Origin of the sequence: Sphingobium fontiphilum (assembly GCF_014196635.1) — a bacterium.
Classification (GTDB): domain Bacteria; phylum Pseudomonadota; class Alphaproteobacteria; order Sphingomonadales; family Sphingomonadaceae; genus Sphingobium; species Sphingobium fontiphilum.
The window spans coordinates 55,016-110,209 of sequence record NZ_JACIEB010000008.1; the positions used below are offsets into that span (position 1 = coordinate 55,016).

The window sequence follows — 55,194 nt, forward strand, 5'->3', positions numbered from 1 at the left end:
GTTGTCGCCGGCGCGACCTTCGTCGAGCAGCTTGCGGAACATTTCAACGCCGGTCACGGTGGTCTTGCGGGTGGGCTTGATGCCGACGATTTCGACTTCTTCGCCGACCTTGACGATGCCGGTTTCGACACGGCCGGTCACCACGGTGCCGCGACCCGAGATCGAGAACACGTCTTCGATCGGCATCAGGAACGGCTTGTCGACCGGACGTTCGGGCTGCGGGATCCAGCTGTCGACAGCCTGCATCAGCTTCAGAACGGCGTCGTGGCCGATTTCCGGGGTCTTGTCCTGCAGGGCGGCAACGGCCGAGCCGGGGATGATCGGAATATTGTCGCCGTCGAAGTCGTACGAGCTCAGCAGCTCGCGGATTTCCAGCTCGACCAGTTCCAGGATTTCCGGATCGTCGACCAGGTCAACCTTGTTCATGAACACCACCAACTGGGGCACGCCGACCTGCTTGGCGAGCAGGATGTGCTCGCGGGTCTGCGGCATCGGGCCGTCGGTGGCCGAAACGACCAGGATCGCGCCGTCCATCTGGGCGGCGCCGGTGATCATGTTCTTCACATAGTCGGCGTGGCCGGGGCAGTCGACGTGCGCATAGTGGCGCTCGGCGGTTTCATATTCGACGTGGGCGGTCGAAATGGTGATGCCGCGCTCGCGCTCTTCAGGCGCCTTGTCGATGTTGTCGTACGAGGTGAAGGTCGCGCCGCCGGTTTCGGCCAGCACCTTCGTGATCGCCGCGGTCAGCGAGGTCTTGCCATGGTCGACGTGACCGATGGTGCCGATGTTGCAGTGCGGCTTCGTCCGCTCAAACTTAGCTTTCGCCATTTTATCCTACCTTCTAATCAAATCCGTGTGGTTTGACCGCTCGGCCGCGCCTTGCGAAGGCGCGTCCATAGCAGCAAATTTCGATATTACCAGCCCCTAACCGACCCGTTCGCACGGGTCGGCCAGAGAAAGTCGTCAGGCCATCTTCGCCTTGACTTCGTCCGCCACATTCTGCGGCACTTCGTCATAGTGCGAGAAGATCATCGAGTAGTTCGCACGACCCTGGGTGAAGGACCGCAGCGAGTTCACATAGCCGAACATGTTGGCCAGCGGCACCATCGCCTCGACCACCTGCGCGTTGCCGCGGCTGTCGGTGCCCTGGATCTGGCCACGACGGCTGTTCATGTCGCCGATGACGTCGCCCAGATATTCTTCCGGGGTCACGACCTCGACCTTCATGATCGGTTCGAGCAGGGTGATGCCCGACTTCTGCGCCGCTTCGCGCATGGCGGCGCGGCCGGTGATTTCGAAAGCCAGGGCCGAGGAGTCGACGTCGTGATAGGCGCCGTCGTACAGCAGGATTTCGAAGTCGATGATCGGGAAGCCGATCAGCGAGCCGGTGGCCGCCGTTTCGCGCATGCCCTTTTCAATGGCGGGGATATATTCCTTGGGAATATTTCCGCCCTTGATTTCATCCTTGAAGATGATGCCCGCGCCGCGTTCGCCCGGCGTCAGCTTCACCTTGATGCGGCCGAACTGGCCGGTGCCGCCCGACTGCTTCTTGTGGGTATAGTCGATGTCGACCGGCTTCTTGAGATATTCGCGATAGGCCACCTGCGGCGCGCCGACATTCGCCTCGACCTTGAACTCGCGCTTCATGCGGTCGACCAGGATTTCGAGGTGAAGTTCGCCCATGCCCTTGATGATCGTCTGGCCCGATTCGTGATCGGTCGAGACGCGGAAGGACGGATCCTCGGCGGCCAGGCGGTTGAGCGCGACGCCCATCTTTTCCTGGTCGGCCTTGGTCTTGGGTTCGACCGACAGTTCGATGACCGGCTCGGGGAATTCCATGCGTTCCAGGATGATCGGCTGGCGCTCGGCGCACAGCGTATCGCCCGTGGTGGTTTCCTTCATGCCGGCCAGCGCGACGATGTCACCGGCATAGGCGGCTTCGATGTCCTCACGGCTGTTGGCGTGCATGAGGAGCATGCGGCCGATCTTTTCCTTCTTGTCCTTGACCGAGTTCAGGTAGGTGCCCTTGGTCAGCGTGCCGGAATAGACGCGCAGGAAGGTGAGCGAACCGACGAACGGGTCGTTCATGATCTTGAACGCCAGGCCCGAGAAGGGCGCCTCGTCCGAGGTCGGACGGCTGTCGGGCTCTTCGGTGTTCGGGTTGATGCCCTGCACGTCGGGAATGTCGAGCGGCGAAGGCAGATAGTCGACGACCGCGTCGAGCAGCGGCTGCACGCCCTTGTTCTTGAACGCAGAGCCGCACAGCACCGGCACGAACGCCTGGTTCAGCGTGCCCTTGCGGATCAGCTTCTTGAGGGCCGCCACGTCGGGCAAATTGCCCTCCAGATAGGCTTCCATCGCCTCGTCATCCTGTTCGACAGCGAGTTCGATCAGCTTTTCGCGATATTCGGCGGCCTTGTCGGCCAGATCGTCCGGAATTGCCTCATAGGTGAACTCGGCGCCCAGATTTTCGTCCTTCCAGATGATCGCGCGATCATTGACCAGGTCGACCAGACCCTTGAAGTCCGATTCCGCGCCGATCGGCAGATAGAGGACGGCCGGGGTCGCGCCCAGACGGTCGATGATCGTCTGCACGCAATAATAGAAGTCGGCGCCGGTGCGGTCGAGCTTGTTGATGAAGCACATCCGCGGCACCTTGTACTTGTCCGCCTGGCGCCACACGGTTTCCGACTGCGGCTCCACGCCGGCAACGCCGTCGAACGCGGCGACCGCGCCGTCGAGCACGCGCAGCGAGCGTTCGACTTCGATGGTGAAGTCGACGTGGCCGGGGGTGTCGATGATGTTCAGGCGATGCTCGGGGCCCTTGCCCTCGTCCGCCTTCCACACGCAGGTGGTCGCAGCCGACGTGATGGTGATGCCGCGCTCCTGCTCCTGCTCCATCCAGTCCATGGTGGCGGCGCCGTCATGGACTTCGCCGATCTTGTAGGACTTGCCGGTGTAGTAAAGGATACGCTCGGTCGTGGTGGTCTTGCCGGCGTCGATATGCGCCATGATACCGAAATTGCGATAGCGTTCGAGCGGATGGCTGCGGGCCATGATGCTTCTCCGTTGCCGGCGCGCCGGCGGTTGGGATTCGTGTGTGTGCGTGGCCCCTAAACCAATCCGTCCGCCATGGGTAGCCACCCACGGCGAACGGACCGAATTTTGAAACCCATGGTCAGGACGCGGGCGAACCGGGTCGCCCGCGGCCCGTTCTTACCAGCGGTAGTGCGAGAAGGCGCGGTTCGCTTCCGCCATGCGGTGCGTGTCTTCGCGCTTCTTGACCGCGTTGCCGCGGTTGTTGGCGGCGTCCAGCAGTTCGCCCGACAGGCGGGCGGCCATGGTGGTTTCGCTGCGGTTGCGCGCGGCGGTGATCAGCCAGCGAATGGCCAGCGCCTGGGCGCGCTCGGGGCGCACTTCGACCGGAACCTGATAGGTGGCGCCGCCGACGCGGCGGCTGCGGACCTCGATACCCGGCTTCACATTGTTCAGCGCGTCGTGGAACATGCCGATCGGGTCCTTCTTGGACTTCGCTTCGACAGTTTCGAGCGCACCGTAAACGATGGACTCGGCGACGGCTTTCTTGCCGTCTTCCATGACGCTGTTCATGAACTTGGACAGAACCTGATCGCCGAACTTGGGATCGGGCAGGATGACGCGCTTTTCGGGGCGACGACGACGTGACATGTTTTCAGTCTCCCTTACTTAGGACGCTTCGCGCCGTACTTCGAACGGCTCTGCTTACGGTTCTTGACGCCCTGGGTATCCAGCACGCCGCGCAGCACATGGTAACGCACGCCGGGAAGGTCGCGTACGCGGCCGCCACGGATCAGCACGACCGAGTGCTCCTGAAGGTTGTGGCCTTCACCCGGGATATAGGTGATGACTTCGCGCTGGTTGACCAGGCGGACCTTCGCCACCTTGCGGAGAGCCGAGTTCGGCTTTTTCGGGGTCGTCGTGTAGACGCGGGTGCAAACGCCGCGCTTTTGCGGGTTGGCTTCCATCGCAGGGACCTTGGACTTGGCCTTCTGCGGTTCACGGCCCTTGCGGACCAACTGGTTGATCGTTGGCATGAAGCCCTTCACCTTTTTCAGTTACTTTACCGAAAAACATCCCGATGCCTGCCGCCTTGTTGAACGGCAATAAGGCCCGGGCGACCAAAGGCCGCCGGGACTTGCGAGAGCATTCCGGCAATGTTCAGCTCGTAATATGCCCGGCTTTGCGCGTCGGGGACCGAATCCCCCCGGCGTTTTTCCCGGCGAGCGGGCCTATAGCGACGCCCCCCTTCATGGTCAAGGCTGACCGGCGCGTCGAACCCGCGCTGCCGCCTCCCCCGATTTTTGACAAATTTTTAACCCTGCCTCGATAGCCTCCCTCCGATTGGCGTCGACGCGCCGCGCAAATCTGCAGGCGATCGGTGACCCGGCTCAACTCCTTGTCTGGCGAATTTTCTAACCCGGCCACCGAAGCGGCCTTCCAGGCCGACCGCCTGGACGAGAGCCGGCGCAATGCCCGCGCGCTGTTTGTCGCCGCAACGGTGCTCGACATCCTTTTCCTGCTGTCGGACTGGCGCTTTGCCGGAACCGACCGGTTCACGATCGTCATCGCGGCGCGCTCGCTCGTCATATTCACGGCGATCAGCAGCTTTGTCGCGCTATCGGGCGTCCGCACCTTCCCCGCGCTCGTCCGCCTTTGCGCGCTCTGGCAGTTCCTCACGACTATCGGCGCCGCCATCTTGGTCGAATCGCGCAGCGACATTGCGATCTTCGTGCTCGTGCTGCTTCCGCTGGTATTTTATCTCGTCGTGCCGACCAGCTTTCGCGGCAGCGCGGGCGGCGGCCTTTTGTGCGGCATTGCGCTGCTGGCCGGATATATGGCGCCCGCCCTCCACTCCCCCACCCTGCCCGGCATGGTGATAGCCATGCTGATCCTGCACAGCGGCATGTGGATCGTGGTGACGCGGTCCAACCGCATACAGCGCAAGGCGTGGATGTCGGCCAGAGAGGCCGAGGTCAGCCGCGCCGCGCTGGCGCATAGCCGCGACACGCTGGAACGTATGTTCATGGCGGTTCCGCTGCCGCTGCTGGTCACCCGCGCCGACGGATCGGTCGAACGGATGAATCAGGCGGCGGCCGATGCCTTCTCGGGCGAAAATGGCGCGTCGCTGGAGAATATCGACCAGGCCTATCTCGACCTTGGCGACAGGGATGCGCTGGTCGGCCAGATCCAGCAACATCGCGCCGTCGACAATTTCGAATGCCTGCTGCGACGCGGCGACGGCATGGTGCGCGACACGCTGATTTCCTCGCGCCCTATCCAGGTTGACGGTGAAGCCTGCCTCATGTCCTGCGTCGTCGACATCACCGAACGCAAGGAGGCGGAACAGCGCCTCGCGCGGCTGGCGATGACGGACAGCCTGACGGGCCTCGCCAATCGCGCGCATTTCATCGCCACGGTGGCGCAGGCGACCCACGCCACATGCGAAGACGCAGGCAAGCTCGCGGTGCTGTTCATCGACCTCGACGAATTCAAGCGGGTGAACGATACGATCGGCCATGATGCGGGCGACGCGCTGTTGTGCGAAATCGCCGCGCGCCTGCGGCTGGCGGTGCGGCCGGGCGATCTGGTCGCGCGGATGGGCGGCGATGAATTCGCCATCCTCCTCACCCGCCTGCGCGGCGAGGTTGACCTCGCGCCGATCATATCGCGCATCAATGCCCAGTTCCACAAACCCATCACCCATGCCGGACGACAGATCGACAGCAGGGTCAGCATCGGCGTCGCGCTGTTCCCCGACCATGGGCGGGATGCGACCGCACTGGTCAAACATGCCGACATCGCGCTTTATCACGCCAAGAATAACGGCCGTGGCCGCACCAGCATGTTCGGCCCCAGGCTGCTCGAAGCATGGGAAACGGAAAGCCGGATGCTAGACCGCGCGCGCCAGTTGCTGGCGACGCCCCATCCGCGACCATGGTATCAGCCCAAGGCCGACCTCCAGACCGGCCGGATCGTCGGGTTCGAGGCGCTGTTCCGTTGCCCCCTGCCCGATGGCGCGGTGCTGATGCCAGGCGACATCGCCGCCGCCTTCGAACATCCCGAACTCGGCCGCGCCATTACCGACCGAATGCTCACCGGGGTGATCGAAGACTGCCGGAACTGGATCAGGGCGGGGATCGCGGTCGGCCATGTCGCGCTCAACATCACCGGCGCTGACGTGAATGACGAACATTTCGCCGATCGGCTCTGCCAGCGCCTGGCACAGGCAGGCGTGCCGCCATCGATGATCGAACTGGAAGTCACCGAATCGGTGTTCCTGGGGCGTCATGCGGATCGCACGGCCCGCACCCTCCAGCGCCTGTCCGATGCGGGCCTGTCCATCGCGCTCGACGATTTCGGCACCGGTTACGCCTCGCTATCCCACCTCAAGCAATTTCCGATCGACGTCATCAAGATCGATCGGGGCTTCGTGCGCGATCTGGAAACCGACCCCGAAGACGCCGCCATCGTCAGGACGCTGCTCAACCTCGCCTACAGCCTGGGCATCACCACCGTGGCCGAAGGGGTGGAGAATGAGCGCCAGAGCGCCTATCTGCGCGCGGGCGGGTGCCAGATCGGCCAGGGCTATCATTTCGGCAAGGCCATGCCCGCCGATCAGGCCATCGCCCTGCTCGCCCGCGCAGATTCGGGCGAAAAAACAGGCTGAAAATTGCATTCGGTCGGGAACCGCTCAGCTTCGCCTTCGTTTCACCCCGGTCAAGGCTCGACTCGTCACGACTCCGCCCACTAAAATTGGTGCGGAGCCGAAACCTTTGCTACGCGCCCGAATCGTCGAATAAATATAGCGGGTCGGCGGGTGCATCATAACAAAATATCGCGGATAGCCGCGCTCAAGGCGCGAATATCAGCCTTGTTCCCGGATCGGGAAATCTTCCTGCGTTCCGGCGGGCGGGTGCGTTTTGTGCGGATCAGCCGCCGGGCGCAGATCATCGGCGCAGGCTGCGCTTCGGCGCTGGTGCTGGGCTGGGGCGCGCTGACCCTGGGCATGATCGCCGACAGCGCAGGCGTGGCGCGCGACCGCGCCGCCCTCACCCAACAAGGTCAGGCCGTCGCCAGCAAGGCCAAGGCCGTGAACGCCTACCGCCAGTCGGTCGACGAACTGGCCGACGACCTTGAAGCGCGCCAGGACTTCATGGAAGACATCTACCGCAGCCATTTCGGCGCCGACGCCGACAAGGGCAAGGACGCGGTTGTCGGTCAGGACGATCGGAAGAAGGCGGAACCGGCGAAGAAAGCCGCCACATTGTCGGCCCGCATCAGCGAAGCGCCGGGCGCAGCGCCGCTGCTGCGGATCGAGCAGCGCCAGCACCGGTTCGCCGCGCTGCTGACCGACGCCGTCCGCCGCCGCGCCGACAAGGCCGCCGCCGCCATCCGCAGTTTTGGCCTCAACCCCGACGCGCTCGCCCGCAACGCCGCGCGGGCGCAGGGCGGCCCCTTCGTGCCGTGGAAGGGCGACCGTGACGCGCTGACCGAAGATCTCAGGGCGCTGGCCGTCGCGCTCGACCGGATGGAGTTCCTTGAACGCACGCTCGTCGCCATCCCGTCGGGCCAGCCGACCGCCGCGCCGATGCTGACCAGTTCCTACGGCTATCGCCGCGATCCGTTCAACGGCCGCCCCGCCTTCCACGCCGGCCTCGATTTTCCCGGCCGCTATGGCCAGCCCATCCTTTCGGCCGCACGCGGCCGGGTCAGCTATGTCGGCCAGCGTCAGGGCTATGGCAATGTGGTCGAGGTCGACCATGGCAATGGCCTGATGACCCGTTACGCCCACCTGTCCGGCTTTGGCGCCCGCGTCGGCCAGTCGGTGGCGCGCGGAGACGCAATCGGCCGCATGGGCTCCACCGGCCGGTCGACCGGCACCCACCTGCATTTCGAAGTTCGCCTGAACGGTCAGGCGATCAACCCCCGCCGCTTTCTGGAGGCCCGCCAAGATGTTCTCCAAATCCAGCAAACCGCCAAAGCCCGCTTCGCCGATGTCGGCAACCGGGGGTAAGAACACGCCCTTCTCGCTCATCGGCGGGGATGTCGTCATCACCGGCAATATCAGCGCGTCGGTCGACCTGCATATCGATGGAAAGGTCGAAGGCGACATTGAATGCGCCGCGCTGGTGCAGGGGCCAGACAGCACCATTCGCGGCCATGTCACGGCGCGCGCGGCGCGGCTGGCGGGCCTTGTCGACGGGTCGATCACGGCCGAGGAACTGGTGCTGGAAAGCAGCGCGCGCGTGACCGGCGACGTGCGTTACGAACGCATCACCATCGCTGCGGGCGGTCGCATCGACGGCCATTTCGCCCACCGCGATACTGAAACGACCACCGGCGAGCTTAAACTGATCGCCAGCGACAAGAGCGCCTGACAGCATTCCCCTAACGGCATTTGTCACTGGAGCCGCGCCTGCCCCGCCCCTAATCCGGCGGAAAGGAGGGCACCGCCATGGAATATCCCGATTACTGGCAGGATGTGCGCCGTTTTCTGATCGGCCTCGCCATTGGCGGCATCGCTATCGGCCTGATGACCCTGTTCAACATCGACTGGATCCCGAATTGAGCCGGGTCAATTGACCGGCGCGCGCCGCCGGTAACTCAGCGCCTCGGCGACATGGATGCGCGCCACCTGTTCCGCCCCCGCCAGATCCGCGATGGTGCGCGCCACCCGCAATATTCTCGTATAGCCGCGCGCCGACAATTTCATCGCCACCGCCGCCTGCGCCAGCAGGTCGCGCCCCGCCGCATCCGGCCCGGCGACCGACTCCAGCCGCTCGCCATCGACTTCCGCATTGGTGCGCGTGGCCGTGCCCGCATAGCGCGCCGTCTGGACCGCGCGCGCCGACGCCACCCGCGCCGCCACCTCCGCCGATCCTTCCGTCGGGGGCGGCAGCACCAGGTCGGCCGCGCTCACCGCATTGACCTCCACATGCAGGTCGATGCGATCGAGCAGCGGCCCGGACAGGCGGGTCTGATAGTCGACCGCGCAGCGCGGCGCGCGCGAGCAGGCGAGCGCCGGATCGGCCAGATGGCCACAGCGACACGGGTTCATCGCCGCGATCAACTGCACCCGTGCGGGAAAGGTGACATGGGCGTTGGCCCGCGCAACGCTCACCTGCCCCGTTTCCAGCGGCTGGCGCAGCGAATCGAGCACCGCGCGCTGAAACTCCGGCAGTTCGTCGAGGAACAGCACGCCCAGATGGGCAAGGCTCACTTCCCCCGGCCGCGCGCGCAGCCCGCCGCCCACCAGCGCCGCCATCGACGCGCTGTGATGCGGCGCGCGGAACGGGCGGGCGCGGCTGATCCGTCCCCCCTCCAGCAGCCCGGCAACGCTCGCCACCATGGAGCTTTCCAGCGCCTCGGCCGGAGTCATTTCCGGCAATATGCCCGGCAGGCAACTGGCCATCAGCGATTTGCCCGCCCCCGGCGGCCCGACCATCAACAAATTGTGGCCACCCGCCGCGGCGATCTCCAGCGCGCGCTTGGCGACCTCCTGCCCCTTCACCTGCCGCAGATCGGCGGTCCGCACGGGCGGATCGACGGCGCCCGGCTGCGGCGCGCCGAGCACCGCTACGCCCTTGAAATGATTGAGCAGCGTCAGCAGGTCGGGCGCGGCGGCGACATCGACATTGCCCGCCCAGGCCGCCTCCGCCCCCTGCGCCGCCGGACAGATCAGCCCCATCTCCCTGCCCCCGGCATGGAGCGCGGCGAGCAGCACGCCGGGCGTCGGCATGATCCGCCCGTCCAGCCCCAGTTCACCCACGACGACAAACCCCGCCAGCGTCTCCGCGTCGATCACCCCCATCGCCCCCAACAGCGCCAACGCGATCGGCAGGTCGAAATGCGACCCTTCCTTGGGCAGGTCGGCGGGCGACAGGTTGACGGTGATGCGCTTGGGCGGCAACGACAGGCCGATGGCGGCAATGGCGTTGCGCACCCGTTCCCGGCTTTCGGCCACCGCCTTGTCGGGCAGGCCGACGAGGATGAAATTGGGCAGGCCGGAAACAAGCTGGCACTGCACCTCCACCGCGCGCGCCTCCAGCCCCAGATAGGCGACCGTCGCAACCGTCGAAACCAAACCGATCCCCCTTCACCCCGTTGCCCCGGCAGCTTGGGCAGCGATGGCATGGAAGTCGAGCGCTTTGTTGGCGCGACCGCGCAGGATCGGCTAAGGACAGGGCCATGACCCGCTTCACCGTCAACGACCGGCCCGTCCATTATCGCATGGACCCGGACACGCCCCTGCTCTGGGCCCTGCGCGACGCATCGAACCTGACCGGCGCCAAATATGGCTGCGGCACCGGCGATTGCGGGGCCTGCACCGTCGACATAGATGGCGAGGCGACACGATCCTGCCAGATCAGCATCGCCCAGGCCGAGGGACGCTTCGTCACCACCATAGAGGCGCTGTCGCCCGATCGCGGCCATCCGGTGCAACAGGCCTTTGCCGCCGACAATGTGTCGCAATGCGGCTATTGCATCCCCGGCGTCATCATGGCGGCGCAGGCGCTGCTCCGGCGCACCAACGACCCCAGCGACGAACAGATCGACGCCGCGATCACCAACATCTGCCGCTGCGGCGTCTATCCCCGGCTGCGCGGCGCCATCAAGCGCGCGGGCCGGATCATGCGCGGCGAGGAACAGGTCGCCGCCGCCCCCCCGCCCGGCATCGCGCCGGAGGATGCGGCGCGCGCCGTGCCGGCCCTCGGCAAGCGCTGACGCTTCTCCCGAACCGATGGCCCCGGCGCTGCCCACGCTGGCGCTGCACGCCCCGCGCGGGCGCCCGAAGCGGGCATGGCGCGAATCTTTCAGAATGCTGACAGGATAATTCAGCAAGTCGTCATCGACAGGCGCATAGAAGAACGGACATGACGGGATGCAGGATGCCCGGTTTGGGAAAGGCGAAACGCCGATGTTCAGGAAATGGATGCTGGCCGGTCTGATGACCGCCACGATTTTGGGCGGGGTCGCACCCGCCTATGCGCAGCGCGGCGAAGATCGCCGCGGCGACGGCCGCCGGTCGGAAGGACGCGTCGAACAGACCCGGCCGCAGGGCAACCATAATATGCGCGGCAATTGGAACCAGGCGCAACAGCGCCCGGCTCCCCAGCGCCAGACGCCGGTTCAGCCGCAGGTTCGTGCGCAGGCTCAGGTTCGGGCGCAGGACGATCAGCGCCGGTGGCAGGCCCGGCCCGCGCCGCAGCAGCGCGTAACGCCCCCGCAACAGGGCGATAACCGCGTCTGGGATCGGGGCGAACGCGCCCGCGAGCATCGTCAGGACTGGCGACAGGAAAAACGGGATGATCGCCGCGAAGGGCGCGGGGATCGGCGCGAGGATCGGCAGGACTGGCGGCAGGATCGCCGGGACGACCGCCGCGACTGGCGCGAGGATCGCCGCGACGACCGCCGCGACTGGCGGCAGGACCGCCGCGACGAATGGCGCAACGACCAGCGCCGCGACGAATGGCGCCGCGATCAGGCCCGCCGCTACAGCGACCGCGACCGCTGGAACAGCCAGCGCCGCTGGGACAATCGCTGGCGCGCCGAACGCCGCTATGACTGGAACAGCTATCGCACCCAGTATCGGGAACGCTATCGGCTGGGCCGCTATTATGCGCCGCGCGGATGGGATTATGGCTATCGCCGCTTCTCGATCGGCTTTTTCCTGAGCAACATGCTCTACAGCAATAACTACTGGATCAACGACCCCTATTATTATCGCCTGCCGCCCGCTTATGGCACGCTGCGCTGGGTGCGTTATTATGACGACGCGCTGCTGGTCGACATTCGCGACGGTTATGTCGTCGACGTGATCCACAATTTCTTCTGGTAAGCCATCCTGAACTGGCCTTCAGGAATACTGGCCCGGGGCGTCGCAACCCCGGGCCTCTCTTTTTTCGATTCCTCGCATGGCTTTACCGTTGCCTGCGCCGACAGGCCGATGGCAGGAAAGAGGCATATGGACAGTAAAACCCCCGACGATGGCGGCGCGGCATCGCCCGCCCGCGCCGCGATGAGCGCAAAGGTGCGCGAGCGGCTGAACCGCAACCCGATGGTCAGCCGGATCGAAACGCCGCTGATCGACATGTACGTCCGCCATGATTTCGCTTCGGCGCAGGAATGCGCGCGGCTGCGCGAACTGATCGACGCAGACGCCCAGCCGTCATCGCTGTTCGCGGGCAGCGCCAGCCCGGATTGGCGCACCAGCTCCAGCTGTCATCTTGATCCGTGGGAAGCGACGGTGGAGGCGGTCAGCGACCGGATCTGCGCCCTCATGGGCTTGGCCCCCGCCCTGGGCGAAACATTGCAGGGCCAACGCTATCATGTCGGCCAGCAATATAAGGCCCATTATGATTTTTTCCCGGTCAATACCGATTACTGGCCACGGATGCGCGACAGCGGCGGCCAGCGGTGCTGGACCGCGATGGTCTATCTGTCCGGCGTCGCAGCGGGCGGCGAAACCCATTTCCCCCATGCCGGGTTCATGGTGCCCCCGCGCGAGGGCATGTTGCTGGTCTGGAGCAACCTGACGGCCGACGGCGCGCCCAATGAAAAGACCGCCCACGCCGCCTTGCCGGTGGCTGTGGGGACGAAATATGTCGTCACCAAATGGTTCCGCGAACGGCCCTGGACGCCGTGACGCCGCGCATCCGCGCCGATTACACTTTGCGACATAAATGACTGAAAGCTGACGCCGCCATTCCCCACCCGTTCAGCGACGCAGCGCCATAAGGGGCCTGTTGACGCGGCCCGGACGGAACCGCCCGCCGCCGTCATCCCGAATGAACAGCCCATGGCTGAAAAGGAGACAGGCAATGCGTAAGATCATTCTTCTGGGCCTGATGGCCGCCGCGATCATGCCCGCCAGCGCGATGGCGCAATCGGCCGGGGAGCTTCGCCGCGACCGCCAGGACATCCGCCAGGAACAGCGCGACCTGCGCGACGCCCGGCGTTACGGCGACCGCCGCGACGTGCGCGAGGAATGGCGCGATTATCGCCGCGCGAAGCAGGAATATCGCGAGGATTGGCGCGATTATCGCCGCACCCACCGCAGCGTCTATCGCGCCGGGCGCTGGACCGCCCCCTTCCGTTATCATAGCTGGCGGGCGGGCGCAGTGATCCGCCCCTCTCATTACAGCTCGCGCTATTATATCGCCGATCCCTATCGCTATCGCCTGCCCCGTCCGGCGGCCAATCTGCGCTGGGTCCGTCACTATAACGACGTGCTGCTGGTCAACATCCGCACCGGCCGCGTGGTCGATGTGCATCGCGGCTTCTTCTGGTAAGACGGCCCCCCTTCCATCCAAAGGAAAGGCGGCTTCGGTTCTGTCCGAAGCCGCCTTTTTTGAAGGGACGGGGGTTCAAGAAGACTACCCCCCTTGGCCGCGCCGCTCGTTTCCGCGCCGCGCGGCCGATGGCGCGCTTTGCAGCGGCGCCATCAGTCCGAAAGGGGGTGGACTGAAGTGGCAAACGCGATCGCCTGCCGAAAGTTCCCGTTACAACCGCTGAAATCGGACGCCTGAATCAGGCCAGCGCGTCGGCGATCAGCTTGCGGCTGTTCTCCACCCCGTAAAGCGCGATGAAGCTGCCCATGCGCGGCCCCTGGTCGGCACCCAGCAATGTCTGGTACAGCGCCTTGAACCAGTCGCGCAGTTGTTCGAACCCGTAATGCGGGTCCTTGCCGATTTCATAGACGATATTCTGGATCTCGTCGGCGGTGGCGTCGTCCGGCAGGGCGGCAAGCTGCGCGTCCAGCTCGCGCAGCGCCGCCGCCTCATTCTCCTCCGGCTTGCGGCGCTGGAGCGTCGGGGCGATGAAATCGCGATTATAGGCCAGCGCGCAACCCACCAGCGTATCGAGCGCGGGATGGCTCTCGCGCGTGACGCCGGGGGCATAATTGGCCAGATAGGCCCAAACCTGGTCGCGCGTGGCGTCGCCGCCCATCACGCCGACCAGGTTCAGCAACAGGCCATAGCTGACCGGCATTCCTTCGGCCGGAACCGCGCCATTATGGATATGGTAGACCGGGTTGCCCAGTTGCTTGTCGACCGGCTGGGCCGCGTAATTGCCGCGAAACTGCTCATATTCGTCGACCGCGCGCGGGATGACGCCGATATGCAGTTGCTTGGCGCTTTTCGGCTCGCGATAGGCATAGAAGGCCAGGCTTTCCTGCGACCCGTAGGTCAGCCATTCCTCCAGGCTCAGGCCATTGCCCTTGGACTTGGAAATCTTCTCGCCCTTTTCGTCGAGGAACATTTCATAGATGAGGCCCTCGGGCTTCCGCCCGCCCAGCACCTGCGCGATCTTGCCCGACTGCACGCCGCTGTCGGTCAGGTCCTTGCCATACATTTCATAATCGACGCCCAGCGCGACCCAGCGCATCGCCCAGTCGACCTTCCACTGCAATTTGGCGCCGCCGCCCAGGATGCAATGTTCGACGGTCTCGCCTTCATCCTGAAAGCGGATGAGGCCTGCGTCCGCGTCGACCACCTCGACCGGCACCTGCAAAACGACACCGCTATTCGCGCTGATCGGCAGCACGGGGGAATAGGTAGCCGCGCGCTCCGCCCGCAGCGTCGGCAGCATGATGTCCATGATCGCCTGATAATGGCGCAGCACGCCGCGCAGCGCATCGTCGAACGCGCCGGACCGATATTGCTGCGTCGAACTGCGGAAATCATAATCGAAGCCGAACCGGTCCAGAAAATCGCGCAGCATCGCATTGTTGTGATGCGCGAAGCTCTCAAATTTGCCGAAAGGATCGGGGATGGCGGTCAACGGCTTGCCCAGATGTTCGCGCAGCATATCCTGATGGGGGACATTGTCGGGCACCTTGCGCAGCCCGTCCATATCGTCGGAAAAGGCGATCAGGCGCGTGGGAATATCCGACATCGTCTCGAACGCGCGGCGCACCATCGTCGTGCGCAGCACTTCGTTGAATGTGCCGATATGCGGCAGGCCCGACGGGCCATAGCCGGTTTCGAACAGCACATGCCCCTTGGCGGGCGGCGCCTTGTCATAGCGTTTGAGCAGCTTGCGCGCTTCTTCAAAGGGCCAGGCCTTGGACGAAAGCGCCGATGCGCGCAAAGTGTCGGAAACAGTCATGTCCAGCCCCCTAGCTGCCCACGCGCGCTGAGAAAAGGCCCTTTGCGGCTGGCGACTTACCAGAATCCCCGGAAAATCGCGCGCGACTTTCAAACTTCGTTAACCCTGCTGGTTGATAATTTCCTCTCATCTGGAGGCGTGATGAAGATCAACCGAAGCCACGACAGAGTCGTCGTCGACATTCCCATTGTCATAACGACGGTGCTCGAAAGCCTGGAAGGGACGATCATCGACCTGTCCGAAGGCGGCGCGCAGGTGGTGGGTTGCAGCCTGCCGCCGCTGAGCCAGTGTCAGGTCGATCTGGACGGCGATGTCGTCTTCGGCGCGGTGCGCTGGTCGGAAATCGACCGCATGGGCATCCGTTTCCTCTTCCCCATCCATGAAGGCCCGCTCTTCGATCATCTGCGGACCGCGCGGATCATGCAGCGCGCCCCCGTCGCCTATCAGACGCGCACCGCCGCTCAACCGCGCCTGATGGTCGCTGGCGCAGGCTTTGGCCGCCGCCGCGCCTGACGCAATCGCCAACAATATCCTGCCTGCCCGGACGTGAACGCAGCCTCGGGATGAAAATCCCGCAGGCGATGACGCTATTGGGGATTGGTGGAGCCTAGGGGGATCGAACCCCTGACCTCGTCATTGCGAACGACGCGCTCTCCCAGCTGAGCTAAGGCCCCTCACCAAGGACAGCGCCTATAGAAGAGCGATCGGGCGGTTGCAACGGTCTTTTGCCGGAATAGTACAGGCCGCCATTTCATCGACGCGCCTCCCGCGCCGCCCCTCTGGCTCCGTCGGCGGGAGACGCTTGAGTTGTCCCTATTTGGGTATAGGGTGCGCCTCCCGTCAGAGGAAAAGAGGACGCCGCATGACCCGCCACCTGCCCTGGATCGTAATCGCCATGGTCGGCGCGGCGGCCCTGTCCTTCGTCGCCCTGGCGCGCGGGGAGGCGATCAACGCGCTGTGGATCGTGGTCGCGGCGGTCAGTTGTTTCCTCGTCGCCTATCGCTATTATGCGCTCTACATCGCGCGCCATGTCATGCGGCTCGATCCGTCGCGCCCGACCCCGGCCATCCGCCGCGCCGACGGCCTGGACTATGTCGCCACCGACCGCACGGTGCTGTTCGGCCATCATTTCGCGGCGATCGCGGGCGCGGGGCCGCTGGTGGGTCCGGTGCTGGCGGCGCAGATGGGCTATCTGCCCGGCACTTTGTGGATCATCTTCGGGGTGGTGCTGGCGGGGGCGGTGCAGGACTTCATGGTCCTCTTCATCTCCATGCGCCGCGACGGCAAGTCGCTGGGCGAACTCATCCGCATGGAAATGGGGCAGACGGCGGGGACGATAGCGTTGTTCGGCGCCTTCATGATCATGGTCATCATCCTCGCCGTGCTGGCGCTGATCGTGGTCAAGGCGTTGGCCGAAAGCCCGTGGGGCATGTTCACCGTGGCGGCGACGGTGCCGCTGGCGCTGTTCATGGGCGCCTATACGCGCTGGATCAGGCCGGGGCGGATTGGCGAAGTCAGCCTGATCGGCCTTGTCGGCCTGCTCGCCGCCATCGTCTATGGCCAGGCCATCGCCGCCTCGCCGGTGTGGGGACCGCTGTTCACCTTCACCCCCGTGCAACTCTGCTGGATATTGATCGGCTATGGCGCGGTCGCCTCCGTCCTGCCCGTCTGGCTGTTGTTGGCGCCGCGCGATTATCTGTCGACCTTCCTCAAGATCGGGGCGATCGCCGCGCTCGCCATCGGCATCGTCATCATGGCCCCGCCGCTGAAAATGCCCGCCGTCACCGTCTTTGCCGCGGGCAATGGCCCGGTCTGGGCCGGCGGCCTCTTCCCCTTCCTGTTCATCACCATCGCCTGCGGCGCGGTGTCGGGCTTCCACGCGCTGATTTCCAGCGGCACCACGCCCAAGCTGATCGCCAGCGAAGCCCATGCGCCGATCATCGGCTATGGCGCGATGCTGATGGAGGCCTTTGTCGCGATCATGGCGCTGGTCGGCGCGTCCATCCTCGACCCCGGCGTCTATTTCACCATGAACAGCCCGGCCGCCGTGATCGGCAAGGATGCGGCGAGCGCGGCGGCGGCCGTCACCGCCATGGGCTTTCCCATCACCCCCGACCTCATCGTCCAGACGGCAAAGGACGTTGGCGAACACACGATCATCAGCCGCGCGGGCGGCGCGCCGACGCTGGCCGTTGCCATGGCGGAAATCTTCAGCCATGTCGTCGGCGGGCCCGCCATGAAGGCCTTCTGGTATCATTTCGCGATCCTGTTCGAGGCGCTGTTCATCCTGACCGCCGTCGACGCGGGCACCCGCGCGGGCCGCTTCATGTTGCAGGATCTGATCGCGCTGGCCGCGCCCGGCTTCAAGGACTCGAAAAGCCACGCGCCCGGCATCATCGCCACCGCGCTGTGCGTCGCGGCCTGGGGCTTTTTCCTCTATCAGGGGGTTACCGATCCGCTGGGCGGGGTGAACACGCTGTGGCCAGTCTTCGGCATTTCCAACCAGATGCTGGCCGCCATCGCGCTGATGCTGTCGACCGCCGTGCTGTTCCGCATGAAGCGCCAGCGTTTCGCCTGGGTGACGATGATTCCCACCGCATGGCTGCTGATCTGCACCTTGTCGGCGGGCTTCCTGAAACTGTTTTCCAGCGACGTGAAGGTCGGCTTCCTCGCCCATGCGGCGAAGTTCAGGGCGGCGGCGGCCAGTGGCGAAGTGCTGGCCCCGGCCAAGGACATGGCCGAGATGAACCGCATCATCTTCAACGACCGGATCGACGCCGGGCTGGTCGCCATCTTCCTCGCCGTGGTGCTGGCGATCCTGTTCTTCACCATCCGCACCTGCGTCGCGGCCCTACAGGCCCCCGCCCCCACCGCGCGGGAAATCCCGCCCGTCATGGTCCCGGCGGAATGAGCCTGTTTCTCGAAAAGCTGCGCCACGCCGCGCGCATGATGGTCGGCATGCCCGATTATGACGCCTATCTGCGCCACATGCGCGACCATCATCCCGAACAGGAACCGATGGACCGGGTCCAGTTTTTCCGCGATCGGCAGGAATCCCGCTATGGCGGCAAGAATGGCGGGAAATGCTGTTAAGGCCGAATGTCGATCGGCCCTAGCTTAGCCGCCGCCCCGTCCACATCACGCGGCCGACAATATCGACCAGCGCCGGGTCGATATCCATCCAGTCGGGATAACGGGGATTGTCGCTGAGCACCGAAAAGCGGCCCCGGCGCGGCCCCATGGCGATGCGCTTCACCATCAGCACGCCGTCCAGCCGCAGCACATAAACGCCGTCGCGCAGCCGGTCCGCGCCATCGCCATGGTCGACCATGATGTCGTCGCCATCGGCCAGCGTCGGCGCCATGGATTCGCCATCGACCCGGATGATCGAGGCATGGTCGCGCCGCACGCCCAGGTCGCGCAGCCATAGCGCGTCAAACGCCATGGCGCCCGCCGTCCGCTCATCCTGGTCCAGCGCGCCCGCCCCCGCCGACGCGCCCAGTTCCAGCCGACGGATCGCCACCACCGCAGGAACATGGCGCGCCGCCCCGACAGGAATTTTCCTTTCATCCGCCACCGTTTCGCCCCGCAGCAGCGATTCGTCCACGCCCAGAAAGCGCGCCAGCGTCCGCCGGTCATCCTCATCCAGCTTGCGCGGCGATCCCCGTTTGATGAACTGCTGAATATAGGCGGGATTGCGGCCGATCGCGCGTGACGCGTCGACATAATTGCGCCCCCGTTCGGCAATCAGCCGGTCGAGCGTCGTGCGCACCCTGTCCCATTTTTCATCCATGACCGCACCATAGCGGCAGGATTTTTCCTAGACAAGTAGGAAATCATTTCAAAGATAGGAAAAACCCTATCGGCGCGCACATCGGCGAGTCGAAGGCCTGTGAGGAGACCAGAGCCCATGCACCTGCTGCGCCATATCGAACGATTTTTGAAGGAAAGCGGGGTTGCGCCGACCCGCTTCGGCCGCGAATGCGTGCGCGACCCGCGCCTTGTCCACGATCTGCGCCGGGGACGCGAACCGGGCGCGCGCATGCGCCGCCGGGTCGAACATTATATCGCCGCCCAGCGCGCGGGGGACGGCGCATGATCCATCACGCCGCACCCATCGGCCGGCCCGGGCCGGGCCTCCCCGCGCGCCGGAGCGCCGATCCGCTGCCGCAATTGCTGCGCCAACTGGCGGCGCGGGCGGGCGACGCCTGCCTGTTCGACCATGTCGCCAGCCGCCCATGGTGCAGCGCCATGTTCCAGGGCCGCCGCCACGCCATCACCCTGCGACTCGAAGGGGCCGACACCGGTGCGCGGGCGGACGCGCTCACCACTGGCCTTCCCGACATGGAATGGAGCCTGAGCGGCCATTTCGTCGCCGACATGGTCGTGGACGAACGACTGGACCGGGCTGACGGCGTCACCCTGATCCTGTCGGCCCTGACGATAGAGGATTGGTGAGGACGGGCCTTCGACGGCGTGGGCGAACTTGTGAGGTTCAGATCAACTTTTGACGGCTCTTCAGCCACCAACCGATGGCCAACCCCAATAGCCAGAAGGGCATGATGGCCAAGACACCCATGATGGTCAGACCGGCACCGTGGCACATTCCGTTAGGCAGGCGATTGTCGCATTCTTCGAGCAAAAGGACGAGCGCAGCCAACAAGATGGGTAATAGCGCAAATACACCAGTAATGCACAATCTAATCCAAGCGTTTGAGATGCTTCTGGCGAGAAATCCTGCCGTCACGGCTATAGCTGCACCGATAATAATGGCCTGCATGAGGAGGATTGATGCCATATCCAGCAACCAAATTCCAGCGAGTTGCTTATTGGAATTGACGCGAATTGTATGGATCGCCCCAAGCTGCCTTTTGGGAATCGGGTTCGAGCCGGGGCGATCTCACCGAAGCGGAAAGGCGCGTTTTCAAAGGGCCTCCCGCCCAGAATCTGAGAACCGAGGCGGGGGCAGGCGATCAGAGCAAAACGGCTTTGTCCAGGCCACTTCAGCCCGCCCGCGCGGCCAGCCCCCGCAATGCGCCCAGCGCGGCGGCCAGCGCCGCATCGACTTCGGGTTCGACATCCTCGCGCACCGGCACCGGCGCAGCCGGCGGCAGGTCCGCCAGAACCGGGGCGCGACCCGCGACGCTGGCATGGCGATGGGCAAGGCCGCGTTCCAGCCGTTCGGTGAGCTGGGCGACGCTCAACCCCTCCAGCGGCTGAGCGGGGGGGGCTGACGCCTCGCCTTCCGGCATGGCGAATGGGGGAGGCCCGGCGGGCTCAGGCTCAGCCGAAGCGGCCGGGAGCGCAGCGTCGAACGCAGCAGGTTCCGGCGCAACCGCATCCGAATCCCGGACATCCACAGGCGTTCCAAAGCCGGGCGTCGGCGCTACCGGCTCCTGCGCCACAACCGGCGCTGGCGAGCGGAAAGCGGGCTGCGGCGCAAAATCGGCGATCTGCGCGGGCGCGCCCAGTTCCTCCCGGGAACATGGCAAGGGCGCGTGCGGCATCTCCATCGGGTGCGGCTGGGCCTGTCCTTCCGCACGGGCGCGGCGGAAAATGTCCAGACCTTCAAAATCGCGGCTGGCGAAAATAGGTTCGCGCGCGGGCGCGTCAGGATGCGCGTCGGCCCGGCGCAATACGGGGCCAGCGGTCCGGCGGCCACGCGCCAGGGCGGTCAGTCTGGAAAAGGCGAAACCCATTTTTCTGTCTCCCTTGGCGGCTCCCCGTCCGCTCTTCTCATCATGGTTGCGGCCAATCGCCGCGATTGCGGCGACCGCCATCAGTCCGGCGAACGCCGCAACGATCAACCGCGCCTTCCACCCCAGCGGCGGCGCGGCGGCCGGAAAAGCTTCCGACAGGCCGGTCGACGCCACGACCATTTCCAACAGGCCGACCGGAATGGTCAGCACCGCCAGTGCCGCCGCTGCCCCCGCCAGACCCAGGATCATGTTCCTGCGCGCCATCGGCCCCGCCCCCGTTTCAGGCCGCCGCCCGCGCCGCCGGGCTTTCCCCCAGCAGGCGGCGATAGACGGGGTCGTAACGCAATATGTTGCTGGCCCAGTCGCGTTCACGCTCGACAAAGGCGCGGGCGACGGCCCGCCGTTCGTCCCAGCCCGCCCGGTCGGCGAACAACCCCGCCAGAGCGGCGGCGATCGCGGCCGGATCATCGGGCGCGAACAGCGTTCCGGTAACGCCATCCTCGATCAGTTCGCGGTGCCCGCCAACGCTCGACGCGGCCACCAGCCGCCCCTGCGCCATCGCCTCCAGCGGCTTCAACGGCGTCACCAGATCGGTCAGGCGCATCGCCTTGCGCGGATAGGCGAGGATGTCGACCTGCGCATAATAATGTTCGACCTGATCGTGCGGCACCCGGCCGACAAAGACGATATGGTCGGCAAAGGGCGACGCCATCGCCTGCGCCCGCAACGCTTCCTCGCGCGGGCCGCCGCCGACCAGCAGCAGCTTCGCGCGCGGGCGTTCCCGCACCAGCCGCGGCATGGCGGCGATCAGGTCGTCCAGCCCCTCATAATCGTAGAAGCTGCCGATGAAGCCGACGACATCGGCCGTCTCCAGTCCCAGCTTCGCGGCCAGCGCCGGGTCGCGCGGCACGGGATCGCCAAACTGGTCCATGTCGACGCCATTGGGCGACACGATGATCTTGTCCGCCCGAACGCCCCGCGCGATCAGGTCGCCGCGCAACCCTTCGCAAATCACGGCGACCGCATCGGCCGCGCGCACCGCGTGAGTCTCAAGCTGACGGGTCAGCCAGTAACGCGGGCTTCCCTCCGTCCCGGTGCCGTTGCCGACCGCCGCATCCTCCCAGAATGCGCGGATTTCATAGATCATCGGAATGCCGTGGCGGCGCGCGACACGCTGCGCGGCGATGGCGTTCAGCACCGGCGAATGGGCGTGGATGATGTCGGGCCGCCGTTGCGACACCAGATGGTCGATCGCATCGGCATGGGCGGCAATGTCGCGCCATTCGCGCAGCAGGGCGTTGCCGGTGGCGGGCTTGCCGGGCGTGCGGTGAAAGATGAGGCCGTCGACCTCCTCCGTCAGCGGACCGCCCGCCGCATGACGATGGCCGGTGATGCCGCGCACGTCCCACCCCTGCGCCACCTGCGCGCGCAGGATCGCGCGGGTGCGGAATGTATAACCACTGTGCAGCGGCAGGCTGTGGTCGAGGACGTGCAATATCCGGGTCATGGCCCCATCCTATTGCCGGAAAAGGATTAACGGCCCGTCAACTCTGCTGCGCTAGGACATCGTCACCACGGCGCGCGAAGATGGACCGGCACAACCGACGATGATCGACACATTATCCCTGCTGGTCAGCCATGGCGTGATCCTGCTCGCCGCATGGCGATTGCTCTCGCGCCCGGACCTCGACCGCGATCCGCCGCCAGCGCCGCAGGAGCCTGTCGGCGATGCGTGACCTGTTCTTCATCGCCTTTCTGGGGCTGTTCGGGCTGATGGGGCTGAAACGGCCGTTCCTGCTGATCGCCGTCTATGCCTATATCGACATCGTTTCGCCCCAGCGCCTGTCCTATTTCCTCCTCAATTCCATCCCCATATCGCTGCTCGCCTTCGTGGCGGCGGCGGGATCGTGGCTGTTGCTCGACCAGAAGAAGGATTGCCGATTCTCGGTCCGCCAGGGGCTGATGCTGATCCTGCTCGCCTATTGCGGCTATACGACGATGACCGCCGATTTCCCGGTCGAGGCGATGACCAAGTGGAACTGGGTGTGGAAGGCGCTGGTCTTCGCCATCTTCCTACCGCTCACGCTGCGCACGAAATTGCGGATAGAGGCGCTGGCCCTGTTCATGGTGCTGTGCGCCAGCACCATCATCATCAACGGCGGCATGAAGACGGCGCTGTCGGGCGGCGGCTATGGCGTGCTGAACCTGATGGTGACGGACAACAGCGGGCTTTATGAAGGGTCGATCATTTCCTGCGTCGCCATCTCGCTGATCCCGCTGATCCTGTGGCTGGCGAAGCATGGCACGATTTTTCCGCCCGACTGGCGGGTTAAGACCTTTGCCTATGCGCTGTGCCTCGCCTGCATGTTGATGCCGATCGGCACGGAGGCGCGCACCGGCCTTGTGTGTCTCGTCTTCCTCGCTGGCATGATGCTGATGCATTCCAAGCGCCGCTTCATCTATGGCCCGCTGATGGCGGTCGCCGCGCTCGCCGCCCTGCCCTTCCTGCCCGCCAGTTTCACCCAGCGGATGCAGACCATCGAGAATCACGAGGGCGACGAGAGCGCCTCCACCCGCATCGCCGTGTGGAACTGGACGCTGGACTATGTGAAGGATCATCCCGGCGGCGGCGGCTTCGACAATTATCTCCAGAACAGCTTCACCTATGTCGCGCGCAGCACGATCAGCGACGGCGCGGGCACGCGGGTCGAAACCCGGATCGTCACCGACCGGGGCCGCGCCTATCACAGCGCCTATTTCGAAATGCTCGGCGAACAGGGCTATTTCGGCTTCTTCATCTGGGCTTTGCTCCACATACTGACCTTCGTGCGCACCGAATGGATACGCCGCCATTATCGCCGCCGGACAGAGCCAGAATGGGCGTGGGTGTCGCCGCTCGCGCTGGCCCTGCAACAGGGGCACCTTGTCTACATGCTCGGGTCGCTGTTCGTCGGCATCGCCTATCAACCCTTCATCTTCATGGTATTGGCGCTGCATATCGGCCTCGACACCTATCTGGCGCGCCTGCGCCGCGCTGAAAATATCCGCCCGATGATGGCGCCCGCGCGGGCGGCGACGGCATGACCCCGTCCGAACTTCGCCCGGTCAGCGGCGCTTTCGGCCTGTTGCTGGGGCTGGTCCTCGCCTCGCCCTGGGCGATGCCCGCCATGCTGCCGCCCGGAACCGAGGCGCTGTTCCTCCTCTCGGCCTTCATGGTGCGCCTCAACGACCGCCGCTGGCAAAGGCGGCCGGGCGCAAAGGCGTGGATCAGCCATATCCGCATGATGCGCTGGCGCATGATGCCATGGGGCGCGCTGGCGCTGGTCGCCCTGATGGCGCAGGGCATTGGGCAAGCCGGTGCGGTGCTGGCGGCGGCGATGCTGGCCGAACTGCTGCTCTATCCGATGGTTTCGACCATCGTCGGGCGGATGGGGCGCGGCATGGCGATGGCCGCCATGATCGCCCTGCTCGCGGCGATGGCATGGGTCGACGGCTCGTCGCTGGCCGGCGCGGCGATGCGTTACACGGCCCATTTCGCGCTGGGCATCTTCACCTGCGTCTACTGGCTGCGCGGTCCCGATGGCGAACCCCGCGCGCTGGCCCAGGCGGTGGGCGCGGCATTCGTGTTCGCGATCATCGCCTGGTGCTCGCCCGACAGCCGGGGGTGGAGTCTGTCCGGCGCCATGGCCGCCGCCGCCCTGACGCTGGCCCATATGTCGACCGTCCGCGCCAGCATCCAGGCATGGCGCCCCCGCATGACCGGGAACCAAAAGCGCCGCAGCGGGTTGGCGCGGTAAGAACCCCTGCGTCGGTCCGATAGCAGGGCTTTATCAACGGGTCTTTCAGCGTCTATCAGACGCCGGGTCATTTCGACCGCCAAGCCCCGCAAGACCCCGCATGACAAGGACCATCATGGCCGCCAGCCCCACCGCCCAAGCCGCCACCGCCAACAGCCAGCCTTTCGCGCTCCGCACCTTCTGGGATCAGACCCTGGCTTGGTGGAGCGACCATGCGACCCAGATCGTGATCGCGGTCGCGGCGGGCACGGTCATTTACCTGATATTGGCGGCGATCCGGCAATTCGGCCAGCGTCTGCGCGATCGCCCCGGCGACACGCTCACGCTCACCCATGTCGCGGGGCGGGTGTTCGCCAAAACGACTCATCTCTTCATGGCGCTGGCGGCGGCGAAACTGGTCGCGGGCTTCGCCAATCCGCCTGCTGTCGTCGCAACGACCATTGGCTTCCTCTTCACCCTGTCGGCGGTATTCCAGGGCGCTTTCTGGGTGCGCGCGGCGATATTGGGGATGGTCGAGATCAAGGCCGGCGCCGACGACAATAGCGACACGCTGGCCAACGCCATGGGCATCATCAAGATATTGGTGAGCGTCGCGCTGTTCGCGGTCGCCGCCATCGTCGTACTCGACAATCTGGGCGTCAACGTCACCGGCCTTGTCGCGGGCCTCGGCATTGGCGGCATCGCCATCGGCCTCGCCGCGCAGGGCATATTTTCCGACCTGTTCGCCGCACTTTCCATCATTTTCGACAAGCCGTTCCGCCGGGGCGAGACGATCCATTACGATGCCACCACCGCGACGGTGGAAAGGATCGGGCTCAAATCCACCCGTCTGCGCGCGGTGACGGGCGAGAAAAAGGTGATGTCCAACACCAATCTGCTGCAAAAGGAAATCACCAGCTATCAGGCGCTCGACCATCGCCGCATCAAATTCGCGATCGGCGTGATCTACCAGACCGATCCCGATCGAGCCGAGCGCATCCCCAACATATTGCGCGACATCATCGAGGGGCTGGGCGGCACGTTCGTGCGCAGCGGCTTTGTCGGCTTCGGCGCGAGCAGCCTCGATTTCGAGGTCGAATTCGACGTCTATCTGCCCGATTGGGACGCCGTCTACCAGGTCCGGCACAGGATCGGCATCGGCATCCTCAAACGCTTCAATGCCGAAGGGCTGGAATTCGCCTATCCGACGCAGACCACCTTCACCGCCGCGCCCGATGGCCGGATGATCATGCCCTATGCCGAAGTGCAGCCGGTGATGCGGATGGATCGCGCGCCCGGCGAGCGCTAGACCGGCTCAGCCCGCCGCCAGCGCGGCGGCATCGGCCCAGAAATAGCGCAATTCGGGCGCGGGGAGACCATCGGGACCGGTTTTTTCCAGCGCCTCGACCACCTGCCCGCCCATGCGATCATAAAAGCCGCGGGCGGGATGATTGGCGGTGTAGCAGAACAGGTGCAGCCCGCCCCCGTCCGCCGCCATGTGCGCCGCCGCCGCCCGCAGCAACAGGCTGCCGACGCCCCCGCCCTTGAGGTCGGGCAAGACATGGAGATTGTCGACCAGCCCGCCCCAGCGCGGATCGGCCCCTGCGATCAGGCAGACAAAGCCGATGGCCGCGCCATCGCGCTGCGCGATCAGCACCGACTGCCCCGGTTCAGGGGCCGCCATGCGCCGATCCCATGTCGCCAGCCGGTCAGCATCGAGTTCCTCGGCCAGCCAGCGCGGGTCCAGTATGTCGCGATAGGCGACGCGCCAGCTCGCCGCGTGCATGGCGGCGATCAGCGGCGCATCGTCCGTCCGCCCGATACGCAGAACAATATCGGGCGCTGCGGTCCTTATCTCAGGCGTCCTTGCGGTCGATCCGGTGTTCGCCCTTCACCCAGCGCACGGTGCCGGTGCTGGCGCGCATCACCACGCTTTCGGTGGTCAGCTTGCCGCCAGGCAGGCGCTTCACGCCGTCGAGCAGCGATCCTTCGGTCACGCCGGTCGCGGCAAAGATGCAGTCGCCCTTGGCCAGTTCCTTGAGGTCATAGACCTTGTCGAGATCGGTGATGCCCCATTTGCGGGCGCGGGCGCGCTCGTCATCGTTGCGGAACAGCAGGCGCCCCTTGAACTGGCCGCCCACGCAGCGCAGCGCGGCGCAGGCCAGCACGCCTTCGGGCGCGCCGCCCGAACCCATATACATGTCGATGGTGGTATCCGGGTTTGTCACCGCGATCACGCCGGCGACGTCGCCGTCGCCGATCAGGTGGACGCCGCAGCCGATGCCGCGCAGTTCGGCGATGATCTTCTCATGGCGCGGGCGGTCGAGCACGCACACGATGATGTCGCTGGGCGCAACGCCTTTCGCCTTGGCGACGGCCTCGACATTCTCGGTCACCGACTTGTTGAGGTCGATGACGCCTTCGGGATAGCCCGGCCCCACGGCCAGCTTTTCCATATAGACGTCGGGCGCGTTCAGCAGGCCGCCTTCCTCCGCCGCCGCCAGCACCGCCAGTGCGTTGGGGCCGGCCTTGGCCGTGATGGTCGTGCCTTCCAGCGGGTCGAGCGCGATGTCGATCTTCGGCCCCTTGCCGGGCGCGCCGCCGACCTTTTCACCGATGTAGAGCATGGGCGCCTCGTCCCGCTCGCCCTCGCCGATGACGACGGTGCCGTCCATATACAGGTCGTTGAAGGCCAGGCGCATCGCTTCCACGGCGGCGGCGTCGGCGGCCTTTTCATCGCCACGGCCGACCAGCTTGGATGCGGCGATGGCGGCGGCTTCGGTCACGCGGACCATTTCGAGCACCAGAACGCGGTCGAGAATCGAGCTAGCCTGCACCATGGGGTTCCTTCTTGTTATTCTTCGTCAGCGGGCGATACGAAGTCATTCAGCGATTGTCGAGAAGCACGCTGCGTTTTTACTGTCGAAACCGTGCCGTTACGGCGCGACCTTCTTTAATCCAGAATATGCATCACCATCGGCGCATCCAGCAGGCTGTCTGAGCCCGACAGGCGATCCAGCGTATCCTGAATGCAGCGTTCCTCGCTGGCATGGGTGACGATGGCGACCAGAACGCCGTCGGCCTGCGCCGCGCCGCGCTGGATCATGCTTTCAATCGACACGCCCGCGTCGCGCATGGCGGCGGCGATCTCCGCCAGCACGCCCGGCCGGTCCTGAACCTTGAAGCGCAGATAGGCGCGGCCACGGCGCAGGCCCGCATCGGCGGGCGGCTGCGGCGCCAGGGCCGCGACCGGCATGGCGAAGGCGTCGCCATATTCATCGCGCGCGACGTCGATCAGGTCGGCGACCACGGCCGAAGCGGTCGGCCCTTCGCCGGCGCCACGCCCTTCGAAGAACAGGCGGCCGACGAAATTGCCTTCCGCCACCACGGCGTTCAGCGATCCGTCGACATGGGCGAGCGGGTGGTTGAGCGGCACCAGCATCGGATGCACCCGCTGGAACAGCCCCCCCTCGCCATTTTCGGCCATGCCGACCAGGCGGATGCGGAAACCGAGCGCGGCGGCCTCGGCAATGTCGGCGGCGATGACGTGGCGGATGCCGGTGATCGCGACATGGTCGAAATCCAGTTCCGTGCCAAAGGCCAGGCTCGCGAGGATGGTCAGCTTGTGCGCGGCGTCGACGCCGTCAATGTCAAAGCTGGGGTCGGCCTCGGCATAGCCCAGTTCCTGCGCTTCCTTCAGCACCTCGTCAAAGCCCCTGCCTTCCTTCTCCATGGTGGTCAGGATGTAATTGCAGGTGCCGTTCAATATGCCATAGACGCGGCTGATCTCGTTCGCGGCCGCGCCTTCGCGCATCCCCTTGATGACCGGAATGCCGCCCGCCACCGCCGCTTCATATTTCAGCGCCACGCCGCCCTTTTCCGCCAGCCGCGCCAGGTCGAGCCCATGATGGGCCAGCATCGCCTTGTTGGCGGTGACGAACGGCTTGCCCGCGATCAGGCACTGGCGCGCCAGCGTCAGCGCCGGGCCGTCCGCGCCGCCGATCAGTTCGACCACCGCGTCGATGTCGTCGCGCGCGGCCAGCGTCGTCATGTCGTCCACCCATTCATAGGGCGACAGGTCGACGCCGCGATCCTTGCTGCGGTCGCGCGCGGAAATGGCGGTGACCTGAATCGGGCATCCGGCGCGGCGCGCGATCAGCGCGCCGTTGGTGTTCAGCAAGCGGATGACGCCCCCGCCGACCGTGCCGAGACCGACCAGCGCGACGCGCAAGGGGGCATGGCGGTGGAGGTTGCTCATCGGTCATCTTCCTTGAACGGGGCTGTGTGCGTGCGCGCTGATAGCGGCCAATCGCCCTTAGTCCAAAGAAAAAGGGCGCGCCTCGGCGCCGCCGGAGCGCAATCACCCCGCCGCGCGGGTGCGGGTGCACGGCCCCAGCGACTGGAGCACGAACCGGTAATCGGCCCGCGCCGCCTCCGCGTCCTGAACGGCCAGCGTGCGCACCGATGCGGGCGGCAGGGCGGGCGGCAGGCCACAGGCCAGGCGATACCAGAGCAAAGTGTCGCGCTCGGGCGGGCGGGCGGCCTCATCCACAATCTCGCCCAGCGCCACGGCCCATGTCGGCGCCTGCCCCGGACGGCGGATGATCGACAGCGACACCGGATCGCCCGATGGCGTCTTGAGGAAAATCTGCGTCTCTCCCTCGCCCGCTATCGTGCCCGCGACGTGGAAAGCGTCGCCAAGGCCGATGATCGTCGGCGGCGCCTTGCCGCTCAGAAGCTCGCCCACGACCGATCGGGTGCGCGCCGCCAATACCGGCGTCAAGCGCTGCTGCGCGTCGCGGGCGATCAACTGGATCTGTCCCGGGCGGCCGCCCGGCCGCGCGAACAGCAGCACCGGCAGTTTCTTCAATTTCGCGATCTTGCCCCGCGAATCGACCGGCATATCGAGCAAATATGTTACAATCGGGCTAATGCCGCCCTCGCCGCGAATCAGATTCGCAACCGCCGCCTCGACATAAACCCTGCGAAAACCGTCAGGCACGCTCCCCGCCCGCTCGGGTGGCAACTGGGTCACACCTGTCACCTTGGCCTCGGCGATGATGGGCGCGCGCTCGGTCAGATCGACCAGATCGGCATAGGATAATTCGGGTTGGACAGCCGCCCTGGTCAGGGACGCGGAGCCCTGCGCATGGCCCGGAATCGCCGGACATGCGGCAAGAATGAGGCACATCGCGCCAAAACATCTGATTTGCGTAGCGGGTTTCATGCGATCTTTCGTCCTAACCGTACAGTCAGTGGCATAGTTGTCACAGGCAAGCTTTTCCGATGGGCCGCAGCTAATCACAACCTGCCCTGTCGATAAAGCGTTTGCGTCCCACGATATGCCGCGATAGGAGTTGCCAAGGTAGAAAACGAACGGACATAGGCCAAAGTTGCCGGGGGGGAGTGCTTCCGACGCTTGTGGCCGATTTCGGCTGATTTGTGAAACCCTACTGGTTAAGCTGAGTTAAGGAGTGTCGTTGCTGAATGGCCTATGCTGACCACTCGCAAGGATCGAGTCGCACCGTCTCGATCATCATCGTTGCCTTGATTCATGCTGTTCTCGGTTATGCCTTCGTCACCGGACTTGGCATGAAATATGTCAAAAAGGCGGCAGAACAGCTGAATGTCATCGATGTAAAGGAAGAGCCGCCGCCGCCCGATGAGGAGCCGCCGCCGCCGCCGCCAGACCAGCCGGTGGAACCGCCGCCGGTTGTAGCGCCGCCGCCGATCGTGCAGACGCCGTCCCCGGCTCCGCCGATCCAGACAGCGCCCAAGGCGCCCCCGATCGTCATACAGACGCCGGTGGCCGCCCCGCCGCCGCCGCCGCCGCCGGCCCCCACGGTCAGCAAGGCTGCTGGCGCCAAGGGCAATCCGGCAAATTGGGTGTCGGCTGACGACTATCCGCCGTCGGCATTGCGTCAGGAGGCCCAGGGCACGACCGCCATCTCCTGGGACATCAATGAGCAGGGTCGCGTGGAAAATTGCCGCGTGACATCCTCAAGCGGCAACGCCGCTCTTGATGACGCCGCCTGCAAGGCGATCACGCGTCGCGGTCGTTATACGCCCGCGGTCGACCAGAACGGCAATCCGATCCGGTCTTCCTCGTCGCGTCGCATCGTTTGGCGCCTGCCTGAGTAATTGCTGTGGGGAGGCGCCCGGGCCAGGCGCCCGGCCTCCCCTGTTGATCGAACCATTTTGAGAGGGAATTCTTAAACATGTTGTTGATGTCTATCGCAGCCGCGGCTGCTCCCAAGGCCGAAAACCCTTACGGCCTGATGGAAGCTCTGGAACAAGGCGGCACCATTGCCTGGGCCGTGTTCCTCATTCTGGTCGGCATGTCGATCGGCACCTTCTACATCCTGTTCACCAAGCTCATCGAACAGCAGAAGGTGATCAACCAGGGCAAGAAGGTCCGCGCGACCTTCTGGCGCGCCGCCAACCTCAAGGAAGGCGCCGCCAAGCTGGAAAAGAACTCGGCCTACAAGCAGATCGTCGACGACGGCATCAAGGCTCAGGAAGAACACACCAAGCTGACCGATCCGGTTGAAGCCCATGACTGGCTGCACGGCTCGCTGGCCCGTTCGGAAGCCGCAATCAACTCCTCGCTGGGCGGCGGCCTCGCCTTCCTCGCGACTGTGGGTTCGACCTCGCCGTTCATCGGTCTGTTCGGTACGGTTATCGGCATCTACCGCGCCCTCATCAAGATCGGCGCCGCCGGTCAGGCCTCGATCGACGCCGTTGCCGGCCCGGTCGGTGAAGCGCTGATCATGACCGCTCTGGGTCTGGCCGTGGCCGTTCCCGCGGTGCTCGCCTACAACTTCCTGCAGCGCCGCAACAAGGCGATTGCCGAACAGCTGTCGGGTTTCACCGTCGATCTGCTCGCCTATCTGGTTTCGAACGGCGCTGTGAAGCCGACCGTTGCCCCGGCTCCGGCTGCTCCGGCTGCCAAGCCCGCCGCCGCCAAGGCGTAAGGCTCGATCGAAGCCGGTGGAGAAGCCCCCAGGGCGCTCCTCCACCGGCACGAGCACCCGCAAGGGGCTCCATCGACACGCATGTTTAGGATAACCGATCAATGGCAATGAGTGTTGGATCAGAGGGCGGCGATGAAAAGCCGATGTCCGACATCAATACGACGCCCCTCGTGGACGTCATGCTGGTGTTGCTCATCATCTTCCTCATCGCGGTCCCGGTCGTCGTCCAGACGGTCGAGCTGGAACTTCCGAAGGTCGCTTTCGAACCGACCACGACGAAGCCCGAAAATGTCTCGCTCTCCGTCACAACCGCGCCCGACGGCAGCTGTGCGGTCTACTGGAATATGACGCGCGTCAATTCCACCGACCTGCTCACCCGCGCGGTCGCCAAGCTGGAAGCCGACATCAAGAAGGCGGGCGGCGTGGAAAATCTGACGCCAGAGGATCTGCCCGAAGTGCATATCCGCGGCGACATCAATACGCCCTATCGCTGCATCGGCGGCACCATCTTCACGATGCAGCGCGCCGGCTTCCCCAAGGTGGGCTTCATTTCCGAGCCCGAGCCCGGCACGTCCGTGCAGCGGCTGTAATTCCAGGAGTATCGCCAAATGGCTATGAGCGCCGGAACCGATGACGGCGAACCGATGATGGAAATGAACACGACGCCGTTGATCGACGTCATGCTCGTGCTCCTCATCATGTTCATCATCACCATTCCGATCCAGACCCACGCGGTCAAGATCGACCTGCCCCAGAACGCGCCGCCGACCGACAGCATCGTCGATCCGGTCAAGAACAAGGTCACGATCGATCCTGCCGGCGTCATCGCCTGGAACGGATCGCCGATCGACCTCTTGACCCTGCGCCAGTATCTGGAACAGTCGGTCAGGATGCCGGTCGAACCGGAATTGCAATTTCAGCCCGCGCCCCAGACCCGCTATGTCGTGGTCGATCAGGCGCTGGCTGAAATCAAGCGCGCCGGTGTGACGAAGCTGGGCTTCGTCGGCAACGAGCAATATGGCAATTTCTGATCCGGCGGCGTCCCCGCCATCGGGCGGGCGATGACTAAGGACAGGATTGAAAATGTCAGGGCGTCCTTCGGGGCGCCCTTTTTTTGTCATGACGACGGGTCTGGTCGGCCGCCCGCTTAACCAATTGGATACCTTGGCGCGGCAAAATGGCGTGGCTCAGACAGACGGCAAGGATATGAGTGCGGAACAGAGCCAGCAGATCGAGCGGAAAGGACGCATGGCGGAACGCCGCCATGTGATGATTTCCGTCAAGGTTCGCCGGCCGGGCGAATCATGGTTTGTCAGCCGCATCGCCGATCTGTCGATCACCGGCTTTCGCCTGCAAAGCTTCATGCGGCTTCAGGTCGGCGCGGAACTGTGGATCATGCTGCCCGGGTTCGAAGGACGTCGCGCCCGCGTGCAATGGACCCGCGCCCACGAGGCCGGCTGCACGTTCGAACGACCGCTCCACCCGGCCATCTGGGATCATATTCTGCGCAAGGCGCTGACTGCCGAGGCGCAAGGGTCCGCTGGTCGCTGAACAGGCAACGCCACATCGACGACGCGGCCTATCGTCCACGACCATCCCGGCGCGGCCATCCCGAAAACCAGCGTCAGGCCGCAACGCCTTCCTGAAATTGCAGCGCGGCCAGCCGGGCATAGAGCCCTCCCTGCGCGATCAGCGCCGCATGGTTGCCCTGTTCGACGATCCGCCCGCCATCCATCACGACGATCCGGTCGGCCGCGCGCACCGTCGCCAGCCGGTGCGCAATGACGATGGTGGTGCGTCCCTGCATCAGCCGGGCGAGCGCATCCTGCACCAGACGCTCCGATTCGGCGTCGAGCGCGGAGGTCGCTTCATCCAGCAGCAGCAGCGGCACGTCGCGGAGCAATGCGCGCGCAATCGCCACGCGCTGGCGCTGCCCCCCCGACAGGCGCGCGCCCCCTTCGCCCAGTTCGCTGTCCAGCCCGTCCGGCAGGGCGCGCAGAAATTCCTCGGCATGGGCGGCGCGCGCCGCGTCCCATATCTGGTCGTCGGTCGCGTCCCACCGGCCATAGCGCAGATTGTCGCGCGCCGACGCCGCAAAGATCACGCTGTCCTGCGGCACCAGCGCCATCATCGCGCGGACCGCCGCCGGATCGGCTTCGTTCAGCGGCACGCCGTTCAGCAAAACTGCGCCCGAATCGGGATCGTAGAAACGCTGGGCCAACTGGATGAGCGTGGACTTGCCCGCGCCCGAAGGGCCGACGACCGCAACCGTCTCGCCCGGCTCGACGATCAGGTCGATCCCTTGCAATGCGGCCAGATCGGGCCGGGTGGGATAGTGGAAGCGCACATTGCGGAAAGCCAGTTGCGCGCGCCCCGCATCGCCGATGGCGCGCGGCTGGGCCGGCGGGCTGATGTCGGGCTGCGCCGTCATCAATTCATGCAGGCGGCTCGCCGCCCCCGCCCCGCGCAGCAGATCGCCCCAGACCTCCGACAGGGAACCGAAGGCGCCCGCCACCAGTCCGCCGGTGATGACGAAGGCGGCGATGCTGCCGCCCGACAGCCGCCCGGCGGCGACATCGACCGCCCCCTGCCACATGACCGCGACGATTGACCCGAAAATGAGGGCGATGACGATCGCCGTCATCACCGCGCGCAGGCGGATACGCGATTTCGCAGTGGCGAAACCAGCCTCTACCGTGGCGTCGAATCGGGCGGCCTCCCGCGCCTCCTGGCCAAAGGACTGGACGATCTTCATCGCGCCCAGCACTTCGGTGGTCACGCTGCCGACGGCGGCCAGCCTGTCCTGGCTGGCGCGCGACAGCCGGCGCACCCGCCGCCCCATGACGATGATGGGGACAAGGATCAGGGGAATGCCCAGCAGCAGCAGCCCGGCCAGCTTGGGCGCGAGCGCGAACAGATAGATCAGGCCGCCGACGCCGGTCACCGCGTTGCGCAGCGCGATCGACACGGTGGAACCGACGACCTGATCGATGATCGCGGTGTCGGCGGTCATCCGCGACGCAATTTCGGACGGGCGGTTTTCCTCGAAAAAGCGCGGCGCCTGCCGCAGCAGATTGGCCTGCGTCGCGGATCGTATGTCCGCCACCACCCGCTCGCCCAGCCAGGACACGAAATAGAATCGCGCCGCCGTCGACAGCGCCAGGATGATGACGATCAGGAACAGATATTCAAACCAGCGGCCAATGTCCGCGCCGCCGCCCGCAAAGCCCCGGTCGATGACCAGCCGAAAGCCGCTGGGTATGGCCAGCGTCGCGGCCGACGAGATGAGCAGCGCCGTCGCCGCCCCGGCCAGACGGCCCGGATAGCGCCGGGCCGCGCCCCATATCATTGCAAGGCTGCCAATGGGCGCGCGCGCCGCTTTATCCTGTTCCGCCATGGCGCGCCGCTTAGCAGCCGGACAGGCGGGCCTCAATGCTCCTGTCGGTCGCGCCGCGCGCCGGGCTTCCCCACCCTGCCCCGCCCGGCTATGCCATCACCCCGAACTCTCGCCCCGGAGCCTTACCACCCATGCCGCCCAAAGTCTCCGCCACGGTCGAACGCTGGCCCGTCGCAGGCGCCTTCACGATCAGCCGGGGGGCCAAGACCCATGTCGACGTCGTGGTCTGCACGATCCGCGATGGCGACATCGTCGCGCGTGGCGAAGGCACGGCCATCTATTATGAGGGCGAAAGCGCGCAGGGCTGCGCCGATGCGATCAACGCCTGGCGCGGACCGCTGGACCGGCAGGCGCTGCTGACGCAGATGCCGCGCGGCGCGGCGCGCAATGCGCTCGACTGCGCCATCTGGGACTGGGAATCGCAACGCGCCGCAACGCCGGTCTGGCGGCTGGCGGGCCTGATCGAACCCGCCCCTCTGCCCACCGCCTACACCATCAGCCTGGGCGATCCCGATGGGATGGCGGCGGCGGCGCGGGCGGCGGCGGCGCGCGGCTTTACCTTGCTCAAATGCAAGCTGACCGGCGCGGGCGACCGCGACCGCATCGCCGCCGTGCGCGCCGGGGCGCCGGACGCGCGGCTGATCGTCGACGCCAACGAAGCCTGGCACGACATGGACATTGCGGCGCAGGCCGCCGCGCTCGCCGCGCTCGGCGTCGAAATGGTCGAACAACCGATCATCCACGGGCAGGAGGAACGGCTGGCCGGAGTCGCCTCTCCCCTGCCGCTCTGCGCCGACGAAAGCTGCCACACGCGCGCCGATCTTGACCGGCTGGGCGACTTCGCAGCGATCAATATCAAGCTGGACAAGGCGGGGGGGCTGACGGAGGCGCTGGCGCTGGCGGCGCAAGCGCGCGCGCGCGGCTTTCGCATCATGGTCGGCTGCATGCTCTCCACCTCGCTCGGCATCGCGCCGGCCGCGCTGGCGGCGCAGGGGGCGGACTGGATCGACCTCGACGGCGCATTGCTGCTGGCGCAGGACCGGCCCGGCGGCCTGCCGATGCGCGACGGCCTGCTGCACCCCGGCTCGCTTTGGGGCCAGGGCTGATGCCTTACCCTCGCTCCGCCATCATCTGACCAACCAGCGGCTGCATGGCGGCGTCATAGCGGGCCAGCACGGGCGCGTCCTGCACCGTCTGGAAATGGCTGGCAAGGTCGCCGCCATTCCACCAGTGCAGCGCATAGCCGGGGCCTTCCGCGACGATCATCGCCCGCCCGTCGGGCGCGCCGGGCGCAATGGGCGACAGGTCGAGCGCCACCTGCGGCGCGGTGGAGGGGCAGACGCACACCGACATGCCCCGCCAGGGCGACGCGATCGCGCGATGGACATGGCCGCACAGCAGCGCGCGGACCTGCGGCGCTTCGGCCAGCACATCGCCCAGCCGCGCGACCCACGGCTCCTGCCCGCCACTGTCCATCCAGCCGATGCCGGTGGCCATGGGCGGATGATGCAGGGCGATGACGGTCGGCATATCCGCCCGCTCCGCCAGCCTTTCCCGCAGCCACGCCGCCCGCGCCGCGCAAAAGCCGCCGCCGTGCCGTCCCTCCTCCAGCGTATCGAGCAGGACGATGTGCAATCCCGCGCGCACCATCGCGTGCTGGACGAACCCGTCCGCCACGGGCGCGCCCGGAAACGCCGCCAGAAAGGGCGCTCGCCGGTCATGGTTGCCGATCATTGGCCACACCGGGAAGGGGCAGCGGGCGAACGCCCCGGCAAGCTGGCGATAGCTTTGCGCGTCGCCATGTTCGGTGAGGTCGCCGGTCGCCAGCAACAGGTCCGGCCGGTTCGGCCCGTCGATCAGCGCGTCCAGCACCGCGTCCAGCCTGCGCCGGTTCTTCTCATCGGCATTGCCGGGCTCGAAACCCAGATGAATATCGGTGATCTGCGCGATCAGCATCGGCCGGTCATGTCCCTTCCACCCCCACATGCCAGACGATTCGACCGGCCTGTCCAAAGACGGTGCGCCGCCCCTGGCGCTGTTGCTGTGATACAGAGCACAGCAGGCAGGGCCATCCCCTTTCGGGACTCGATGGCGTTCATTGCCCATTTTCCCGCGACATCATTGCGGCTACCCATCACGCATGCGCCGCTTCATCCTGCCCCTGTTGCTGTTATCGCCCGTCGCCTGCACCCCCGCCGCCAAGGCCCCGGCGGAAGCCCGCAATGAACAGGCCGGGTCGGTCGTGGGCGCGACGATCCCGCTCGTCGTTCGGACGGCGCAGGGCGAACATCGTTTCGACATGGAGGTCGCCGCCACCCCGCAGGACCAGCAAAAGGGGCTGATGTTCCGCAAGGAATTGCCGCCGAATCGCGGCATGGTCTTCCCCATGGTTCCCCCGCGCACCGCCAGCTTCTGGATGAAGGACACGCTGATCCCGCTCGACATGCTGTTTGTCCGCACCGACGGCAGCATCGCTTTGGTCGCCACGGCCCAGCCCTATGACCTCACCCCCGTGTCGGCGGGCATTCCCGTGGCCGCCGTGGTCGAGATTGCCGGGGGCAGGGCGGCGGAACTCGGCATCCGCGAAGGCGACAAGCTGCGCTGGGGCGGCTGCGCCGCGCCCGGATCGCCCGCAACCGCGATCAATTTCTGCCCCGAAAGCTGATCGCCGGGCCGATTAGCGCCTTGCCAATCCCCCGCCACAACGGCTAAGCGCAGGGGCCATGGGAATCCTGGCAAAAGTCTTCACCTGGTGGAATGGCGCCACCTTCGGAACCTGGCTCAATACGGTCCGCAAGGGCGCGAAAGTGGGCGAGGACCATCAGGGCAATATCTATTATGAAGGCGGCGTCGACGTGCACGGCAATCCGCGCCGCTGGGTGATCTATAACGGCGCCAACGATTCGAGCCGCGTTCCCGCCGAATGGCATGGCTGGCTGCATCACAGCATCGAGGGGATGCCGGAAAGCTGCCTGCCCCCGCCGCGCGTGTGGGAAAAGGATTCCGCGCCCAACGCCACCGGCACCGCCAACGCCTATCGCCCGTCCGGCGCTCTCGAAAAGGGCGGGCAGCGCCAGAAGGCGACCGGCGATTATGAAGCGTGGAGCCCCGAGGCGTCATGATTCGCCCCACGGCGGGGCGCGCCCTGCCGATCCTGGCGGGCGTCGCCGCCCTGTCCGCCTGTAGCGGCGGCGACGATCTTCCCGCCGCCAACCAGAGCGGCCCCGTCCGCGTTGAAGGCAGCCGGATCGTCAGCGCGGAGCCCGGCGCCCTGCCCGGCACGCCGATGAAGGATCGGGTGGCGGTGATCGGCCTACTCAACAAACGCAACGGCCTGACCCGCGACCTCAGCATGAAACCGGGCGAGGCGCTGCGCATCGGCGACGCCATCGTGCGCCTGCAAGCCTGCGAAGCGACCGCGCCGTGGGAAAATGTGCCCGAAGTCGGCGCCTTCGTGCAGCTCGACGTGCGCTCCAGCGCCGACAACAAATGGCGGCGCAATTTTTCCGGCTGGCTGTTCCGCAACCGGCCCGACCGCAATGTCGTACAGCACCCGATCTATGACGTCTGGGTCAAAAGCTGCGCGATGGCCTGGCCCGAAAGCGGCCCCGACACGGTCAAACAGGGCGGCGAGGGCGGATCGGCGCGCGCCAGCGGGTCGAACGCCAGCGAGGCGGGCGCGCCCGAAGCCCCGGCCAGCAACGCGCCGGCATCGCCCAGCCGCACATCGGCCAGCGCGTCGCCCAATAACGACTGATAGGCTGTCTGGCTGATCTCCACCGCGCCCAGCGACCGGAGATGATCGGTCATGAACTGGCAATCGAGCAGCGAAAATCCGCCCCAGCGCATCCGCGCCACCAGCCAGGCCAGCGCCACCTTCGACGCATCGGCGCGGCGCGACACCATGCTCTCGCCAAAAAAGGCGCGGCCCAGCGCGACGCCATAAAGGCCGCCGACCAGTTGATCCCCCTCCCAGCATTCGATCGAATGGGCAAAACCCAGTTGGTGCAGCAACAGATAGGCGTCCTCGATCGCGCCGTTGATCCATGTCGACGGCCGGTCGGGCGCGGCCTCCGCGCACAGCGCCAATATGCGGTCGAACGCCCGGTTGGCGGTCACCTTGAACCGCTCCCGCCGGATCGTCCTGGCCAGCGAGCGCGACAGGTCGAAATCCCGCAACGGCATGATCGCGCGGCGGCGCGGCTCCACCCAATATGTCTCGGCGGCGTGGCGGTCGTCCGACATGGGGAACACACCCAGGGCATAGGCCTGGAGCAGCATCACGGGTTCGATCGTCATCAGGCTCAGGTTTAGCAGAGACTGGCCCGGCCGCCACCGGCTTTCGCATGGACAGGCGGCCCGCGCGCGCGCATCCTGAACATCGAAAGGAAGGCGATGATGAAGAGCGCATGGCTGGCCCTGCCGATGGTCGTCTGGACCGCCCCCGCCATGGCGCAACCGGCGCAAACGGCCGAAGAAAATCTGATCGGCCATTATTATCTGCAAGGGGTGATGGAGACGGGGTCCGAACTGCTGCTGCGACCCGACGGCCGCTTCCAATGGTATCTGTCCTATGGCGCGCTCGATCTGTTCGCGGAAGGGACATGGCGGGTGGCGGGCGACGCGGTCGAACTGGTCGCCGCGCCATCGGTCGACGTTCCCAAGCCCGGCTTCGAACGGCTATCGCTCGCCATCGCCGGGGCGGGCCTGATCCCGCCCGACGGGCGCGGCGCCTATGTCCGCGCGCGGGAGGACGGCGAAACCGCGCCCGATTGACAGGCGGCGTCCTCGCCCTAGGCTTCCACGCGATGAAACGCCCCCTCCTCGCCGCCCTGCTGCTGGCCGCCGCCCTTCCATTCCCCGCCCTCCACGCCGCCACCGACCCCTATGCCGCGCGCGTGGCGAAGGTGCTGAAGGCGACGCCGCTGATCGACGGGCATAATGACTGGGCGGAGGCGCTGGCCGACCATGCCAAGGACGCGCGCTGGACCATGGCGCTCGACCGGCTGGACCCCAAAGTCTACCAGACCGACATCGAACGGCTGGGCGCGGGCATGGTCGGCGGGCAATTCTGGTCCGTCTGGGTATCGGCGGACCTGCCGACGCTGCAACAGGTGCAGGACACGCTGGAACAGATCGCGCTCGTCCGCAGTTGGGCGGAGCGTTACCCCGCCCGCTTTCAGCTCGCCACCACCGCGCAGCAGGTCCGCGCCGCGCACCGGGCCGGGCGCATCGCCTCAATGATCGGAGTGGAGGGCGGCGGCCAGATCGACGGCAGCCTCGCCGTGCTGCGCGCCTATCGCGCGCTCGGCGCCGGCTATCTGACGCTGACCCACAGCCGCACCATTGCATGGGCCGACAGCGCGACCGACAATCCCCAGCATGACGGGCTGACCCCTTTTGGCGAAGCGGTGGTGCGCGAACTCAACCGGCTGGGGATGCTGGTCGACCTCAGCCATGTGAGCGAGGCGACGATGCTCGACGCGATCCGCGTCAGCCGCGCGCCGGTGATCTTCTCCCACTCCAACGCGCGGGCGCTGTGCGACACGCCGCGCAACGTGTCGGACAGGGTGCTGCGCGCAGTGGCGGCCAATGGCGGCGTCGTCATGGTCAACTATGCCCCGCAATATGTGCTGGAGGCCCGGCGCGTCTGGGGCGCGGCGCGCAGCGCGGAAATCGCGCGCAACAACGCCCCGCCCTTTGGCGGGCTGCACATCGGCGACCCCGAAGGGGCCAAGGCGGCGCTGGCCGCATGGGAGAAAGCGAACCCCGAACCGGTGGCGACGCTGGCCATGGTCGCCGACCATATCGACCATATCGCCAGGGTCGCGGGCGTCGACCATGTCGGCATCGGCAGCGATTATGACGGCGTCGGCCGCATGCCCGAAGGCCTGACCGGCGTAGAAACCTACCCCGCCCTCCTCACCGAACTGATGCGCCGAGGCTGGACCGACGCCGACATCGCCAAACTGGCGGGGGAGAATGTGCTGCGGGTTATGGGGAAAGCGGAAGAGGTTGCGGAGGGTTTGAAGGGCGAGCCCATCGGCACGGGCGTTGAGCGGGCGGACATCGGCCTGAAGCCTTGACATCCAGGCCGCCAGGTTGCTTCCTTCTCGCGGGGGAGGGGAGATGACGCCGGACTCGACGACGCAGATCAGGTGGGGCTTGGGCACAGCGCTGCTCGCCCTTGGCGTGGTCGCGATTCTGGCGCTCGTGCCCGATCCTTTTTTCCGCCAGCGGCTGGTGGCGACCACGCTGGACGATGTCGAAGGCGTGTCGCCCGGGGTTCAGGTCTATTTCAGAGGAGCGCTCATCGGGGCGGTGCGGTCGATCGATCTCAACCGGCAGAGCCGGACCTTCGCGGTGGCCATGGGAATTGATCGCAAATGGCAGCCATCGGCCTGTTCCTTCGCCACTGTCGCTTCCGCCAATCCGCTCACCGCGCCGCGCATCGAACTGGTGGCGCTTGAGACCGGCAGCGCCCAATGCGCCGCCGCGCGCCGCGCCTATGGTTGCGAGCCGGTGGCGGCGCGGGATGCGGTCGGCGCGTTGACGGGCTGCCGTCGCCCCGCCGACCTGTTCGAAACCGCCGCGCGCGCGATCGGCGAAGCCGCCAATGTCGCCCGCACGGCAAACGCCATGGCGCAGAAACTGTCCGGCATGTTGCAGGGTGATGGATCGGGCGCCGCCGTCGACATGGCGCTGGTGGCGCGCAATGCGACCCAGACGCTGGCTGCGCTGAATTCCCTGAGCACCCAGCTCGACCGCAGCTTTACGCCGGGTCGCGGCGACATTGCGCTGACCTTGTCCCACATACGCCGGGCCACCGGGCGCGCGTCGGAAATCGACGTCGCGGCGCTCAACGGCATCCTGCGTGAAACACAGGCGCTCGTGGCGCAAAATCAGGCCAACATCGCAGGCCTGCTGGCCGAAAGCAGAAGCAGCGCCGGGGAAGTGCGCGGCATATTGGAGGGCGCATCGGCCTCACTGGTGGCGACCAGTGCGAATCTGGAGCGGACCAGCAACAGCATCGGTGCGCTGAGCGAAAGGCTGGCCAGCGATCCGACCTATGCGATCCGCGGCCAACGCTATGTCGATCCACCCGCGCCTGGAGGACGCAAATGAGACTGATCGTCCTGCCGCTTGTGTGCGCGCTCACCGCCTGCGCTGCGCTCAAGCCGGGCGATGCGCCGGTCACCATGCGTCTTTCGCCGCGATTTGAACCGGGCCAGCCGGGCGTGCCGCCGATGGCCGCCCCCAGTTTCACGGTAGCGGCGGTGCAGGCGCGGGGCCTGTCGGGGGACAGGCGCTACGCCTATGTCGATGCCTCCGCGCCCGGCGAAATCCGGCAGGCCGCCACCTATTTCTGGGAGGAGCCGCCCACCGACAGCCTCGCCCGCGCGATGGTCGCCGGGCTGCGCACCCGCTTTGCCGCCGTCACCGGCCCGTCTTTGCCGTTGGCCGCCGACCGCCGAGTGGTGACGACCCTGGACCGGTTCGAGGAGGTAAGCGCCGGCGGCAATGCGCAGGCTGTCGTCGCCTTCGACGTTACCCAGGTCGCGCAGGGTAAGGCGGTATGGGCTGGCCGCTACTGCGCAACCCGTCCGATCGGATCAGCAACCGGCACCGCTCGCGCCGCCGCGTTTCAACAGGCGATCGAACAGGCGGTCGCCACCTTCGTTCATGATGTCGCGTCGGGCACCGTGACAGCCGCGCCCTGCTGAACAGGGGCGGGCGTCAGGCGACCGCGCTCCAGCCGGTAGACCCGTTCGCACAGCCTGCCTGCAAGCGCGCGATCCTGCGTCAGCAGCAGCAGCGCCCGTCCCTGCGGCACGATGCGCCGCCGGACCTGCGCTTCCAGCATGTCGCCGCGCGCAAAGGCGCCTTCAAACGGTTCGTCCAGCACCAGCAATTCCGGATCGCGAACGAAGGCGCGGGCCAGTTCGACGCGTCGCCGCTCGCCGGCCGACAGCGCATCGGCGCAGGTGGCGGCCATCTGCTCCAGCCCATATTCCAGCAGAAGCCGGTCTATCCGCCGCCCTGCGCGGCGATCGTCGGTGCCGATCGCCAGCCGCATATTTTCCTCGACGCTCAGGTCGCTCAGAAGCGATCCGCCCTGCATCGCCACGCCGCACCGCGCGCGCAGCAGGCGGCGGGTGTCGGCGTCCGCCTCTTCCAGCGCCACGCCCATCAGACGCACCGTGCCGCTGCTCGGACGCGCCAGGCCGATTGACAGCCGCAACAGCCAGCTCTTGCCCGCGCCGCTGTCTGCAACGATCGCAACCCGTTCGCCCGCCTCGATGTTCAGGTCCACCCGGTCGAGCAGTCGTGTGCCGCCCAGCACCAGGCTCACGCCATCGAACGTCAGCAGCGCGCTCATGACAACGCCGTCCAAAGCGCCGCCGCGCTGAAGATGCCCAGCAGTCCGGCCGTGAAGGCGGTGGTGGCGCGACGACCGATATCGGCGGGCGACCGCAACGGTTTTGCCCCCACCGCGCTGCCCACGCCAAAGGCGATCAGCGCATAGAGCAGCAGCTTGGCCATGCCGACGAGCATGGCGCGCGCCGCATCATGGGAGAAGGCAAAGCCTGACCAGAGCGGCCAGCCGACATTGGCGATCAGCGTCAGGGGTGCCCCGCAACCGATCACGGCGGCGATTCCCGCCAGCAGCATATGGATGGGCGCGGACAGCAACACCGCCGCCAGCGTCGGTCCCAGCGCATAGGCGACCGGATCGCGCCCCAGCGTTTCGAGCGCCTCAATCTCCCGATTGAGCGCCATCGCGCCAAGCCGCGAGGATAATGCCACCGAAACGCTGCCGCAGGCGAACAGGCCGACCAGCAACGGCACGATGTCGCGCAGCAATGTCTCCGCCAGCGCGCCGAGCACCGGAAGCTGCGCATTGTAGATCGTCAGCAGCCGGCCCGCGCCGATCCCCGCGATGGCTCCGGCCAGCGCGGCCAGCGGCAACAGGGTGTGCAACGGCCGCCAGATATGCAGCGACAAGCCGGCCGCCAGCTGGCGTCGCGCCAGCGCGTCGCCTGCGACGATGCGGCGGCCCATGCCGACACCCGCGCGAACCGTAAGCCATGCCGCAGCGCCGATCGCGGCCAGCAACTTGGCCGCGCCCCTCAGCGTGTCCATGGCGCGTGACTGATCGCGCCGTCAGGCCCGATGCGGATGGCGCGCGAATCGGAACCAGCATCGGTCGCCAGCAGCAGCTCTGCGCCCGCCGTCAGACCGGCCATGCCGCCCGCAAAGATGGTGTCCGCAGCGCCGACCAGCGCCGCAGCAGCAGCCGCCTCCTGCCCGGGCAGCGTATCGATAATCGCCTGCACATGGCCGGTCAGCGCCAGTTGCACCAATTGCCCCCGGGCGATCAGAGCACCCAGCAACTGGCGCGACCATCGGTCGGCGAAGTCGCCGACAAAGACAGGCGCCCGGTCCGGATAATGGGCCGTCAAAGCGGCTGTCAGGGCGGCCGGATCGGGCGCCGCATCCTCGCCACCGGGCAACAGGGCGACCGTCAGCACGCGCAACGCGCGCCGTCCTGACGCCCCCAGCAACCGCGCCATGATCCGCACCTGTTCCCGGTCCAGGTCCTTGATCGCTTCGCTGAGGTCCTCATACGGCACGATGTCCGGATGCAAACGCCGTGCGTCGTCGCGCACCGCACCATATACCCAGCCCTGCGCCAGCTTTGCCGCCATCCATCGATCATGTTCGGCATGCGACAGTTCTTCCAGTTCGGCCGGTGACAGAGCAAGCGAAGGACCGTCGCCTTCCACCAGCCGCGCGTCGATGTCGCGCAGCTTCAACTGATAACAGTCGGCGACCAGCCGGTTGTCGTCGCGGAAGCTTTCGGGAAGATCCTCCCATTCCTGCATCGATGCGCGCGCGCCGATCCGCTCGCCCTCGGCAAAGCGCCCCTCCAGATAGAAGTCATGGATGGACCGGGCGAGCGCATCGTGGCGATCCTGCAACAGCATGTCGGGATCGGCCAGGTCGGACAAGCCGCCGAACGGGAATATCCCCGCGCCGATGCGATGGTCGTGCGATCCCGCCATCCGCACATGGATCGGCGGCGCGGTCATGGCGGCGGCCCGATAGCGGCCGTCGAATGCCAGCGCGACGGCCAAAGACCGGTCGTCGTCATCCAGGTCGATCAGGATGGCGACCGGTTCGCCTGCCCCTTCGACATGGGCCTCGATCAGGGGAATGATCCACGCCGGGTCGGTCCGCGCTTCGACGAAGCGCAATGGCGACAGCCCGTCCGCGCCCGGATTGCGCGCGCGAAAGGCCGCTTCGCACTGCGCCACGTCGGACCGGTAGACGGTGAATATGGGCTTGCCGCCGTCGCGATAATGGCCGCCCGCCAATATGCGCATGACATAGCGTTCGATCAGCGGCGTAAAGCCGATCGTCAGCACGCCGCGCTGCGACTGCCCTGCGCGCATGAAGCCGTCGATCGGCCTTGCCAGCGCCAGATGCCGCGCGGCGATGTCGGGCAACGCGGCCAGCCGCACCCGCGCCGTCCGCCGGTCGACATGTTCGAACCGCTGTTCGATGCTGCGCCGCAGGTCGAGGTCGTCGACCCGCACGATGATGTCGGCCGGATCGCCTGCCGGTCGCACGTCGCTCATCCGCGTCAAGATGGCGGATGCAAGCGTGATATTGCCGCGCGCTTCCTGCGACAGCAGCAGCACGGCGCGCGTCTTGTCCAGCGCCAGACTGGTCACGCTTTCCGGCACTGCGCCCTGTTCCACCTCCGCTGCGCCGGCCTCCACTGCATCGACGATCCAGTGTGCTCGCCGGTCCCGTGGCCACAGAAGCACCCGCCGCCCATCAGCGAGCGCGCCACGCGCGGCCTGTGCGGCGAGGCCGCCATCGTCGTCGCCCGCAATCACCAGATGTTCGCCCCGCGCCCGGATCAAGGCCAGCCGTAGCGGATTGCGCAATTGCTCCCATGCCAGCGCCGCCGTCGACCAGAAGGTCAGCAGCGGGAGCGCCCAGCGGGCGATGTCGAGCGCCAAGGGCAGATCGCGCCCTTCCAGCACCATGGGAAAACTGCCGACGATCAGCCGCAACGCGCGCATCGCGTCCTGCATGACGGTCGAATCGATGCCGGCTTGCGCATAGGCCTGCGCAAAACCCCAACTGCCCAGCAGGAATGCAACGGCCATCGCCCCGAAACGCACCACCGGCGCCACCGGCGGCAGTCGCAGGCCCCTGATCCCCTTGTTCGGCGGGCGCCCCATAGTCGGGGTCAGTTGCTGGTTTGCAGCCGGACGAAGGCGGCAGAGACGCCCTGACCATCGCCCTGGCCCGCAGCCAGCCTGGCGCGCAGCCTGGTGAGGAACTGCCGCTCGGTGCCGTTCACCGCTTCGTCATCGCCAAACAGCGGTTTTGCGGATGCTAGCGCGATGATCATTTCCGGGCCGAATGGCGGAGCCACCTGATAGCGCTGCGCCGCCTGGGAAAGGCCGATCGTCACGCGGCGCGCGCCCTTGCTGTCCGGTTCGGGATGGCCGCGATGCAACTCCACGGCACTGCCGTCGGCCTGAAGATAGATGATGGAAAGATAGGGCCGCGCGGCGCTCGTCGTCGCGCTCACGCCAAAAACATCATCTTCACGCATCGCCACCGGATCGCCGCCGCGTTCCTTGCCATCCGCGGTCAGCGCCACGATGCTGGTCCCGTCGCGCGTCAACGCAGCGGCAAGGGTCAGCGCCGCCTCACATTGCGGCCACGGCAGGTGGCGTACGGCAAACGACATGGCGGGATCGACCTTGGCCGCAGCTTCGCGCAGCGCGGCGATGGCGTTCAGATCGCCTGAAAAGCCGGTCAGGCTTTTCCCCTGCACCGACACAGCGCCGCAGGGCATGGCCGCTTGCCGGTCGGCGAAGATCTGCGCGTCGCTGCGTGGAGGCGGGGGTGGTGCGCCAGGGGTAGCCGGGGCGAGCGGCGCTTCGAGCGAATAGGCTTCCGCGGTCAGCAGCTTGAACGTGTCGTAGGCGATCCAGGCATAGCCCTTGTCGCCCCAGATCGATCCCCAACTGTTGATGATGCGCAGCGCCTGACGGTCTTCGTCATAGCCGACGATCGCCATGGCGTGATAATTGGCCTTTTCCGGTCTATCGGCGCGGCGATAGATGCCGTCGCCACGAAATGCCTTGAAATCCGCCGCGACGGGCATGGCGAAGATCACCGGCGCGCCGCGCGCCAGGGCGCCTTTGACGTCGTCCAGCACGATCGGCGTGCGCCAGTCGTCCTTCACTTCGCGATCGACCGCGCGCCAGTCGAGCAGGCGGTATTCGCCAGCCTTGGCCCTGAGCGCATCGGGCGCGGGGATCGCACATTTGGTCATGTCGTCGGGAAAGTCGGCCAGGCTGACCGTTCCTTCATTCTTCAGCAAGGTCAGCGCCTGGACGATGCTGATCGTGCCGGTGCAGGGCGAACCTGCCGGCCGCAGCCGGTTATAGACATAGGCCGGGCTCATCTGGTCGGACGGCGCCTCCGGCCGAACATCCTTGTCGCGGAAATTAAGGAAGGTGCGCGCGGCGTAGGTGGTCGCCCAGGCAACGCAATTGGGTTGCGGCCCCTGCGATCCGGGTGGCGGATAGGCGTTGGAAAGGTCTACCTGCTTGGGCAAATAGGCGCGGAACCGCCCTTGCTTGGGCAGCTTGGCGTATTCTTCGGGAGAAACGGGGGCCGCCCCGGTCATGAACAGCGTGTCGTCACTCTGCTGGGCGAAAAGAGCACCGCCCGAAAGCGCCAGCAGCGCGGGAATGCCCCATGTCACCAGACGGCGTGTCATCACCCGTTCCTCCCGAATATATTTTCTAGAAGCGATAGCCGATGGTCAGCGTCACTGCGTCGAAATCGAAGTCGTGCGAGAATCTGTTGGTGCCATGGGTGTAGATCAGGCCGATACGCAACTGCTCGGACCCACTCCTCTGCTCCGCTTCACGGGTGCGTATGCCCACGCTCACCGCCGCTTCATGCACATCCTCATAGGATTGCGGATCGCCGGTCAGCTTGGTCCAGGTGTAGCTGGCGCGGATCGACCCCTGCCGCCCGCCGAACAGCCGCCCCTTGAACGGCAACTGGTAGGCGACCCCGTTGCGGAAGGCCCAGACATCCTCCTTGAAATAGACGCCCGGATCCTTGCCGATGCCGATATTGGTGGTGGTGGACCATCCGACCATGTTGCCGATGGTCAGGTCGCCGCGACCGACCTGCGCAATCTTGTAACGGCTGGTGGCCGACAGGGTCAGGACTTCGCTGCTGGCGCCGAAAGAGCCGTCATTGTCGCTCGCGCCGAAAGCGACGCGCGGGGTGATGGTCCAATTGGGCTGGACCGGGATCTCGACGCCGGTCGACAGCGTGCCAAGCACCGCGGTCTTGCCGTCATTGACGTGCAGCACGTTGAGGACGGGATCGATCAGCACGCGGGCGCGATTGCCCTCGAAAGGACGAAGCGCCTTCTGGTAACGCAGTTCGTAACGCTGGCCCTCGACACCATCGCTGCCCCAATAGGTCAAGGCGCCGCCGATCGTGTCGGCGTCCCCCTCCATGTCGAACCCTGGCGTATGGAGGTTTTCGTCATAATCCAGGTCGTTGAGATTGAGCGCGGTGGTGACGGCCACATGCTGCAAACTGTTCGGACTGCCGATGCTCGCATAAAAAGGCGTGGCGAAGGCGGTCCCCGGAACGAGCGACGCGACCGCAGCGGCGATCACTATTTTCTTCATTGATATTACCCCTCTTTACGCGCCGAAGTCCCACCGCGACGCAAATACTTCCAAAAACGCCGTCAGGACGATCCCACGATCTCGTCCGGTTCCAGGTCGCGCACGACCCGCAAGCCTGTATCCTGGCGACGCTTGCCGGGCGAGACCGTGAAACGATTGGCCGATCGCAGCGCGCCGGGCGCGCTTTCGAACGATCCGCCGCGAATGATGCGCGCCCGGCACGACGCATCCGTGCAGCCGGACGTCCACTCCCACATATTGCCCTGCATCTGGTTGAGGCCGAAGGCGTTGGCGGGATAGCTGTTCACCGCTTCGGGATAACCGCGATAAGGCGCTGTCTCCGATCCATGATAGCGGGCGGTATGATCGTAATTCGCCATCGACGGGCTGATGTCGTCGCCCCAGGGAAAGGCGCTTGGCGATCCTGCCCGGCTGGCATATTCCCATTCCTGTTCGCTCGGCAGGCGATAGGCCCGCCCCGACTTGACCGAAAGCCATGCGAGAAAAGCCTGCGCGTCCTCATAGCTGATGTCGCTTGCCGGGATCAGCGGGTTGGGATTTTCCTTCGACCAATTGCCCAATTTGGCGCAGGCATTGTCGCGCACGCAGGCGTTCCACTCGGCGATCGTCACTTCGTAAACGCCGATCGCAAAGGGGCGGTCGATCCGGACCTGCGCCTGCACCGGTTCATCCCCGCCACGCCCCGGTTCGGACGGCGGCGATCCGAACGGCGTCAGCCCGGCCGGTATGGCCCGCATCCAGGGACAGTTGGCGCAGTCGTAAAAGCGGTCGCTCGCCGCCCGGTCACAGGAAATGAAACAGGGTGGCGCGCCCTGAAGCCCATAGTCGAAGGTCGGCTTCTGAAAATTCCTGCCGGGCGCCAGCGCCACCCGGTCCGACACCCGCTTCAGCGCGTCGGCGATATTCTGTTGCGGGCGGCGAATTTCCTCGGCGAACACTTTGGAAAAAATGCCGTCATCAAATGCGACCTGATCGGCGCTGGTGGAGTAGGCGACCAGATAGCCCTGATCGGGCCGGATCGCTGCGGCGGAAGCGCGCACCATGCGGCGTAGCCCCTTGCTGCCCGCCAGTTCACTGACCGCACCGGCGTCCGTCCCGGTTTCCGCCGCGATCGTCTCCGTCAGCGATGGGGGCGGCGCGGGCAGCACATTGCGGCACATGTCGAGCACGATCAGCACCGTTCTGGCGCCTGATCCCATCAGATTATGGGTCAGCGCCGCGCGCGTCAGCATCGCGTTTTCGGGGCCCAGATCGCGACCGGCGTCCACCGGCAGCAGCATGACGTCGCCATAGCTGCCCAGCGCAGCGCCATGGCCGGAAAAATAGAGCGTGCCGAAGGCCGTGGGACCGGCGGCCGCCAATCTGGATCGGAAATCGGCTATCGCCTGCTGCATCGCCGCCCGGCTCAGGTCGCGCCTTACCTGCACAGGCCCGCTGCCGCTTGCATCGGCAAAACCCGTCGCGCTCAGCGCCGTCGCGATCCTTTCGCCATCGCTGTAGGTTGAACCGAGCTTGTCGAAAGACTCGTAGGCGCCATTGACGATCACCAGCGCCAGCCGCGGTTCCGTCGCCGCCAGCGCCGACGGGGCGGCGATCAATCCCGTCAACAGCAACGCCGTCAGACATGCCGCCGCCAGCGCGGTGATCGGCCATCGGCGGAGGCCGGTAATCCGTTTCACTGGCCGACCTTGCGCGGCGTGAATTCCACCTGCGTCACGACCTGGTCGACCGCATCGACGTGCAGCACCGCGTCGTAACGGCGCGCCGCCTTATAGGGTCTGGCCGGGCCGCCCCCGAACAGCTTGGCGAAAAAGCCGCCCAGGCCCCGCCCTTTCTGGCAATAGGGCGCTACGCTGACGGAGCCGCCGCTCTGCTTGATCTCGTTCAGCCACGCGCCCAGCGGCAGCGGCGCTTCCCTGTCCGCGGGATAGGGCGTGTCCATGTCGACGGTCACCGCCCTGCCGGTTCGCAACTTTTTCCTGAGCAAACGGTCGAACTGCGCCTGCTCGCTGAAGCGCAGGGCGGGCGTGGCGACGGGGCGGTCGCAGGCCGTCAGGACGGGCAGCGTGGCGGGGGGCGCGACCGGCGACAATCCGCCGGGTTGAGCAGCGGGCGACCCCGCCGTCGCGCGGGATGGCTCCGGCTGCACTTGTTGCTTATCTGCAACGGTCGGCGCGTTGACCGGCTCCGGCGGCAAAATCCGGACGCCCCTGCCCGTAGCGCCGGCTGCAGGCGCGGGATCGGACGACGCGCCGACGCCTGACTGCGCCAGGGCGTTGCCTGACGCAAGGGGCAAAAAAAGAAACGAAGCAAAAGCTATAGTGCAACGCAGCATCGCCATTTGCCCACTCCGAGTCATGATATAGTTATTGCCCCAATTACCAGTCCAAGATTATGAGTGGGAGAGTTGCAAGGCAACAAAAAAGCGCGGGAGGCGACCAATGCACAGGGGCTGGCGTGGATTTATGGCAACAGTATTATCTACTTTTGTCACACTCGCCGTCAATCCGGATGGCGCGTTGGCGGAAACCCGCGCCCTTCTTATCGGGTCGTGGCGGTTCGAATCCAAACTGATCATGGATCTGGCCGGGCCGGAGAACGACCTGGCGGCGATGGAGACGGTGGTCCGTGGCCAGGGTGCGGTGGACGTTACGGTCTTGCGCAACGACGGGGTCAGTCGCACGACGGTTGAAACCGCGCTGCATGCGTTGGGCCTGCGATCGAAACCGGGCGACTGGATTTTCCTCTATTATACCGGCCATGGCGCCCTTGCCGAAGCGGCGATAAAGGGCACGCGAGACGGCGATACCGACCAGTTTCTGCCATTGCCCGGCTTCGACCCCGACATCAGCGATCCGGAGCGCTTCATCGTCGACAAGGATTTTTATACCTGGCTCGCCCTGTATGTGCCCAAAGGCGTGCAGGTGCTGATGATGGCCGACACCTGCCATTCCGGGACGCTCCATCGTTCGATCGACCCGCGCGTCCGCGGCATGGCTCCCCGCCTGACGCTGGGTGCGCGCAAAGTGGAACTGGGCGCGCGGCCCGCCCCGCGCTTCGCCAGCGTTCTTTCATCCGGCGAAACGCCCGCCAGCGCCAACCGCGACGACCTGCCCAACCTCTTTTACATCAGCGCGGCGCGGGACGATCAGATCGCCTGGGAAAATGCGTTGCCGGTGGAAGGCGCGCCTACCCGCGGCTTTCTGACCTGGTCTTTCGAACAGGGGCTGACGACGCCGCGCGCCGATGGCCGGGGAATGGCCGCCGATCAGAATGGCGACGGCGCCCTGTCCATCGGCGAACTGGGCGCCTATCTCAATGTCCAGGTGCGGATGCTGAGCGGTCAGCGGCAGGAAAGCAACACCATCATCCCGCCGGGGCGGCAGGACCAGGGGGTGTTCGCAGCCGTGCCGCCGCCAGCCGTGCCGCCCACGCCGCCGCCGCTGCCCGGCCTTTATACCGCTGATTTGAATGCACGCGCCACCATCAGCGGCGACTATCCTTGGCGGGTCCTGACCGACGGACAGGGCGCCGATTTCGTCTGGGACGCAAGGACGCGTGTGATGCTGCGTCGGACGGGCGATGTCGTCGCTCAGAATGTGAAGGGCTTGGCGCAGGTGCGCGGGGTGATCGACAAATGGGCGGCGCTGGAGGCTTTGCGCCCGTTCCTGTCGGAATCCGGTGCGCGGCTGATGGTCGGCCCGCTCGACAATGGCGCACGCTATCCGTCCGGCGCGCCGGTCACCCTGGCGCTGGCCACCGTTTCGCCAGCGCAGGGAGCGCCGACCGGAGGCGACCAGACGCCCGCAGCCACGCGGCGTTATGCGACCGTGTTCAACATTGCGTCCGACGGCACGGTGCAGCGGCTGTACCCGGTCGCAACGTCCGACGGCGATGGCGAACTGGCCATGGGTCAGTCGCTTCCCCTTCTGGAAAGTCAGGTCATCCCGCCTTTCGGCGCAGACCATGTCGTCGCGCTTGTCACGCCGCAGCCGCCGGATGATTTCCGGCTGCTGCTGCGGACGGTCGAAAATCAGCGCGCCGCCGCCCGGCTGGTCGCTCCGATCCGCGATCTGCTGGCGAGGTCGGCAGGGCGGGCGAGCCTGTCCATCGGCGAACTTTACACCGGCGATTGAACGCCATGCCGCCGCCTGCTTCAGTTGCTCAGCACGACGGTCCGGCTTCTGGCGGCGCTTTTATTGCCGATATCGACGCGATATTGCCCGGACTTGCGCGGCGTGACCGCGCAGACCGGCGCATAATCGGCGTTATCGTCCAGGCAGACCTGCTTTCCCGACGCGTCGATCATCCGGATATACATGTTCGTGCCAATGTCGCCGATGGCGCCGATGCGCAGCGGTTCGCCGCCCCTGGCGGTGACGTTGATGCGATAGGCATTGCGCGGACTGACGTCGAGGACGCGGCGCAACAGCCCCTTTCCGAACGCGGAAGCAACGACGCCCCGGCCCGATGCGGTTTGCGCCAGCCGGATTTGCAACAACAACGCCTCGTCGTCGCGCGCCAGCGCCTTGGCCTCTGCGAACAGGGCGTCAGGGGAGAAGGCGGCCTCGCCCTCGCCCATGCTCGCCCCTTCCGACACCGGCACCTGCTGCAACATGCGCGCGGCGGTCAGCATGGCATGGGGATCGCGCTCGCGCCGGGCGAAGTCGGCGACCTGTCGCGCGGCGATCGCCTGCGCGAACGGATCGGCCGGCGCCGCGGCGGGCGAAGGCGCTGCGGGAGGCTCAGCCCTTTCCTGCGCCGCGACAGGATGAGAAGAGGCCAAGACCGCCAAACCTGCGATCAGGAATTTCCGCATCATGTCCAATCCCCTCGGTAAGATCTTCAAGTCCCCGCTGGATACTGCCGCGGCGGTCGGAAAGCCAGTGCTTGCGGGCAGCGCGGAACTGGCGGGCTATGCGCATAAGCAATTGTCCGATCTCATTGCGGGCGGCGGCAATGGACGCTACGCCGCCTTCATCAGCTACAGCCATGCCGACATGAAGGTCGCGCGCTGGCTGCACCGCGCCATCGAAAATTACCGCGTGCCCCGCGCGCTGGCGGGGACGATGGGCGATCGCGGGCCCATCCCCGCCCGACTGCGCCCGATCTTTCGCGACGAGGACGAACTGGCCGGCGCCGCCGAACTCGGCCCCAAATTGCAGGGCGCGCTGGCCCGGTCAGACGCGCTGATCGTCATCTGTTCGCCGGCGGCGGCGCGGTCTGTCTGGGTGGACAAGGAAATCCGTTCGTTCAGGCAATGCAACCCGGCGGCCCCGATATTCGCCCTGATCGCTGCGGGCGCGCCTGGCGATCCCGACGCCGAATGTTTCCCCCCCGCGCTGCTGTTCGCGGTGGACGCGGCAGGCGAACTGGATCGCAGCCAACCGCTGGAGCCGCTGGCGCCGGACCTGCAAAAGAACGAACGGCATATCGCCAAGCTCAAACTGATCGCGGGCCTGCTGGGCGCGCCCTACGCCGCGCTCTACCGCCGCGACCAGCGCCGCACCCGGCGGATCGCCGCCGCCCTGTCCGCCGCCGCCCTGTTGCTCATCCTGGTGCTGAGCAGCCTGTCGATCGCCGCCTTCACCTATGCCCGGATGGCGGTGCAGCAACGGAACGAGGCGAACGCCGCGCGCAAATTGGCCGAGCAGAACGCCGACAAGGCCGAAAGGCGGGCCTGGCTGGCGCAAGTGGCCGCGCAGGAGGTCCGCCGCATGGCCGTCGAAGGCAATAATTGCCCGCCCCCCGCCGACACGAAGGAATGATCGGTTTGTGCCGCCGTCGACCGGATGCCGCGGCCGGACCGACGCCGCCTTCCCCAGACCGGCGGGGAAGAATGTGCTGGGGGTGATGGGGAAGGCGAAACAGGTGGCGGAAGGCTTGAGGGGGGAGCCTATCGGTGCAGGTGTTGGGGCGGGGGAAAGTTTCGCGGGATAGAGGGGCTGTAAGCGACCAGAGCCGGTCGTTCACGTCAGGCGCCCCAAGCCAAGCCTCCGCTTCCGGCTGGAGCTGCCGGTGGGGCGCTTGGAACCGGACATTCAGCTATGGCGTGGATTGAGACTATTCTGCCATCGACCACGTGCTGGATAAGTGGCGGCTGAATCTAGAAGCAGTCGGATGGACTCCGCACGACGCTCTCCCAACCACCACACCGACCCTTCTAGTGACACGGGAAAATTGCCTTCTATTTCCTTCCATCTTGCGGTAAGTTTCGGAATTGATGAGTGGTTTTGACTGTCAATCTCGGAAATATCGATTCAGATGACGATCTCTTTCGCCTGATCATTGCACGGTGATTGCAGACAACCCTTCGGAAATGGGACTTAATGGATTTTGGAGGCCTAAATTGGATCTAGCAGCAACGAGCTTCTTCCGCCGGGCCCTCCTTTTTTTGGGCGCGCCAAATCAAATGAGTCTCGT

The 55,194-nt window shown here is 66.1% G+C and carries 56 protein-coding genes, 1 tRNA gene and 1 pseudogene (2 of these 58 only partly in view); 32 read left to right on the plus strand and 26 right to left on the minus strand.

The window, feature by feature from the left end; translation table 11 throughout:
* The 4 genes from tuf to rpsL form a co-directional block, all read right to left on the minus strand.
* Window positions 1-828: the 5' portion of an elongation factor Tu gene (tuf, locus tag GGR44_RS14945; RefSeq protein ID WP_183956287.1), read on the minus strand. It extends 363 nt beyond the left edge of the window; only the first 828 of its 1,191 coding nucleotides appear in the window; it begins with the start codon at window positions 826-828; its stop codon lies off the left edge, out of view.
* Window positions 829-963: 135 nt separating this feature from the next.
* Window positions 964-3,057 carry an elongation factor G gene (gene fusA, locus GGR44_RS14950; protein ID WP_183956288.1) on the minus strand — a complete coding sequence of 698 codons (2,094 nt, stop codon included), beginning with the start codon at window positions 3,055-3,057 and terminating at the stop codon, window positions 964-966.
* A 159-nt stretch (window positions 3,058-3,216) separates the two neighbouring features.
* A complete protein-coding gene (gene rpsG / locus GGR44_RS14955) occupies window positions 3,217-3,687 on the minus strand; it encodes a 30S ribosomal protein S7 (protein ID WP_183956289.1) in 471 nt (156 codons plus the stop codon).
* 14 nt (window positions 3,688-3,701) lie between these two features.
* Window positions 3,702-4,073: a 30S ribosomal protein S12 gene (gene rpsL, locus GGR44_RS14960; protein ID WP_183956290.1), complete on the minus strand. Its 372-nt coding sequence runs from the start codon at window positions 4,071-4,073 to the stop codon at window positions 3,702-3,704.
* A 344-nt stretch (window positions 4,074-4,417) separates the two neighbouring features.
* On the opposite strand from rpsL, the gene GGR44_RS17115 reads away from it, so the two are divergent.
* The 3 genes from GGR44_RS17115 (at window position 4,418) to GGR44_RS14975 (ending at window position 8,417) form a co-directional block, all read left to right on the plus strand.
* The gene (locus GGR44_RS17115; protein ID WP_183956291.1) at window positions 4,418-6,706 is read left to right on the plus strand and encodes an EAL domain-containing protein; all 2,289 of its coding nucleotides are present in this window, start codon (window positions 4,418-4,420) and stop codon (window positions 6,704-6,706) included.
* Between the two features lie 150 nt (window positions 6,707-6,856).
* On the plus strand, window positions 6,857-8,053 hold the full coding sequence (locus GGR44_RS14970; protein WP_343052360.1) for a peptidoglycan DD-metalloendopeptidase family protein: 1,197 nt from the start codon (window positions 6,857-6,859) through the stop codon (window positions 8,051-8,053).
* Complete coding sequence (locus tag GGR44_RS14975; protein ID WP_183956292.1) at window positions 8,034-8,417, plus strand: bactofilin family protein; 384 nt, start codon at window positions 8,034-8,036, stop codon at window positions 8,415-8,417. The genes GGR44_RS14970 and GGR44_RS14975 overlap by 20 nt, the downstream gene beginning before the upstream one ends.
* Before the next feature lie 197 nt (window positions 8,418-8,614).
* Here GGR44_RS14975 and GGR44_RS14980 read toward each other — a convergent pair whose 3' ends face one another.
* The gene (locus tag GGR44_RS14980) at window positions 8,615-10,123 is read right to left on the minus strand and encodes a YifB family Mg chelatase-like AAA ATPase (RefSeq protein ID WP_183956293.1); all 1,509 of its coding nucleotides are present in this window, start codon (window positions 10,121-10,123) and stop codon (window positions 8,615-8,617) included.
* Window positions 10,124-10,227: 104 nt separating this feature from the next.
* On the opposite strand from GGR44_RS14980, the gene GGR44_RS14985 reads away from it, so the two are divergent.
* The 4 genes from GGR44_RS14985 (at window position 10,228) to GGR44_RS15000 (ending at window position 13,331) form a co-directional block, all read left to right on the plus strand.
* The gene (locus GGR44_RS14985; protein WP_183956294.1) at window positions 10,228-10,764 is read left to right on the plus strand and encodes a (2Fe-2S)-binding protein; all 537 of its coding nucleotides are present in this window, start codon (window positions 10,228-10,230) and stop codon (window positions 10,762-10,764) included.
* Between the two features lie 193 nt (window positions 10,765-10,957).
* Window positions 10,958-11,878: an RcnB family protein gene (locus tag GGR44_RS14990; RefSeq protein WP_246344701.1), complete on the plus strand. Its 921-nt coding sequence runs from the start codon at window positions 10,958-10,960 to the stop codon at window positions 11,876-11,878.
* Between the two features lie 126 nt (window positions 11,879-12,004).
* Complete coding sequence (locus GGR44_RS14995; RefSeq protein WP_183956295.1) at window positions 12,005-12,685, plus strand: prolyl hydroxylase family protein; 681 nt, start codon at window positions 12,005-12,007, stop codon at window positions 12,683-12,685.
* A 175-nt stretch (window positions 12,686-12,860) separates the two neighbouring features.
* The gene (locus tag GGR44_RS15000; RefSeq protein WP_183956296.1) at window positions 12,861-13,331 is read left to right on the plus strand and encodes an RcnB family protein; all 471 of its coding nucleotides are present in this window, start codon (window positions 12,861-12,863) and stop codon (window positions 13,329-13,331) included.
* A 238-nt stretch (window positions 13,332-13,569) separates the two neighbouring features.
* Here the strand turns inward: GGR44_RS15000 and GGR44_RS15005 are convergent, their stop codons facing one another.
* Complete coding sequence (locus tag GGR44_RS15005; RefSeq protein WP_183956297.1) at window positions 13,570-15,150, minus strand: lysine--tRNA ligase; 1,581 nt, start codon at window positions 15,148-15,150, stop codon at window positions 13,570-13,572.
* 141 nt (window positions 15,151-15,291) lie between these two features.
* Between GGR44_RS15005 and GGR44_RS15010 the strand changes: the two genes are divergently transcribed.
* Entirely contained in the window at window positions 15,292-15,663 is a 372-nt protein-coding gene (locus GGR44_RS15010; RefSeq protein WP_183956298.1) for a PilZ domain-containing protein, read from the plus strand.
* Window positions 15,664-15,748: 85 nt separating this feature from the next.
* Here the strand turns inward: GGR44_RS15010 and GGR44_RS15015 are convergent.
* Window positions 15,749-15,824, minus strand: a tRNA-Ala gene (locus tag GGR44_RS15015).
* A gap of 188 nt (window positions 15,825-16,012) precedes the next feature.
* On the opposite strand from GGR44_RS15015, the gene GGR44_RS15020 reads away from it, so the two are divergent.
* Window positions 16,013-18,061 carry a carbon starvation CstA family protein gene (locus GGR44_RS15020; RefSeq protein WP_183956299.1) on the plus strand — a complete coding sequence of 683 codons (2,049 nt, stop codon included), beginning with the start codon at window positions 16,013-16,015 and terminating at the stop codon, window positions 18,059-18,061.
* A complete protein-coding gene (locus tag GGR44_RS15025) occupies window positions 18,058-18,243 on the plus strand; it encodes a YbdD/YjiX family protein (RefSeq protein ID WP_183956300.1) in 186 nt (61 codons plus the stop codon). The genes GGR44_RS15020 and GGR44_RS15025 overlap by 4 nt, the downstream gene beginning before the upstream one ends.
* Window positions 18,244-18,262: 19 nt before the next feature.
* Here GGR44_RS15025 and GGR44_RS15030 read toward each other — a convergent pair whose 3' ends face one another.
* Window positions 18,263-18,943: a S24 family peptidase gene (locus GGR44_RS15030; protein WP_183956301.1), complete on the minus strand. Its 681-nt coding sequence runs from the start codon at window positions 18,941-18,943 to the stop codon at window positions 18,263-18,265.
* Window positions 18,944-19,060: 117 nt separating this feature from the next.
* On the opposite strand from GGR44_RS15030, the gene GGR44_RS15035 reads away from it, so the two are divergent.
* Complete coding sequence (locus GGR44_RS15035) at window positions 19,061-19,249, plus strand: hypothetical protein (protein WP_183956302.1); 189 nt, start codon at window positions 19,061-19,063, stop codon at window positions 19,247-19,249.
* Entirely contained in the window at window positions 19,246-19,608 is a 363-nt protein-coding gene (locus tag GGR44_RS15040; RefSeq protein ID WP_183956303.1) for a hypothetical protein, read from the plus strand. Before GGR44_RS15035 ends, GGR44_RS15040 begins: the two co-directional genes overlap by 4 nt.
* Before the next feature lie 37 nt (window positions 19,609-19,645).
* On the opposite strand, the gene GGR44_RS15045 is transcribed toward GGR44_RS15040, so the two are convergent.
* From GGR44_RS15045 to GGR44_RS15055, 3 genes are all read right to left on the minus strand, one after another.
* Window positions 19,646-19,930, minus strand: a complete 285-nt coding sequence (locus GGR44_RS15045) for a hypothetical protein (RefSeq protein WP_183956304.1) — start codon at window positions 19,928-19,930, stop codon at window positions 19,646-19,648.
* 223 nt (window positions 19,931-20,153) lie between these two features.
* Entirely contained in the window at window positions 20,154-21,113 is a 960-nt protein-coding gene (locus GGR44_RS15050; protein WP_183956305.1) for a hypothetical protein, read from the minus strand.
* Window positions 21,114-21,129: 16 nt separating this feature from the next.
* Window positions 21,130-22,356, minus strand: coding sequence for a TIGR04063 family PEP-CTERM/XrtA system glycosyltransferase (locus GGR44_RS15055; RefSeq protein ID WP_183956306.1), 1,227 nt, complete (start codon window positions 22,354-22,356; stop codon window positions 21,130-21,132).
* 100 nt (window positions 22,357-22,456) lie between these two features.
* On the opposite strand from GGR44_RS15055, the gene GGR44_RS17120 reads away from it, so the two are divergent.
* From GGR44_RS17120 to GGR44_RS15070, 4 genes are all read left to right on the plus strand, one after another.
* Entirely contained in the window at window positions 22,457-22,585 is a 129-nt protein-coding gene (locus GGR44_RS17120; RefSeq protein WP_281374300.1) for a hypothetical protein, read from the plus strand.
* On the plus strand, window positions 22,578-23,933 hold the full coding sequence (locus tag GGR44_RS15060) for a putative O-glycosylation ligase, exosortase A system-associated (RefSeq protein WP_183956307.1): 1,356 nt from the start codon (window positions 22,578-22,580) through the stop codon (window positions 23,931-23,933). The genes GGR44_RS17120 and GGR44_RS15060 overlap by 8 nt, the downstream gene beginning before the upstream one ends.
* Window positions 23,930-24,646: a hypothetical protein gene (locus GGR44_RS15065; protein ID WP_183956308.1), complete on the plus strand. Its 717-nt coding sequence runs from the start codon at window positions 23,930-23,932 to the stop codon at window positions 24,644-24,646. The genes GGR44_RS15060 and GGR44_RS15065 overlap by 4 nt, the downstream gene beginning before the upstream one ends.
* Window positions 24,647-24,761: 115 nt before the next feature.
* Window positions 24,762-25,934, plus strand: a complete 1,173-nt coding sequence (locus GGR44_RS15070) for a mechanosensitive ion channel family protein (RefSeq protein ID WP_425511328.1) — start codon at window positions 24,762-24,764, stop codon at window positions 25,932-25,934.
* A 6-nt stretch (window positions 25,935-25,940) separates the two neighbouring features.
* On the opposite strand, the gene GGR44_RS15075 is transcribed toward GGR44_RS15070, so the two are convergent.
* From GGR44_RS15075 to GGR44_RS15090, 4 genes are all read right to left on the minus strand, one after another.
* Complete coding sequence (locus GGR44_RS15075; RefSeq protein WP_183956310.1) at window positions 25,941-26,411, minus strand: GNAT family N-acetyltransferase; 471 nt, start codon at window positions 26,409-26,411, stop codon at window positions 25,941-25,943.
* Between the two features lie 70 nt (window positions 26,412-26,481).
* Entirely contained in the window at window positions 26,482-27,465 is a 984-nt protein-coding gene (glpX, locus tag GGR44_RS15080) for a class II fructose-bisphosphatase (RefSeq protein ID WP_183956311.1), read from the minus strand.
* A gap of 113 nt (window positions 27,466-27,578) precedes the next feature.
* Window positions 27,579-28,883: a homoserine dehydrogenase gene (locus GGR44_RS15085; protein ID WP_183956312.1), complete on the minus strand. Its 1,305-nt coding sequence runs from the start codon at window positions 28,881-28,883 to the stop codon at window positions 27,579-27,581.
* A gap of 102 nt (window positions 28,884-28,985) precedes the next feature.
* Window positions 28,986-29,852 carry a hypothetical protein gene (locus GGR44_RS15090; protein WP_183956313.1) on the minus strand — a complete coding sequence of 289 codons (867 nt, stop codon included), beginning with the start codon at window positions 29,850-29,852 and terminating at the stop codon, window positions 28,986-28,988.
* Window positions 29,853-30,112: 260 nt separating this feature from the next.
* Between GGR44_RS15090 and GGR44_RS15095 the strand changes: the two genes are divergently transcribed.
* The 5 genes from GGR44_RS15095 (at window position 30,113) to GGR44_RS15115 (ending at window position 33,150) form a co-directional block, all read left to right on the plus strand.
* A complete protein-coding gene (locus tag GGR44_RS15095; protein WP_183956314.1) occupies window positions 30,113-30,766 on the plus strand; it encodes an energy transducer TonB in 654 nt (217 codons plus the stop codon).
* A gap of 86 nt (window positions 30,767-30,852) precedes the next feature.
* Complete coding sequence (locus GGR44_RS15100; RefSeq protein WP_183956374.1) at window positions 30,853-31,599, plus strand: MotA/TolQ/ExbB proton channel family protein; 747 nt, start codon at window positions 30,853-30,855, stop codon at window positions 31,597-31,599.
* Between the two features lie 101 nt (window positions 31,600-31,700).
* Complete coding sequence (locus GGR44_RS15105) at window positions 31,701-32,189, plus strand: ExbD/TolR family protein (protein WP_183956315.1); 489 nt, start codon at window positions 31,701-31,703, stop codon at window positions 32,187-32,189.
* A gap of 18 nt (window positions 32,190-32,207) precedes the next feature.
* The gene (locus tag GGR44_RS15110) at window positions 32,208-32,630 is read left to right on the plus strand and encodes an ExbD/TolR family protein (protein ID WP_183956316.1); all 423 of its coding nucleotides are present in this window, start codon (window positions 32,208-32,210) and stop codon (window positions 32,628-32,630) included.
* Window positions 32,631-32,805: 175 nt separating this feature from the next.
* A complete protein-coding gene (locus GGR44_RS15115; RefSeq protein ID WP_183956375.1) occupies window positions 32,806-33,150 on the plus strand; it encodes a PilZ domain-containing protein in 345 nt (114 codons plus the stop codon).
* A 73-nt stretch (window positions 33,151-33,223) separates the two neighbouring features.
* Here GGR44_RS15115 and GGR44_RS15120 read toward each other — a convergent pair whose 3' ends face one another.
* Window positions 33,224-34,996 carry an ABC transporter transmembrane domain-containing protein gene (locus tag GGR44_RS15120; protein WP_183956317.1) on the minus strand — a complete coding sequence of 591 codons (1,773 nt, stop codon included), beginning with the start codon at window positions 34,994-34,996 and terminating at the stop codon, window positions 33,224-33,226.
* Between the two features lie 131 nt (window positions 34,997-35,127).
* On the opposite strand from GGR44_RS15120, the gene dgcA reads away from it, so the two are divergent.
* On the plus strand, window positions 35,128-36,102 hold the full coding sequence (dgcA, locus tag GGR44_RS15125; protein ID WP_183956318.1) for an N-acetyl-D-Glu racemase DgcA: 975 nt from the start codon (window positions 35,128-35,130) through the stop codon (window positions 36,100-36,102).
* A 4-nt stretch (window positions 36,103-36,106) separates the two neighbouring features.
* Here the strand turns inward: dgcA and GGR44_RS15130 are convergent, their stop codons facing one another.
* Window positions 36,107-36,952: a phosphodiesterase gene (locus GGR44_RS15130; RefSeq protein WP_183956319.1), complete on the minus strand. Its 846-nt coding sequence runs from the start codon at window positions 36,950-36,952 to the stop codon at window positions 36,107-36,109.
* A 184-nt stretch (window positions 36,953-37,136) separates the two neighbouring features.
* On the opposite strand from GGR44_RS15130, the gene GGR44_RS15135 reads away from it, so the two are divergent.
* The 3 genes and pseudogenes from GGR44_RS15135 to GGR44_RS17025 all read left to right on the plus strand — a co-directional run.
* Window positions 37,137-37,661: a DUF192 domain-containing protein gene (locus tag GGR44_RS15135; protein ID WP_183956320.1), complete on the plus strand. Its 525-nt coding sequence runs from the start codon at window positions 37,137-37,139 to the stop codon at window positions 37,659-37,661.
* 58 nt (window positions 37,662-37,719) lie between these two features.
* Window positions 37,720-38,118 carry an NADH:ubiquinone oxidoreductase subunit NDUFA12 gene (locus tag GGR44_RS15140; protein ID WP_183956321.1) on the plus strand — a complete coding sequence of 133 codons (399 nt, stop codon included), beginning with the start codon at window positions 37,720-37,722 and terminating at the stop codon, window positions 38,116-38,118.
* A gap of 230 nt (window positions 38,119-38,348) precedes the next feature.
* Window positions 38,349-38,519 (plus strand): annotated as a pseudogene (locus tag GGR44_RS17025) (DUF2155 domain-containing protein); the annotation flags it as partial.
* 35 nt (window positions 38,520-38,554) lie between these two features.
* Here GGR44_RS17025 and aat read toward each other — a convergent pair.
* Window positions 38,555-39,295, minus strand: coding sequence for a leucyl/phenylalanyl-tRNA--protein transferase (gene aat, locus GGR44_RS15150; protein WP_183956322.1), 741 nt, complete (start codon window positions 39,293-39,295; stop codon window positions 38,555-38,557).
* 96 nt (window positions 39,296-39,391) lie between these two features.
* Between aat and GGR44_RS15155 the strand changes: the two genes are divergently transcribed.
* From GGR44_RS15155 to GGR44_RS15170, 4 genes are read left to right on the plus strand one after another with little or no spacing between them, the layout of a single operon-like run.
* Window positions 39,392-39,772 carry a hypothetical protein gene (locus tag GGR44_RS15155; protein WP_246344702.1) on the plus strand — a complete coding sequence of 127 codons (381 nt, stop codon included), beginning with the start codon at window positions 39,392-39,394 and terminating at the stop codon, window positions 39,770-39,772.
* Window positions 39,773-39,804: 32 nt separating this feature from the next.
* Window positions 39,805-41,082, plus strand: a complete 1,278-nt coding sequence (locus GGR44_RS15160; protein WP_183956323.1) for a dipeptidase — start codon at window positions 39,805-39,807, stop codon at window positions 41,080-41,082.
* 43 nt (window positions 41,083-41,125) lie between these two features.
* Window positions 41,126-42,121, plus strand: a complete 996-nt coding sequence (locus GGR44_RS15165; protein WP_183956324.1) for an MlaD family protein — start codon at window positions 41,126-41,128, stop codon at window positions 42,119-42,121.
* Entirely contained in the window at window positions 42,118-42,720 is a 603-nt protein-coding gene (locus GGR44_RS15170) for an ABC-type transport auxiliary lipoprotein family protein (RefSeq protein WP_183956325.1), read from the plus strand. Before GGR44_RS15165 ends, GGR44_RS15170 begins: the two co-directional genes overlap by 4 nt.
* Here GGR44_RS15170 and GGR44_RS15175 read toward each other — a convergent pair.
* The 7 genes from GGR44_RS15175 to GGR44_RS15205 all read right to left on the minus strand — a co-directional run bounded on the left by GGR44_RS15175 (window position 42,678) and on the right by GGR44_RS15205 (window position 51,067).
* A complete protein-coding gene (locus GGR44_RS15175) occupies window positions 42,678-43,376 on the minus strand; it encodes an ATP-binding cassette domain-containing protein (protein WP_183956326.1) in 699 nt (232 codons plus the stop codon). The genes GGR44_RS15170 and GGR44_RS15175 overlap by 43 nt on opposite strands.
* Window positions 43,373-44,140, minus strand: a complete 768-nt coding sequence (locus tag GGR44_RS15180; RefSeq protein ID WP_183956327.1) for an ABC transporter permease — start codon at window positions 44,138-44,140, stop codon at window positions 43,373-43,375. Before GGR44_RS15180 ends, GGR44_RS15175 begins: the two co-directional genes overlap by 4 nt.
* Window positions 44,128-46,254, minus strand: coding sequence for a RyR domain-containing protein (locus tag GGR44_RS15185; RefSeq protein ID WP_183956328.1), 2,127 nt, complete (start codon window positions 46,252-46,254; stop codon window positions 44,128-44,130). The genes GGR44_RS15180 and GGR44_RS15185 overlap by 13 nt, the downstream gene beginning before the upstream one ends.
* An 8-nt stretch (window positions 46,255-46,262) precedes the next feature.
* On the minus strand, window positions 46,263-47,813 hold the full coding sequence (locus tag GGR44_RS15190; protein ID WP_183956329.1) for a C1 family peptidase: 1,551 nt from the start codon (window positions 47,811-47,813) through the stop codon (window positions 46,263-46,265).
* Window positions 47,814-47,838: 25 nt separating this feature from the next.
* Window positions 47,839-48,750: a hypothetical protein gene (locus tag GGR44_RS15195; RefSeq protein WP_183956330.1), complete on the minus strand. Its 912-nt coding sequence runs from the start codon at window positions 48,748-48,750 to the stop codon at window positions 47,839-47,841.
* 62 nt (window positions 48,751-48,812) lie between these two features.
* The gene (locus GGR44_RS15200; protein WP_343052361.1) at window positions 48,813-50,450 is read right to left on the minus strand and encodes an SUMF1/EgtB/PvdO family nonheme iron enzyme; all 1,638 of its coding nucleotides are present in this window, start codon (window positions 50,448-50,450) and stop codon (window positions 48,813-48,815) included.
* Entirely contained in the window at window positions 50,447-51,067 is a 621-nt protein-coding gene (locus GGR44_RS15205; RefSeq protein ID WP_183956331.1) for a hypothetical protein, read from the minus strand. The genes GGR44_RS15200 and GGR44_RS15205 overlap by 4 nt, the downstream gene beginning before the upstream one ends.
* A 169-nt stretch (window positions 51,068-51,236) precedes the next feature.
* On the opposite strand from GGR44_RS15205, the gene GGR44_RS15210 reads away from it, so the two are divergent.
* Window positions 51,237-52,907 carry a caspase family protein gene (locus GGR44_RS15210; protein ID WP_246344703.1) on the plus strand — a complete coding sequence of 557 codons (1,671 nt, stop codon included), beginning with the start codon at window positions 51,237-51,239 and terminating at the stop codon, window positions 52,905-52,907.
* A 20-nt stretch (window positions 52,908-52,927) separates the two neighbouring features.
* Here the strand turns inward: GGR44_RS15210 and GGR44_RS15215 are convergent, their stop codons facing one another.
* On the minus strand, window positions 52,928-53,593 hold the full coding sequence (locus GGR44_RS15215; protein WP_183956333.1) for a hypothetical protein: 666 nt from the start codon (window positions 53,591-53,593) through the stop codon (window positions 52,928-52,930).
* Here GGR44_RS15215 and GGR44_RS15220 point away from each other — a divergent pair.
* Both GGR44_RS15220 and GGR44_RS15225 read left to right on the plus strand, forming a co-directional pair.
* Window positions 53,592-54,539, plus strand: a complete 948-nt coding sequence (locus tag GGR44_RS15220; RefSeq protein WP_183956334.1) for a toll/interleukin-1 receptor domain-containing protein — start codon at window positions 53,592-53,594, stop codon at window positions 54,537-54,539. The genes GGR44_RS15215 and GGR44_RS15220 overlap by 2 nt on opposite strands.
* Window positions 54,540-55,066: 527 nt before the next feature.
* On the plus strand, window positions 55,067-55,194 hold the 5' portion of the coding sequence (locus GGR44_RS15225; RefSeq protein ID WP_183956335.1) for a hypothetical protein. 790 nt of this gene lie beyond the right edge of the window; only the first 128 of its 918 coding nucleotides appear in the window; the start codon lies at window positions 55,067-55,069; its stop codon lies beyond the right edge, outside the window.

Excerpts from the sequence above, each read along its gene's own strand:
- GGR44_RS15165 (WP_183956324.1), top strand. The coding sequence starts at position 41,126 with ATGACGCCGGACTCGACGACGCAGATCAGGTGGGGCTTGGGCACAGCG.
- aat (WP_183956322.1), bottom strand. The coding sequence starts at position 39,295 with ATGACGATCGAACCCGTGATGCTGCTCCAGGCCTATGCCCTGGGTGTG.
- glpX (WP_183956311.1), bottom strand. The coding sequence starts at position 27,465 with ATGGTGCAGGCTAGCTCGATTCTCGACCGCGTTCTGGTGCTCGAAATG.
- GGR44_RS15120 (WP_183956317.1), bottom strand. The coding sequence starts at position 34,996 with ATGGCGGAACAGGATAAAGCGGCGCGCGCGCCCATTGGCAGCCTTGCA.
- GGR44_RS14975 (WP_183956292.1), top strand. The coding sequence starts at position 8,034 with ATGTCGGCAACCGGGGGTAAGAACACGCCCTTCTCGCTCATCGGCGGG.
- GGR44_RS14995 (WP_183956295.1), top strand. The coding sequence starts at position 12,005 with ATGGACAGTAAAACCCCCGACGATGGCGGCGCGGCATCGCCCGCCCGC.
- GGR44_RS14985 (WP_183956294.1), top strand. The coding sequence starts at position 10,228 with ATGACCCGCTTCACCGTCAACGACCGGCCCGTCCATTATCGCATGGAC.
- GGR44_RS15155 (WP_246344702.1), top strand. The coding sequence starts at position 39,392 with ATGATGAAGAGCGCATGGCTGGCCCTGCCGATGGTCGTCTGGACCGCC.
- GGR44_RS15160 (WP_183956323.1), top strand. The coding sequence starts at position 39,805 with ATGAAACGCCCCCTCCTCGCCGCCCTGCTGCTGGCCGCCGCCCTTCCA.
- GGR44_RS15185 (WP_183956328.1), bottom strand. The coding sequence starts at position 46,254 with ATGGGGCGCCCGCCGAACAAGGGGATCAGGGGCCTGCGACTGCCGCCG.
- GGR44_RS15100 (WP_183956374.1), top strand. The coding sequence starts at position 30,853 with ATGTCTATCGCAGCCGCGGCTGCTCCCAAGGCCGAAAACCCTTACGGC.
- GGR44_RS15105 (WP_183956315.1), top strand. The coding sequence starts at position 31,701 with ATGGCAATGAGTGTTGGATCAGAGGGCGGCGATGAAAAGCCGATGTCC.
- GGR44_RS15085 (WP_183956312.1), bottom strand. The coding sequence starts at position 28,883 with ATGAGCAACCTCCACCGCCATGCCCCCTTGCGCGTCGCGCTGGTCGGT.
- rpsG (WP_183956289.1), bottom strand. The coding sequence starts at position 3,687 with ATGTCACGTCGTCGTCGCCCCGAAAAGCGCGTCATCCTGCCCGATCCC.
- GGR44_RS15005 (WP_183956297.1), bottom strand. The coding sequence starts at position 15,150 with ATGACTGTTTCCGACACTTTGCGCGCATCGGCGCTTTCGTCCAAGGCC.
- GGR44_RS15070 (WP_425511328.1), top strand. The coding sequence starts at position 24,762 with ATGGCCGCCAGCCCCACCGCCCAAGCCGCCACCGCCAACAGCCAGCCT.
- GGR44_RS15140 (WP_183956321.1), top strand. The coding sequence starts at position 37,720 with ATGGGAATCCTGGCAAAAGTCTTCACCTGGTGGAATGGCGCCACCTTC.
- GGR44_RS15090 (WP_183956313.1), bottom strand. The coding sequence starts at position 29,852 with ATGAAACCCGCTACGCAAATCAGATGTTTTGGCGCGATGTGCCTCATT.
- GGR44_RS15115 (WP_183956375.1), top strand. The coding sequence starts at position 32,806 with ATGAGTGCGGAACAGAGCCAGCAGATCGAGCGGAAAGGACGCATGGCG.
- GGR44_RS15190 (WP_183956329.1), bottom strand. The coding sequence starts at position 47,813 with ATGACACGCCGTCTGGTGACATGGGGCATTCCCGCGCTGCTGGCGCTT.
- GGR44_RS15020 (WP_183956299.1), top strand. The coding sequence starts at position 16,013 with ATGACCCGCCACCTGCCCTGGATCGTAATCGCCATGGTCGGCGCGGCG.
- rpsL (WP_183956290.1), bottom strand. The coding sequence starts at position 4,073 with ATGCCAACGATCAACCAGTTGGTCCGCAAGGGCCGTGAACCGCAGAAG.
- GGR44_RS14990 (WP_246344701.1), top strand. The coding sequence starts at position 10,958 with ATGTTCAGGAAATGGATGCTGGCCGGTCTGATGACCGCCACGATTTTG.
- GGR44_RS15065 (WP_183956308.1), top strand. The coding sequence starts at position 23,930 with ATGACCCCGTCCGAACTTCGCCCGGTCAGCGGCGCTTTCGGCCTGTTG.
- GGR44_RS15180 (WP_183956327.1), bottom strand. The coding sequence starts at position 44,140 with ATGGACACGCTGAGGGGCGCGGCCAAGTTGCTGGCCGCGATCGGCGCT.
- GGR44_RS15075 (WP_183956310.1), bottom strand. The coding sequence starts at position 26,411 with ATGCACGCGGCGAGCTGGCGCGTCGCCTATCGCGACATACTGGACCCG.
- GGR44_RS15220 (WP_183956334.1), top strand. The coding sequence starts at position 53,592 with ATGTCCAATCCCCTCGGTAAGATCTTCAAGTCCCCGCTGGATACTGCC.
- GGR44_RS15035 (WP_183956302.1), top strand. The coding sequence starts at position 19,061 with ATGCACCTGCTGCGCCATATCGAACGATTTTTGAAGGAAAGCGGGGTT.
- GGR44_RS15175 (WP_183956326.1), bottom strand. The coding sequence starts at position 43,376 with ATGAGCGCGCTGCTGACGTTCGATGGCGTGAGCCTGGTGCTGGGCGGC.
- GGR44_RS15195 (WP_183956330.1), bottom strand. The coding sequence starts at position 48,750 with ATGAAGAAAATAGTGATCGCCGCTGCGGTCGCGTCGCTCGTTCCGGGG.
- GGR44_RS15135 (WP_183956320.1), top strand. The coding sequence starts at position 37,137 with ATGCGCCGCTTCATCCTGCCCCTGTTGCTGTTATCGCCCGTCGCCTGC.
- GGR44_RS15050 (WP_183956305.1), bottom strand. The coding sequence starts at position 21,113 with ATGGCGCGCAGGAACATGATCCTGGGTCTGGCGGGGGCAGCGGCGGCA.
- GGR44_RS15170 (WP_183956325.1), top strand. The coding sequence starts at position 42,118 with ATGAGACTGATCGTCCTGCCGCTTGTGTGCGCGCTCACCGCCTGCGCT.
- GGR44_RS15110 (WP_183956316.1), top strand. The coding sequence starts at position 32,208 with ATGGCTATGAGCGCCGGAACCGATGACGGCGAACCGATGATGGAAATG.
- GGR44_RS15215 (WP_183956333.1), bottom strand. The coding sequence starts at position 53,593 with ATGATGCGGAAATTCCTGATCGCAGGTTTGGCGGTCTTGGCCTCTTCT.
- GGR44_RS15045 (WP_183956304.1), bottom strand. The coding sequence starts at position 19,930 with ATGCAGGCCATTATTATCGGTGCAGCTATAGCCGTGACGGCAGGATTT.
- GGR44_RS15060 (WP_183956307.1), top strand. The coding sequence starts at position 22,578 with ATGCGTGACCTGTTCTTCATCGCCTTTCTGGGGCTGTTCGGGCTGATG.
- GGR44_RS15095 (WP_183956314.1), top strand. The coding sequence starts at position 30,113 with ATGGCCTATGCTGACCACTCGCAAGGATCGAGTCGCACCGTCTCGATC.
- GGR44_RS15210 (WP_246344703.1), top strand. The coding sequence starts at position 51,237 with ATGGCAACAGTATTATCTACTTTTGTCACACTCGCCGTCAATCCGGAT.
- GGR44_RS15000 (WP_183956296.1), top strand. The coding sequence starts at position 12,861 with ATGCGTAAGATCATTCTTCTGGGCCTGATGGCCGCCGCGATCATGCCC.
- GGR44_RS15055 (WP_183956306.1), bottom strand. The coding sequence starts at position 22,356 with ATGACCCGGATATTGCACGTCCTCGACCACAGCCTGCCGCTGCACAGT.
- GGR44_RS15030 (WP_183956301.1), bottom strand. The coding sequence starts at position 18,943 with ATGGATGAAAAATGGGACAGGGTGCGCACGACGCTCGACCGGCTGATT.
- GGR44_RS15040 (WP_183956303.1), top strand. The coding sequence starts at position 19,246 with ATGATCCATCACGCCGCACCCATCGGCCGGCCCGGGCCGGGCCTCCCC.
- fusA (WP_183956288.1), bottom strand. The coding sequence starts at position 3,057 with ATGGCCCGCAGCCATCCGCTCGAACGCTATCGCAATTTCGGTATCATG.
- dgcA (WP_183956318.1), top strand. The coding sequence starts at position 35,128 with ATGCCGCCCAAAGTCTCCGCCACGGTCGAACGCTGGCCCGTCGCAGGC.
- GGR44_RS17120 (WP_281374300.1), top strand. The coding sequence starts at position 22,457 with ATGATCGACACATTATCCCTGCTGGTCAGCCATGGCGTGATCCTGCTC.
- GGR44_RS15010 (WP_183956298.1), top strand. The coding sequence starts at position 15,292 with ATGAAGATCAACCGAAGCCACGACAGAGTCGTCGTCGACATTCCCATT.
- GGR44_RS15130 (WP_183956319.1), bottom strand. The coding sequence starts at position 36,952 with ATGCTGATCGCGCAGATCACCGATATTCATCTGGGTTTCGAGCCCGGC.
- GGR44_RS15025 (WP_183956300.1), top strand. The coding sequence starts at position 18,058 with ATGAGCCTGTTTCTCGAAAAGCTGCGCCACGCCGCGCGCATGATGGTC.